The sequence below is a fragment of the Pontibacter korlensis genome, assembly GCF_000973725.1.
GTDB classification, from domain to species: Bacteria; Bacteroidota; Bacteroidia; order Cytophagales; family Hymenobacteraceae; genus Pontibacter; species Pontibacter korlensis.
Genome location: NZ_CP009621.1, coordinates 5,310,492 through 5,367,257 on the forward strand (window position 1 = coordinate 5,310,492; position 56,766 = coordinate 5,367,257).

A 56,766-nucleotide genomic window follows, 5' to 3' on the forward strand; every position below is an offset into this window, starting at 1 on the left:
GCACCAATTATCACCAGGCATCAAGAGCAGGTATAAAACCCTATGCTCTAACATTTTGAGACTTACGCCGTTTCAAAAGAAACATGACACGAGAAAAGAAGAAAAGCTATGGCACAAACACAGACATTGCAGGTATCAAGCTTTGCGTTCGATAAAAATGCTCCTATCCCGCCAAACTATACTTGTGACGGCGATAACATCAACCCTCCGCTGAGAATAGGCGACATACCGGAAAACGCGGAAAGCTTGGTAATCATTTTGGAGGACCCGGATGCCCCAAAGGGCACCTTTACCCATTGGATGGTATGGGGCATGCCCCCGAGGCCCAACATCGAAGAAAACAGCGAGCCGGACGGCGTAACAGGCCCGAACGGTTTTGGAGAGAACAAGTATATGGGTCCCTGCCCACCCTCTGGAGAAGAGCACCGGTATTTTTTCAAGGTACACGCCCTCGACTCTAAGGCGAACCTGGATCCCGGCAGCACGAGGGAGGCGCTGGAGGCATTCCTTGGCGAGAAAACCATTGCCTATGGAGAATTAATGGGCACCTACAAAAAATCCTGAACCTGAGTTTAAACATGCGCCCCTGCCAGAGAGAGCATCTTATCGGCAGGGGCAGATAATGGTAAAACAGGAGCTGTCACTTCCAGGCTTCTTCCTTGCCCTCTTCATAGTGAGAGAATGCAGTAATCAGGCCGCCTAAAACCTCTGCAGAGGTCTCGAAAAGCGCTTTTGCCTTTGGCTCCTCCAGCCGACCGATGTCCTTGCGAAGATGATCCACTATCTCTTGCATTCCAGACCGTACATTCTGAACGTGCGCCTTAGGGTCTGACGTTTGTAAATCTTTCATATTTGTAAAAATTTAGAGGTTCATTTGTGTATACTGCCATTTGCATGAGGCTGTTACCAAGTCTGGTGGCGCTGTGTATTAAATTTGAGATACCTCCTCTCATACTCTGATTATTGGCTTTCCCCTGCTCAAAGAAAGGTTAAAACTTCAGGGCCTGCACGATATCCCGAACCAATTTAACTACCATCGGTAAAAAGAATAATGATACGCTAAACCATAAAGCTATGAGAACAACGAAAGAGGAAATGATAGAGCGCCAGCTCAGGGGAAGAGACATTACGGATGCTAAAGTGCTTGAGGCCATGCGGGAAGAAGACCGCTCGTTGTTTGTGCCGGACGACATGCTGGAGCATACTTACGAGGACCGGGCGCTGCCTATTGGCAGAGAGCAGACCATCAGCCAGCCTTATATTGTGGCCTATATGGCACAGGCACTGAGGCTGGGGCCGGAAGATGTGGTAATGGAAGTAGGAACAGGCTGCGGCTACAATGCGGCTGTTATGTCCCGCATCGTAAAGCATGTATACAGTGTCGAGGTGATACAATGGCTGGCTGACCTGGCGAAGGAAAACCTGAGAAAGGCCCGAATAGAAAACGTAACCACCCGCCACGGAGACGGTTTCGGGGGCTGGCCCGAAGAGGCTCCTTTCGATGCCATCATACTTACGGCCGCTCCGCCTGCCATACCAGAGCCACTTAAACAGCAGCTAAAAATAGGCGGCAGGTTACTTGCACCTGTCGGCAATGTGATGCAAAGCCTGGTGCTGCTGCAACGGACAGGCGCGGATTTTTTTGAAGAGAGAAAGCTCCTGCCCGTAAAGTTTGTCCCCATGACCGGAGAGGCCCAAAAGCGATTCTAAACCGGACACAGCAGACAAAATGATGCAGGAAGGCAACAGCGAAAATCTGGAAAAGGCCCGGAAGCTAATGGATGATTTTGCCCGTAGAACCGGCCTGACAGGCAGTGGAGGCGATGCAGCACAGCGCTACCTATGGACGGATGCCTTTGCCGTGCAAACCTGTTTTGGGCTGGCGCACGCCCTCGATGAAGACAGCTACAGAAAGCTTGCACTTAGGCTCATCGGTGCAGTACACGAGCACCTGGGCAAATACCGGCAGGATGACATTCGGAAAGGCTGGATAAGCGGTTTACCTGAAGCGGAAGGACAACAGCACCCCACGGCAGGCGGCTTGCGCATCGGCAAAAGGCTGCCAGAGCGAGAAGCTGATGAACCTTCTAACGAGCAGCTGGAGTGGGAGCGTGACGGCCAGTACTTCCATTACATCACCCGTTGGATAAATGCCCTGCTGCAAGCCCGGCAGGAAGCGGGTCAGCAACGTTACGCCGACTGGGCCGCCGAGCTGATACAGGCAGGCGGAAAGTTTATAGACAAGAGCGGTGGCCGGATGAGGATGTACTGGAAAATGAGTATAGATTTATCCCGGCCGCTGGTGCCAAGCATGGGTGCCCACGACCCGATGGAAGGTTTGATATGCGCCGAAAGCGCACGGGAAGCCGCACCAGACAAAGCATCAGAACTGGAGCCACTTATTAGCGATTTCAAGAAACTCTGTACCGGCCGCGACTGGTCAACTACCGATACGCTCGGCATTGGCGGGCTATTGCTTAACACACTGCGTGCGGCAGAACTGGCTTCTGCGCAAGGCACACTACCTGAGGAGATAAGACCTGAAAAGCTTTTGGCCGACAGCCTCTACGGCCTGAAGGTATATGCACGCATGCACGAGGCAAACCGGCCTGCCCGTCAGCGGCTGGCCTTCCGGGAGTGCGGTTTGTCGCTTGGCCTGCGTGCCCTCTCCGGCATGAAAGAGCAGGTAACAGCCTTAGACCTCGGCGAACTGGACAGATTTATACCTTTGGCCGATGCTATAGAAGATTTCTGGAGTAACCCTGCAAACCAGCAAGCCCCCACCTGGACTGAGCATCTGGACATCAACGCCGTATCGCTTGCGGCAAGTATGGTTGCCGGCCATTATCCTCACGCTTTCTGCGCCATCCGGAATACTCAGTAAGCTCTGTTCTGGACTCAGTTTTAAATACCAAAAGGAAAAGTTTCCGGCGCTAAATGGCCACTTGGCTGCATTCGCAAAGGATGCAGCGCACGGGTCTTGTCTATGTACAGGAAGGCATCATAGCGGGAGGAAAGTTTGGTCGGAACATAGTTGCCTCTCTCCCACTCCAGATTATACACCACGCCAATGGCCCTGTGCCCCAGCCAACCGCTGAAATGCTCCTTTAAAGCAGGCTTCTCGTCAAATAGCAGGAGTTTGTTTTCCGATGACACTGCATGCAGCATCTCTTCCACGCTGTTCTCTATGACCTACGGCACCTCCATTTCCTGCATGGTGGCTCCCCAGGCCCTGCCGGCTATCACAGAACCTTCATAAGAGCCAAACCCTACCAGCACCACACCATCTTGCTCATGCTGCTCCCGCACCAGTTGGCCTACGTTCATGTTGCCCCGGTCTGCCATGTTTGTATAGCGGGCATCGCCAATGTGGGTGTTGTGCTCCCAAACAATTACCTTCGCATCCGGCCCGTGGAAGTTCATCAGAGAGTTCAGCGTTTCCACCATGTGCAGGTCCCGCACGTTCCAGGAGTTACCCCCAAAGGATGCCATGGTTCTGTAGTATTTCTCGCCGTTTGCCGCCACCAGCGCATTCATCTCCGCGTTCAGCCTTGCCTCCGGGTCATGGTCATAGCTTGGGGCTTTTTGCCGTACTTCGTGCAGAAGCTTCACCACCGCATCTTTGCAGCTTGGCTTCATCATGCTCAGCGCAGAGGCATAAGTCTCTTCCTCGCCATAAGGCTCAAAGCAGTCGATGGCCTTTTTGGCGATTCAGCCGCTTTCGGGTCTTCCTTTTCCAGGTACTCCACAATAAGCTCCATAGACTCCCAGAGGCTATACACATCCAGCCCATAAAAGCCGATTTTCCTACCGAAGCCAAGTTTGCTGTTATACTTCCGTAGCCACTCCGCCAAGGCCGCAATTTCCCAGTTGGCCCACATCCAGGTAGGCCAGCGGTCGAACTGGTGCAGCACGTCGGTAATGGTTCCGCTGGCATCGGCGTAGCCTTTTATCCAGCGGTTTATACTATAGCAGTTTGGCCAGTCGCCTTCTACGGCAATAAAGTTAAAGCCCTTCTCCTCTATCAGTCTCCTAGATATTTCGGCCCGCCATGTATAGTATTCATGCGTGCCGTGGGAGGCTTCCCCAAGCAGAACATACTTCGCATCGCCGATTCTTTCCAGCAGCGGGTCCAGGTCTTTCGTGTTTTGCAGGGGGTGAAAATCTTTGCTTGTTAATGAGTCTGAAGAAGCTTCAGCCATAATACCTTCGTTTTAAGTGTAAGATGAAGCACAGCGCCAGTAAGGCTCTTTTGAATGGATATCAACCCAAGGCAGCTGCTACTCGCCCCCTTCCGCCTGCACTGGAAATAGCGCCTGTACCTCCTTCGGCATTTGGGTGGCAATATGCTGCAACTGGCCTTCTGTGAGGTAGCGGGTACCGAGCGAGGAGAGAACCATGGAAATCAGATCCTCTGTATGCTGGCCCCAATCAAACTGCTGCTCGCCGAGCTGTGCCTGCTCCTGCTTCACGGCATCCTTAAACTCTTCGAGTGTCTGGAGCTGCAGCGGCTTTTCTGTATATTCCCAATGCTCCACGTATACTCCCTTCAGGAACATAGGCAGCTGCGAGAGCATATGAAACGACTCACTTATCACAATGTGGTCGCGCAGGGTATGCAGTACGGCCCGCAGCAGAATATAGGTCTGCCCCACCGCCTCTGGGTGCCCCAGGTCATTGGCGAGTTGCCTGATGTACTCATTTGCCTCTTGGGCGAATTTCTCAAAGTTTGCCATAGCTTATTTCGTTTAGCGAGATGAACAGAAATGTAAATCAATGGTTTATGCGTTTTAAACGCACTAAAGCCGAACAGGTTTACTCCAAACAAAACAGCACAGCAACGTATGAGTAAAGCAAGTATAAGCCATGGCTTTAGTGCCCATTTAAAGGCTTAAATAAACAGTTTCTTTACCCTCTAAGTAAAGCCTATGTCTAGAAGAGAAGAAATTGAAAGACGGAAAGACTTACCGGATGCACCTAAAGGCTGGGATAGGTTTAAGTGGTACGGCCCCGGACTGCTCTGGATGGTGGCCGCTGTAGGCTCGGGTTCCGTGCTGTTCACCCCCCGTATCGGGGCCAGATATGGTTACGAGTTCCTGTGGATGGCGCTGATTTTCATTTTCCTTATGTGGGTGATGATTCGGGAGGTGGGGCGGTATAATGTCGTGACCGGCAAAACCATTTTTGAGGGCTACCGTGACATCTCGGGCAAATCGAACTGGTCACTATACTTCATACTTGTACCGCAGATCCTGGCGGCTGTAGTCACGATTGCAGGTATAGCGGCACTGGCAGGAAGCGCCATGATGATCGTTTTGCCCTGGCAGTATGAGGCGTATGCGGCGACCATCATCGTCCTGTGCCTGATAATAGTTCTGACGGGCACCTACAAAACCTTTGAGCGCATCATGTCCATCATGGCCGGTGTCCTGGTGTTCATCGTCGTTGTTACTGCCTTCAGGGTTTTGCCGGATAGCGGGGAGCTGGGGCAAGGCATTGTACCAGCCATCCCTGAGAATATAGATATTGAGTTTGTGCTCCCGTGGGTTGGGTTTATACTTGCCGGGGCCTCCGGTATCATGTGGTTCTCATATTGGGTGTCGGCAAGGAAGTATGGCGGTGAGCTTACCCGTGAGGAGGAGGTCAACAAGTTTTCTGAAGAAGAGGAGCAGGAGGATATCCAACAAAGCGAGGAAGTGTATGCACAGCAGAAAAGCTGGATCAAAACTCTGACGGTTACCTCTGCCATAGGCGTTGTGGGTGGTGGCATAGTGCTGCTCTCGTTTCTGGTGCTGGGTGCCGAGCTGCTGCGCCCGCAGGGGCTGATCCCGGAGGGCATTGATGTGGCCAAAGACCTGACGCGGCTGCTGTCGCAGGTGTGGGGCGAAATCGGGAAGTGGGTATTTGTTACCGGCATCATGATCGCTCTGCTCGGCACCATCCTCTCAAACCAGGACGGCTACGGGCGCATGTTTGCCGACGGCACCGTTATTCTACTGATGCCACTCCTGAAAAAGAAAGAGCTGGTAAACCCTGGCCTGCCGGATACCGCTGAGGACAAGGCAAAGCCACGGGATGGGCTGGACGGCAGGAAGAAAAAAATCACCTCATTCCTCCTCGATAAAAAGAAGCTGCGGGTAATCTATGCTATCGTACTCGGTGCTGCTTTGCCTCTTGTCGCTTTTTTCATCGTGCGGGACCCGGTAGAGATTTTATCAATTGCCGGCACGGTGGCTGCCGTACATACGCCCGTGGTGGTGTTTCTGACGCTCCACTTAAACCGCAACCGCTTACCAAAGCCGCTCCGGCCCGGCGGGTTTGTCACTGTCGCCATGTGGCTGTCCGGCATTGCCTACGGTGCCTTTGCCGTTTACCACTTTGCCACGCTTAGCCAATAGTAGCAACCACCCTACAGCTGAGTTTGCTCAGTTATGCCTTCTCCTTATCCGGCAGCTCTTTCACCGGCATAATGATAAACTCCTGTACGCGCCAGTCCAGCTTCTCCACCTCCCGGGTAGCCTCCTCTATCAACTGTGTTAGGTTCTCTTCCCGGTTGGCGATCACGAAGCCCTCACCCAGGTAGATGTGCCCCTCCTCGCGCAGGCGTATAGAAAAGTCCCTGATCCAACCCTGCCTGGACAGCACTCCTTTTACCTCCTCTATCAGCGGATCTGTTTTCTGGTTGTTTACTGTCTTTGGGACCTGGTCCATCAGGTCGAAAACCGCCTGCTTTAGGTTGGTATAGCCATCATGCACGATGTCTGCGGAGATGATAAGTGCAGCCACAGCGTCTGCCCACCACCAGCCCATACCAATCCCCAGCACCCCGAAGATAGCGGCGGAGGCCGTCATCCAGTCCGCTTTGTTCATTTTGGCATCGGTGTAGAGGTTCTTCTCATGCAGTTTCCTGGCGAGCGGCAGTTTCATTCTTCCCAAAATCATGGCCGGGAAAGTGCCCCACAGCAGGGCCGCAATCATCAGGTAACCTAGCCATACCTGGTGCCCGAAAATTACCACCGTGCCGATCGTGGCGTGCTCCGCCATTACCAGTGTCATGATGGCATCGATTACAAGAAAACCGCCCACAGAAAACAGCGCCAGCGCACTGCACAGATAGGCAATACTGATGGCACGGTGGTATCCGTATGGAAATTCCTTGTTGGGGGGCTTCATAAAAATTTTGGAGGCGACATGGAAGGAGATGGCCGGTGTGAGACTCAGCAGGTCCTCGAACCAAGCCGTTTTCATGGCCTGCGAGTTCCCCATGGTTAGGTATATTACAACCGCTGTTGAGACAAGGTAGGCGATGGTTATCCACTCCAGGCGCTTGGCCTTCTCAAAAACAGGCTTAAGCTCCTCGGGGTACTCAAAGTCATTTATCTGCTTCATAGCTGCACACGCTTTCTGATTTGTTGCTCCTGCCCGTGCAGGAACCTCTCCAGGTGAACGATGAAGGCGTTCTCCCCCCTGATTACCGCCATCACGTGCTTCTTCTTATGCTGCTCCACGAATGGCCTGGTCAGCCCCACTTTCTTTTTCCAGGGTGTGTCTTTGGTGATGCCTGCTATCACCAGGTGGAGCCTTCTTTTCTCCAGGTCCTCCAGCAGATTCTGTTCCGTGCCGTTTCTCCACTCCACTCTGGCATTAAGTCTCTTTGCAAAGAATTTTACAAGCTCGGGCTCTATCCCTGCCGGAACACTATCTGTTTTCGTTACCCAAGGCGGGTTTTCGGAGTAACCCACCAACAGTGTTCCGTTTGTTACTTTTTCCAAGGTGTTATCTGGGTCTTTTGGGTAATTATCGCACCTATAGAGGCAGAGTGAAACAAAGAAGAGAAGAGTAAGACGTTTCATAAATATAGGGCTAAGGGAAGTATAGCGGCAGGTTCTTGCTAACAGGGCAGCTAGCAGGCTGCACCCCTGAGTTTAAACTCATACTTGCTATACTTCTATAGTATAAACTTGTCTGTTGCTTTGTTAGGATGCGTGCTTATACGGTTGTATAAGTGCATAGTTAGCGGATTGGAGTAACCTATGTCGTGCAGCGTGGAAGGCGGATCGCTCCGTAGCTTTCGCTAAGCACCAAGAATATCATCTATCATCCTTGCCTTCTTTCAGCACCCAGTATAGTCCTTTCACATTCTCCCGCTGTTTCTCAAGCACGAAAACAAGCATGATTTCCTCTACCGCCTCCACGATCGCGGCTATAAAGGCCAGGTAGTACAGCCAGGGAACAATACCGAAGAAGAAAGAGGAGACCAGCATAAGGGCGAGTGCCACAGCCGTTATCTTAGCCATGTATGTGTGGAAACTGCTCGATTTGCCATAGCGGATGCGGGACAGTATAAACTGTAGGAGGAACAGGCCGATGGCCGTGAGCGCTGGCCAGGCATGCTCCACCACAAAATCAGTATATAGCCAGAACAGCCCCAGCAGGGCACTCGCTATGAGCAGCATGTCCCCGATTGAGTCGAGCTTTGTTCCTCTCTTGCTGGTCTTATTCAACTTTCTTGCAAGGAATCCATCGAGCGCGTCGGTCAGGAAGCCCAGCAGCACAAGCCAGCCGACCACGCTGTTTTTCTCCATCGCAATAAAGACCAACAGAAACGGTATAAGTATTATTCTGCTGACAGAAAGCCAGTCTGCAACATTCAATTTATCTTTCATAGGCACTCTCGTCCGTATTGATAGTAGGACAGTACGGAAAACAGTACCGCCAGGTAAAGATCGAGATCAAAGAGAGATTTGCAGCAGGGTATACTGTCTCCCTCACTTAATGAAGCCCAATAGTTAAGCAAGAACCTCTATAGGTTAGTTGTTTCTACAGCTCAGCATACCACTGGCACACGGGTTCATGCTATTCACCCTTAAATGAAGACCATTCCTATCCTCCCACTTTCCTCAGCGTACACAACCATAACCAACGCACATTATTCAAACCAATGCAGCAGATATGACGGACTTGAATCTTATTCTCAAAAAGGCCAATCAGTTCATGAACGAGGTTGCCCGGGAGCTGGGAAACCCAGAAGACAGAGGGCACGCCGAGCGTGTCACCATGGCCGTGTTCCATACGCTGCGCGATGTGATCACTCCCGAAGAGTCCATGCACCTGATCTCGCAGCTGCCGTTCTACCTGAAAGCCGCTTACGCTGAGAATTGGAGGGTATCGCGGGAGCCAAAGCGCATCCGCTCCATGGAGGAGTTCCTGGAGGACCTAAGAGAGCACAGCAATCGCACGGCAGCCCGCGACTTCGGAAACGATGAAACGGCACGGCAAAAGACAGAGGCCGTCTTCCGGGTGGTTAGAAGGTATGTGAGTGAGGGGGAGATAGCCCACGTGAAGGTCCAGTTGCCGCCACCGCTTCTTGAGCTGTGGGAAAGTTAATTAACTGTATATCTGATAATAAAGTATAGCTATGGGTCTTGATTTTGCACAACACAACCAGAAAGCAACCGAATTTATAAAAGAAGTCGCCCGGGAGCTGGAGACACCCGGGGACGTGGCCTACGCCGACCGTCTGGTAAAATCGGTACTGAGCGTACTGCGCGAGATGATCCAGCCGGAGGAGTCCCTTAACCTAGTCTCCAGCCTGCCTATGTACCTGCAGGGCCTGCTGCTGGACGGATGGAAGATGACCTGGGACACCAAACGGATAGAGACGCGGGAAGAGTTCTTCGACGAGCTCAGGGAAAAATACCCCCGTACGACCGGAAGGCCACTAGGCGACTATCAATCTGCCCGTAAAGATGTGAAGGCAGTGCTGCGCGTGCTGCAAAAGTATGTGCCGGAGGGTGAGGTGCTGCATGTGAAGACGCAGCTCTCGCCGCCGATAGCCGAGCTCTGGGACAAGGAGGAGTATGAGGAGAGGTAGAAGGCACTAATCTGCTCCGCCTCCCCGGTTGGCAACTACCACAGAAATCTGCCTCCCCAAAGTATGGGAGAGCATACTACCGCACTTTATTTTTATCATATAACCTAAAACCAAGCAAGCTATGAGAGATCGAAATGACAACTCCTCTTACGGAGACTATCGCTCAGGGGACCGCAACCGTGACTCAGACCGCAACGACAACTATGGTAACAACTACAGGGGCGGCTACGGCAAGCAGAGCTCCTACAGCGACAGAGATATGGGCAACAGAAGCTCGGGAGGCTACGGCGACCGCTCAAGCTATGGTGTGGGCTCCACCTCCGGTGGATACGGAAACTACGGCGGCGGCTTCGGCTCTAACCGTGACTCAGATCGCTATGGCAGCAACTACGGCAGCAACTATGGCGGCTCCAACTACGGCAGCGACTACAATACAGGAAGTATGGAACGCGGAGACAACGACTACGGTATGGGCCGCAGCAACTACACCGGAAACCAAAACAGGGGCTTTGAGCCTGGCTACGGCAACTACTCCTCCATGAACCGCGACCGCGATATGTACGGGGGCAGCAACTATGGCAGCCGCTACGGCAATGACTATGGCAGTTATAACCGCGACAACAATTTTGGCGGCAACTACGGAGGCTATAACCGCGATAACGACAGAGACAGAGATAACCACAACTACTGGGGAAGCGACCGAGACCGCGACCGTTGGTAAGCAATCTGCTCAGGGGTTTCAGTTATGACTAATGGAGAGGCTGTCCGAAAAGTCGGAGCAGCCTCTTTCTGTGTCTAATTTGCCCGTACCCCCCTACGGAGCAATTTTAAATATTCAATTCTCAGGAAGCAGAATTTACCTTTTCGGACAACCTCTTCATTGTACCCAGAATAAGAGCTGCGCTGACAGTCCCGGAGTAAGTTGGCTTCAATAGTGTGAACTATAGCCCTTCTTTAACCCGCCTCCCATCGCCCCGTATGCTATAAAACAAACCTTATTTTTAACCTATACATCATTGAATTATGGCAATAGTAGAAGTAATAGCCGGTTCAGATAAAAGTTTTGATGATGCAACACAAAGGGCGCTCGACGAGGCGGCCAAATCTGTGAAAAACATCAAGTCCATTTACATCAAGGAGATGAACGCCAATGTGGAAAATAACAGAATCGTGTCTTATGGAGTAAACGCCAAGATTTCGTTTGAGGTGGACAATGATTAACGTGGTGCAAGCAACTGGCACATCAGCAAGAGGCAGAGTAAACTGCCTCTTGCTGATTTTAATGGTAACTACTCCCCTTTCAAAGTATAATCTCCAGATTCTCATACTTCAGGCAGCCTGATTAAGCGCCGAAGCTTCGTGTACTTGTTCAAAGGCGTTTTGTCTCCTCCTCATGTCTGTGCAGAGGTTCTCCCAGCGCAGGCAATAAGCCACCTCCCCCGACTTAAACAACCTCCAACGTATAGCCGTAGTACGGGTTAGGCATGAGAGCATGCCTTTGTACAAAGCGCAAAAATTATGAACAACCCTATTGGCCATAAAGTATGGGCCATTGCCGAGGGCTACATTCCCTCCTACGGCACTGGACCTGAGCCTGAGTTTACCAGCCACGAGACTGCCTGCGTGCTCAACACCTCAGACCAGGATGCCCACCTTAGGATCTGGATTTACTATGCCGACCGTGATCCTGTAGGCCCCTATATGGAAACTGTGCCGGCCAGACGCACAAAGCACATTCGTTTCAATGACCTTCGGGACCCCGAGCCTTTACCAAGAGACACAGATTATGCAAGCGTCATAGAGTCTGATGTACCGGTGGTGGTGCAGCATACACGCCTAGACTCCCGTCAGGCAGAGAACGCGCTGTTCAGCACCATCGCCTATACGAACGGAGGCGCATAGCCTCCTTGGCTCTACTAGAGCGCTGTTTTACTTATGACGAAAAAAGAGAATTGGGTTAACTGGTCCGGAAGCATAAAGTTTAGCCCTGCCAGTATTGAGAAGCCCGAAACCGAGGAACAGATTGCCCTACTGGTGCAACGTGCACATCAAGCGGGCCGGAAAATACGCGTAGTAGGCGCAGGTCATTCTTCCTCCCCACTAGTTGCAACCAAGGACACGCTGGTGTCGCTTGAAAATTTTAAGGGAGTCCACCAGTATGACCTGAAAAGCAAGACAGCCACTCTCGGCGCAGGCATGACGGTTGATGAGGTGAATGAGGACCTGCTGGATATTGGCCTGGCGGTACTCAACACAGGCGATGTGGATGTACAGACAATGGCCGGTGCAATATCAACCGGTACACACGGCTCTGGGATAAAATTAAAAAACCTGTCAAGCATGCTGATCGGCGGGCGGCTGGTAACGGGCACTGGCCAGATAAAAGACTTTACAGCAGATAGCATGGATCTGCTGAATTCCCTAAGGGTATCCATGGGCACCTGCGGCATATTCACAAGCATAACGCTGCAGCTGGAAGAGGCCTACCAACTCTACCGCAGGGAGTGGTGCTGCCACACGGATATAGCGCTGAAACATGTAGATGAACTGATCCAGGGGAACCGCAATTTTGATTTCTACTGGTACCCACGAAGCGATGAGGTAAAGCTTCGTACCCTAAACAGGTGTGAACACACAATGGACGCTATACCCTATGCAAAGCAAGTGGAGGAAAAAGCTGGATGGGTGGGCGAGATACTCCCCAAGTCACGTCAACTGAAGTTCGATGAAATGGAATATGCCTTGCCTTATGAGGCCGGTCCGCTTTGCTTTCAGGAAATACGAAAGCGTATGAAAGAAAAGCACCGGGAAACAGTGGGCTGGCGGGTGCTGTACCGCACCGTAAAAGCAGACGAGGCATATCTTAGTCCGGCTTTTGGGCGCGATACAGTTACCATCTCGCTGCATCATAATGCCGGACTGCCTTTCTGGCGATTCTTTCAGGACATAGAACCAATCTTTCAGGCTTACGCTGGGCGGCCACACTGGGGAAAGAAGTATACCATGCGAGCCGCTGAGCTCCAGGCGCTTTACCCAAAGTGGGAGCAGTTCCATCAAGTGCGCCGGCAACTTGACCCGGAGGGCGTCTTTTTGAGCCCTTTTATGCAGGCTATTTTTGAGCAACATGAACATAGAAAGCAAAACAATGTATACGCTAGGTAAGAAAAGCTGGCTTGTTCTAGGAGGGCACATGCCCCGGCTCAGCACCGGCTTCGAGCCTGCTTTTACAAGCAGCGACCAATTAGCTATTCTCAATACCTCGCCTGAAGACGCTGAGCTAGCACTCACAATTTATTTTACGAAAGGAGAGCCAGTGGGGCCTTTTGAGTTCAGAGTGAAGGCACGACGTATCCGGAAGGTTCGTTTCAACGACCTGATAGACCCACAGGCGCTCCCATTGGCCCAGGATTATGCATGCCATATCCAGTCGAGCCAGCTGGTAGTGGTACAGTTCAGTCGGCTTAACTCCGGACAGCGGGAATTAGCTCTTTTGGGAACCATGGCGTTTCCGGCAGACCGGCAAGAGCGATGAACGAACTCTCCTCTACACTGACCATCCTCTCGGCAATGGTTACCCCGGTTGCCTTGATTCTGGCCAGTGGGCAGCTGATCCTGACAACCTCCCAACGGCTTAGCCGCGTGATCGAGCGCTGCCGCAAACTTTCAAAGGAGTTGGAGGACATATCAACGCAGCCAAATACTGATACAGAGAGGCAACACTTGCTTTTTGACCAGCTTGGGCGCGCCGTCCGACGCTCCAGACTGTTGCAGTCTGCCTTGGCGACATTGTATATCTCATTAAGCCTTTTTGTGGCCACAAGCATCAGCCTGGCGCTTGTCGCCGTCACGGGGTTTGCCTATGCGTGGGTGCCCATAGCGCTTGGGCTGGTCGGTGCCGGGCTGTTGTTCTTCTCTAGTATTGCGCTTATTCTGGAGTCAAGGGCCGCGCTGAATGCAGTAAGGCTGGAGATGCGGTTTGCCCTGCAGATAGGAGAGCGCTTGGCTTCTGACGGTATCACAAATAGGGGGCAACCCAAAAATGAGATATAGCCAGGTGTAAAGTGAGAAGCAAAATGTAGGAGCGCACCTATTTACTTAGATCGTGTTTAAATTTTAATTAACTGATCCTTCGCCTAATCTATTGAGGATGATCTGGCAATTATGCCACAGCACCCAGCTTTCAGCGCTTTGAGGTGTTTTTTCATGGTCCTTGTCTAGTCTTCTGAAGAAGTTGAACATGCCGAAAGCCCGCTCTGTCACCCACCTCCACTTGACGGGCACGAAGCCCTCTGAGCCTGGCGGTTTGGAGCTTGTCTCCAGTTCTACCCCCAGCAGGTTCTTGCTTACCCACTGGGTGAACACCCGCTCATAGGCCGCGTCGGCCAGTATCCTCTCCATGCGGTGCAGGTAGCCCCTGAGCGGCCCGACCACCCGCTGGGCCAGGGCACCGTCGGCCTTGTTGGCACTGTGCACCACCACGCCCCACACCAGCCCCAGCGTATCGGTGATCACGTGCCGCTTCCTTCCGTTGATCTTCTTGTTGCCGTCCACTCCCGTCTCCTCGGAGACAAAAGGGGCTACCTTAACCGACTGGCTGTCAATGCTCATCAGACTCGGAGAGGCTTCCTTGCCCTGCCTTTCGCGCTCCCTTATATTGAGCGAGAAGTTGAGGCTCTCCAGTGTGCCGTCCGCCTGCCACTTGCGGAAATAGTAGTAAACAAGCTCCCACTTGAGCAAGCCATCTGTCGGCAGGTTACGCCACTGGCAGCCGACCCGAAGCACGTAAAAGATAGCGTCAACTATAACCCGAAGGCTATGGACACGTTTCCTCTCTGTAGGCAGCGATTGCGACACCACCTCCCATTGCCAGTCAGTCTCTTGTATTGAGATTCCATAAGCTTAAAGTTTGGTCACTTCTTGCTTACGGGCTGGCTCGCTCTTCTTTTAAATTTAAACATGATCTAAGGCTAATAATCAACAGCCATTCAACTCTACAACTCTTGCGGTAATCAGACTGGAGTAGTAGGTTTACTTTACTGCCTTCAGTAGTCTTAAACTTTGGCCGAAGCAAAGAGCCCATCGACCTTCTGTTGGAAAAGGGTTTGTGTATAAAGTTAATGAAGGGAAGTACTGCAGATGCTCTTAGAAAATAATGGTGAATGTTGTACCCTCGTTCAGTGTACTATTCACTTTTATCTGGCCATTCGCATTATCCACCATTCTTTTTACAATATACAGTCCCAGGCCACTTCCTTCTACGTGGTCATGAAAGCGCTTGAACATAGTAAACACTTTGTCTTGCCTGTCAAGAGGAATTCCTATTCCGTTATCTGTAACAGCTAAATGTATCTTCCCATCTATCTTCTCCATCTTCACAAGCGCCACTGCAGCCCTTTCAGGTGAGCGGTATTTTATAGCATTGCTCAGAAGGTTGTAGATGATGCTTTTGAAACTCTTCTTAGGAAACCTCACCGAAAGCTTATCATCACAAATCACCTCTATTTTCGCGTTAGACGCTACGATCAGGTTACTCAGGTCTTGCTTCACATTCTCTACCACCTCAAAGATATCTACCTCCACGTGTGCACCATCAATACTCTCCTTATCAGCTTCAACAATGGCAGTAAGGTCTTTAATTGTTATGGCAAAGCGCTTGAGAGAAGACTTCATGTACTCCATGATCCGAGTAATCTCTTCTCTATCTAACTGTTCCTTAGCGACAGCATCGGAAAGAATACCCAGTAAGCTTTCGATATTGGCTACAGGAGATTTAAGATCGTGAGATGCTGTATAGACAAAGTTATCAAGGTCGAAATTGGCGTTAGCCAGGGCTCTGTTTTGTTACGCAGCTCTATGTTAGCATTGTGGCTGCGTTCCAGTAGGTCCAGGCTTTGCAGGCGAAACGACAACAGCTCGGCAAACATGGTAAAGGTGCCAATCACTTTTGTGTTGTCCAGCTGAGCAGGTTTAGAATCTATGGCACAAAGTGTTCCAAAGAATGTTCCGTCTTTTAGGATGATAGGAAAGGAAATATAACTCTGCAGCCCATAAATTTGAGGCGTGTGATGGTTTTGTACTGCGGGTGTTTATCAACGTGCTCAATAATGATGGGCTGGCGGTGGTCTCTTATCTCATTGCAAAGGGTTGTTTCAACTTTCAGCTCCCCACCTTTCTGCAGACCAAACTCTACTTCATCCCGAACACTACAGGCTATCCACCTATCCTCTGTTACCCGAGCGATTGCAGCAAATCCCATTCCTGTTAGTTGGCAGATAACCTCAAGCATTGTGGGGACAACAGGAATTTGCTTTATCGCTTCCATGTCTTTTAAAAGCTCGTCCTAGATATCTATCATAAGGGGGATTAGTAACTTACTGCTAATGCTTATAATCAAATACAGCTTAATTGAATGAAAGCTCCCAAAGATATAGCCATTTAAAGCCTCATTCAGAGCAAATTATACTTGAAGTTACTTCTCCTACTAATGCCATAAGTCCGCTATACACTCCCCTCCTTGTTTGAAGGAGGAGAGTGAAGACAATTACATACATTAATCTGCCGTGGCAGCAGTTAACCTGGCTTTTACTTTTACCCGCGACACCATTTTACGGTTAAATTCATAATACTCCGGCCCCATAGGTTGTATATTATCCAGTTCCTCCACGCCTACTATTTCATAGCTGCCTGCGCCGCCGCTCAAAAAGTTAAGCTTTACCCGGGCATTCTCCATAGCTTTTTGCATTAGCTCCTGCTTCCGCTCTGGCTCTACAAAGGTGCCTGACACGTTCACGTTAAAAGGAAACTTATGGTCCAGGGCACTCTGTATGATACGACCGTAGGTAGCACTGTCTGGTACCACAATGTTGTAGGACACACTGGTCTGGAACATGCTGGGCTTTATCTTCTCCTGCCCCATCTGCTCGGGCATGTAGTTTAGGTAAGTATTATCGCTGGTGAGCACCATACTTGGCACAACCTGTTGCAAGGAGTCGGCCCAGCGGGTAAAGCGGGCGCGCATGTTCATTGGTCCGTTGTACGATAAGTTGAGGCGGTACCCTGCATCCGGCATAGACTGCTCATACTCTCCGATTACCTGCAGGTAGTTTTCTTCTTCGGTAGAAGATCGGGTTTCGCAGGCACTAAGGGTACCCAGGCCAAGCAAGGCAACCAGCACCCACACGTTTAATTTTCTCATAGTTGTAGATAGTAGATTGGTATATAGTTTCTCGATAACGAAAATTATGCCGCAGCTATACATACAGCCCTTGTTCCATCAAATAAATTTTATGCTACTGATTATCAGCTGACACAACTAAATTCCGCAGATTTGCAGCAAAAAATTGCGTATGAAAACAGTACTGCTGCTGCTCATTTCCAACATCTTCATGACCTTCGCCTGGTATGGCCATCTGCGCTTTAAAGACGCTGCTCTCTGGAAGGTAGTGTTAGTAAGCTGGCTTATCGCCTTTTTTGAGTACTGCTTTCAGGTACCTGCCAACCGTATTGGCTACGGGCAGTTCACGGCCTTTCAGCTTAAAACTATTCAGGAGGTAATAACACTGGTCGTTTTTATTGGCTTCTCAACTTTATACCTGCGCGAGGAGCTTAAGTGGAACTATGTGGTGGGGTTTGTGCTGATCCTGGCGGCAGTTTTCTTCGTATTCAAAAAATGGTAAGGTCCTGGCACATTACCGTAACAGGGATAACCCTGCTCTTTTGTGTTCGTTTTTTATAATGTAAGTGTATGTTCCATTTAAATAACGAAAACAAACTATGGCAATGATTTTTGAGAATTATTTGAAAGACGGCAAAACGTGGCTGCACGAGTTATGTACGTACCTCGGGATAGACGACGAGCAGAAGGCCTCTCGTATTTTCAGGGCTGTGCTGCACGCCATCCGCGACCGCATCCAGCCGGGAGAAGCCATCCATCTAGGAGCACAGCTGCCTATTATTTGGAAGGGTATTTACTTTGATGGATTCTCGCTGCACGAGCCAGTGCGCATCCGCCACGAAGATGAATGGCTGGAATTTATCCGCAGCAAAGATTCCGGCGCTGACCAGGCAGACTTCCCTACACTGGATCATGCCTACTATGCTTTCCAGGATGTGATGAGCTTCCTACGCGACCACATCTCCGAAGGACAGTATCAGCAGATAGCGCAGGCCTTACATTCAGAGATAACAGTTCCGGCCTAAGTGCTGGTACACGATAAAGTATCAGAGGCCCGGCTACTGCCGGGCCTTTTCTGTATACAGCGTTTATACTTGCACTTGCCCGCCCGTAGCCATACCTTTGCGGCATGTGGCGCAGCTACTTTATCGGCCTCAGCTTTCTGGTTATCTACCTGATGACAACCTTCCGCTATCTGGCGCCAGTGGTGCATTACCAACTGGACTACGCCTACATTTCGGAGGTACTCTGTATAAACCGTGACAAACCACAGCTGCAGTGCCTCGGTAAATGCCAGCTACGCAAGAAGGTGATGCGGCTTAGCCAACACCAACAGCAGAAGGAGACGCTGCTGCAACACCTGATCTGTTCTTTTAACCCTGTGGAAAGTGTGCCAGACCTGCTTGCTCTATTACCACCCCTTCCCGAAAGCCTAAGCACAAGTTCACTGTCCGTACTTCACACGCCCGGTACATGCAGTGCTGCTCTGCCTGCTCCTTTTCACCCGCCCCGGCATACATAAAGGCAACTCCTATTGCAGTTGATTGCAAATTGGCTTGCATCCGTATCTGCACCAGAGTATAAACCTTTTTGCCAGCAAAATCATTTTAAACCAGGGGGAGCATTATACTGATTTATGCCCCTTTACAAATCATCATGAAGAAATACAGCATACTCTTTGCCCTGCCTTTGGCCATACTTATGGCATGCCAGGGCGGAGCTTCCGGCGAAGAAGAAAAAGCCGCCCTTGAAACAAAAGTACTGGCCATACACGATGAGGCTATGGCTAAGATGGATAACATCTATAAATTGCGCCGCAAACTACGCACCTTCCGCGATACACTGGAGGCACAACAAGCCGACAGCACCGCTATACTGCCACTGCAGCAGGAGATTGACGGGTTAAACAAAGCCGACGAAGCCATGATGCAGTGGATGCGCCAGTATAGTGCTCCTGACACTCTGCAACACGAGCAGGCCATGAGCTACCTGAACAAGGAGCTAGTAAAAATAGAACGAGTACAAACCATCATGGACAGCACCATTGAGGCTGCCCAGGCAACTGTAACAAAGTATGAGCAACAGAAATAAGATCATGACCCTTAGAAACAGTCTGGCTACCGCTGCCCTCGCCCTGGCAGCTACCGCTTTTTATGGCTGCGACCAAGGCAGTGCGGCCACAGAAAACACCCTGCCCATTTATGGGGAGCGAGAGCCTGTGGAGCGCACCGTAAATGGCGAAACTGTAGTCGACACCATTTACCACCAGATTCCGGATTTCGCTTTTGTAAACCAGGATAGCCAGCGCGTAAGCCAGGAGACAGTGGCCGGCAAAGTATACGTAACCGATTTCTTCTTTACCTCTTGCCCTACCATCTGCCCTAAAATGAAGAGCCAGATGCTGCGCGTATATGAGGCTTACAAAGATAACCCGAACGTGGTGCTCCTCTCCCACTCTATTGACCCGGCGCATGATACCGTAGCTGTTCTAAAAGACTATGCCGACAGGCTGGGAATAAAGACAGCTAAGTGGCACCTGCTTACCGGCGATAAAGAGAGCATTTACAATATTGCCGGCAACTACCTGGCCGCTGCCAAGGAAGATGAGAGCGCAGAGGGAGGCTTCTCGCACTCCGGCGATTTTTTCCTGATAGACCAGCAGCGCCGCATTCGTGGTCACTATAACGGTACCGACCCTGCGTCTGTAGACAAGCTGATACAGGACATCCCGTTGCTGCTGAACGATAAGAAGGATGAGAAAAAATAACCTTGTAGTGATAGCATTGGGGGCATTTGCCCTGACCACCCTTACCCAGTGCTTCACTAATAAGAAGGACGAGGGCAAGCGCCTCTACGAACAGCACTGCCAGAGCTGCCACATGGAAGACGGTAGCGGCCTGAAGGGCCTTATTCCGCCACTGGCTCAGGCAGACTACCTGCAGACGCACCGCGATGAGCTACCCTGCATCATTCGCCACGGTATGGAGGGGTCTATCGTGGTAAATGGCGTGGAGTATAACAAGGAAATGCCTGGCGTAGAAAGTATGCGGGATGACCAGATGACAAACCTGCTCAACTACATCCAAACCAACTTAGGCAACAACAACCAGCGTTATACTATGCCAGAGGTAGAAGAACTGCTCCAGGCTTGCCCCAAAAGGTAAGCGCAGTAACACAAATCAAAAAAGCCAAGCCGACTGCAATGCAGGTAGCTTGGCTTTTTTGTTTGGAAGGCAGTATAAGTAGGTTCTCTGCTCCTGTAAGCGCAACTACAGGTGCTTACCTGCCACCATCAGTGTGCTACACTCAAATCAGGTCCTCCAGCTTATACTCTCCTGTTTCATTAAACCAGTCTTTTACAAGCCGATAGGCAATGGAAAACTGGGGAGGCAGGCTTAAGGATCCCTCCTTCAACCCTGCTACAATTTCCTTCCGGGTAAACCAGCGGGCAGCCTCCAACTCCTTGTTATCTACCTGCACGTTGCGGTTGGCGGCCTCTGCACGAAAGCCCACCATAATGGATGCAGGGAAAGGCCAGGGCTGCGAGGAGTGATAAGTGACGCGCTGCAGTTTTACGCTCACTTCTTCCATAGCCTCACGCACTACAGCCTGTTCCAGCGTTTCGCCGGGCTCCAGAAATCCGGCTATAACCGCATACATACCTTGTGGCCACACTTGCTGGCGTCCCAACAGGCAGGCATCTCCCTCCGAGATAAGCACAATGATAGCGGTATCGGTGCGCGGGTAATGGTGCCTGTTGCAGCTTGAGTTTGTGCAGTGGCGCGAGTGGCCGGCTTCGTGGCTCTCGGTAAGGCTGCCGCAGTTAGAACAGTAAGTGTGGTGCAGGTTCCAGTGTACCAGGCCACGGGCATAAGCAAGAAGCGCCCCCTGCTCCTTTGGCAACTGCAGCGCCACCTGCCTCAGGTCTCCCAGCTTGTGGTTTTCTGGCAGCAATGCAGCTAACTCTTCCTGTTCTTTTTCAAATCCCAATGCAAAGTATGGCACTTCTCCTTCCGAGCCTAAATACACCCTTACTTTAGCTATCTGCGCCAGTTGCGTTGCCTCTGCACCGGGCAGTATGGCCGCTGCTTGTGCATCAGCGCTCAAAAGACTCAGGTTTCCGCTTACCACCAGTACCTGCGCCCGTTCATCCTCCCAAAGCTGCTCAATTCTGGCTTCATCAGCCCGGATTTCTGAGTAACGGTTAAGGGGATTATGTGAAAAATAATTCATCCTGTTTCTAGTTTTAAAACTCTTGTCTTCCCCAGTAAAGCCAGACGCCTGTCAGGGAAAAACAGCATATAACAGTTACTGCAGCCAATTGTTCTGCTACTGCAGTAGGACAAGCTTACCTGTTCTGCAAAACAAATGTCTTCTTATACAGAAGATTATCAACAATTCAGCGTTAAATCATTAGATTACATCGGCTGCTTGCAACCCTCCGGGCAGTTGTTGGGTCTTCATGATACCCACACCCACCCTGGTATGGTTAGGCATTTAGCCGGCAAATACAACCTAGTTTTACTTAAATCACCATGCAAAACCTATTTAGAAAATCGTTCCTAAACAAAGCCGCCCTTATGCTGCTTAGCGTAGCATCTACTATGTCCCTTACAGGATGTATGGACGATGACCTTGAAACGCCGGAGCCAACGCCTACTGCGTATGTGTCTTTTTACCATGGCTCACCTGATGCCCCTGATATGGACATCCAGCGTAACAGCCAGTCTATTCTTAACCAACCTATCAAGTACTCTAACTTTTCTGGGTACGCCCCTCTTATTCCGGAGAGCACCAACTTTAAGTTTACGCCTGTAAATGCTGCCACAGCTTACCTCGACACTACCTTAAGCTTAAAGGATGGTGAGGCATATTCTCTGTTTGCTGTAAACAGATTGGAGGACATTGAGTTATTAGTGGTTCAGGATAGCATAGTAACACCGGCTACCGGCAAGGTTGCGCTGCGCATTGTTCATTTATCTCCGGATGCTCCGGCTGTGAACGTTAGCACAACAGGATCGGCGAGCACGGAACTTGCCGCTGGCCTTGGATTTAAGAACATAACCCTCTTCAAAGAGCTTGATGCCGGCAGACACACCATCGAAATAAAAGACGCTGACACAGACGCGGTGCTGCTAACAGTTTCACAGACAAACTTTGAACTGGGCAGAGCCTATACTCTTATTGTCAGGGGTTTTGCCACTCCTCCTAGCGGCAACACCAACACCCTGGCTGCTCAGGTAATCAGAAATTATTAAGTATACGTTTCCCATCACCCTTTCGCCGGCAAAGTTTAGCCGAGCGGAGAGTTCAAACAAAAAGGGAGGTGCCTGTTCAGGCACCTCCCTTTTTGTTTTTTATACTTTAGCAGTAAGTTCATACTGCCTTATTGGCAGTTTACCGGCTGCATTTCCTCAACTAGAGCTAGATCAAAAAGTCAACACGTATCTGCACTCTCTCCTCGTCTACAGGTGTGAGTCGCGTTACTTTTACAATATCGCTCTCGTTATAGTGTTTGGCTATGCCTTTGATAATGCCTACCGCCATGCCTGCCATTCTGCGCTTCGAGTGGTAATCCACAATCAGCTGCTTGCTCCCTTTCTTGGTTACAAGCAGCAATGGCGGGTTAGCTCTTCCATCTGTCTGCCTCACAGCCTTGTGCATCGAGGCCTCTGTATGCAGCAGCATATCGTACGTGCGCCACTCAGGCCGGACATACTTCTTATAAACCAGGAGCAGATCAGGTACCAGAAATTCTCCATACTGCTCCAAAAGTTCGTTGGCTGGCGTACCGCTATGTGCAGCAGCAGCACCCACAATGGCAACTATCTCCCGGGTAGGGTACATTTCGCCTATCTGGTAAGAGGCATTTGCCAAGCCTGCCGACTCCAACAGGTTAGCCCAGGTACTGTAATTGTATTTACTCTCTACAAAACGTTTCAACAAAACGAATATAGAGCCATGCATTCTATCTTCTTTGATTGTTTCTCTCTCCATCCGATTGTTAACACAATTATACTTTACTTAGTTTATTACAGGTCTAAAGTGACAAAGTCTGGCTTGCACGCTATAGCAGTGACTTTGCTGGTAAGGTTTAGTGGCTGCAAAGTAATGGCTGCTTGGATCACCAGGCTGCACCTCTACACAAGATTACTGCACTTGTGCCCCTAAATATATGATTATCCATCCAGAAGCTAAAGATACTTTAGTTTCGCACATTCTCCCCCTTTATCCCAATATTCATCTTGTGGCTTGATGTAAGGAAGACATACTTTGCATCCTTATCCAGCTTTGCTTTAAAAGGTATAAACTAGCCTTGGCACATGCTTCAGGTAATTTGTACCTCAATAAAAGTGGAAAAATACCGCCGCGCCTATTCCATACAAAATACTGTGTAACAAAGCCATACAGCATAATCATACCACATATACAAAGTGCATGTGCATAAATAAGGCTAATATATTTAGCTTATTTAATTCTTGTTTCCGTATTTGCTAAAAATATTAGCATTTATAACACACACTCAGTTGATATGTGCAGCGCAAAAGTAATTTCTATACACGCTCATACTTTAGAGCCCATTACCTTCGACGCTATAGATAGTGTGGAGTTACCACTGTACGCCTCCTATGTTGCCGCCGGGTTCCCCTCCCCTGCCGATGATCACCTGGAGGACCGTATTGACTTGGGCAAATACCTTGTCCAGAACCCTACTTCCACTTACATGATGCGGGTGAAAGGCAACTCTATGATCGAGGCTAACATCCACGATGGCGATATACTGGTTATAGACAAATCGCTGGCGCCCGCTGATGGGCTGCCAGTAGTATGCTTTTTGGACGGGGAGTTTACTGTAAAGACCTTCCGAATGATAGACAAAAAAGCTTTTCTAATGCCGGCTAACCCTGCTTACAAGCCTATAGAGGTAACCGAAGACATGGATATGCGCGTGTGGGGCGTGGTGGTGTGGGTGCTGCATAAACCCCAGAGAATATGACCAGCCTATACGCTTTGGTAGACTGTAATAACTTCTACGCCAGCTGCGAACGGGTCTTTAACCCCGCCCTGAATGGCAAGCCGGTGGTTGTGCTCTCTAACAACGATGGCTGTGTGATAGCCCGTAGTGCCGAGGCGAAGGAGCTTAACATAGCCATGGGTGAGCCTTTCTTCAGGATCAGGGATCTTGTAGAGAGCAAGCAGGTGCACGCCTTTTCCTCTAACTATGTGCTGTATGGTGATATGTCGGACCGTGTAATGCAAACGCTGGCACAGTTTACGCCCAATGTAGAAGTATACTCTATAGACGAATGCTTCCTGGACCTGGGCGACTTTTACAGTATAGATCTACAGGCCTACTCCTGGGAGATAAAACACACTGTGTGGCGCTGGACAGGTATACCCGTGAGCCTGGGTGTGGCTCCTACCAAAGCGCTGGCAAAGGTAGCGAACAGGTTAGCCAAGAAATCTGTCAAAGCCAACGGTGTACTGGTACTAACCGAGCCCCAGCATATCCGGAAGGCACTGCAAGCAACTAAGATAGACGATGTGTGGGGCATTGGCAGGCAGTATGCTAAGTTCCTGAAAAAACGAAATATACTAACTGCCCACGACTTTGCCTCCCTTTCTGAGAGCTGGGTAAGGCAGCACATGACAGTGGTAGGCGTACGCTTGCTCAAGGAACTGCAGGGGGAATCATGTTTAGAGCTGGAGGAAGCGGCTCCTCCTAAAAAAGGCATCTGCACCTCCAGGAGCTTTGGCAAGAAGGTCAGTACTTTTGATGAGATGCAGGAAGCAACTGCCACCTACGCCGCCAGGTGTGCCCAGAAACTGCGCCAGCAAAAGAGCTGTGCCCGCCTTCTTACAGTGTTTGTCACGACTAACAAATTCTCTGAAAACAACCGTCAGTATTACAACAGCAAAACGATTTGCATGCCTGTGGCAACCAACTCTACACTGGAGCTGGTACGCTACGCCAATATTGTTTTAAAAGCTATTTACCGGGACGGCTATCGGTACCAAAAGTCTGGCGTTATTGTAACTGAAATTATACCTGAGGGGCAGGTGCAGCTGGATTTACTAGATACCGTAAACCGGGAAAAACACTCGCAGCTGATGGGAGTAGTAGACAGGCTTACCGACAGGTTTGGCAGAGGAATGGTAAAAGTGGCAGCACAGGGCACAGACAACACCTGGAAGCTCAAAAGCGAATTCAAATCTCCCTGCTATACTACCAGAATCAGCGATCTACAGACAGTCCACCTCAAGGGCAAGTAACAGTTCAAGCTTACTTTTACCAGTATCGTCCCCTGCCTATACAAGCACATTCTCTGCATTTAGCAACACTTAATCCCGACGCTTGAACAGCCGACGTAGCGGCTTTAGCGAAGCGAAATTAATGGCAGCACCTGCAATGCAGTAGATACAGGCCCGTTTCTGCACAGTAGCCATATTTATCAGGTACAGCGCACCACCCAGCGCCTGCCCCAAAACCACTCCCCCCATTGCCACATCCAGCACCCGCGATGGTTTCCGGAAGCGGGTAGCAGCCGTTGCCAGCGCCATCGTAGCAGTATAAGCCCCTAAGCTAACTACGCCATCGGGCATACCTAGCAGCACTGCCTCCTTGGAAGTGTTTACTTTACGCGTGTCGAAAACCTTGCCAGGCAGGTCTGGCATTTTCCGGATATAGCCCAGTTGGAATAAAGATATCAGGCTGAAATTAATCAGACCTAATGCGGACAGGGCAGCAATATCGCGGCGGCACTGCGTAGCTTTGCTGGAATCTTCCCGGATCTCGTTTATAACCGTTTTTTCGTTTTTCATAGCTTTTGTAGTGGGGGTATGCTTTTGGTGTACGCGCGCCTACCCCATCGGTTCGGCTTAAATACCTGTGCTACAGAGTCACATAAAGCAAACTCATAACTATGACTGGTTAGGAGGCGTAACATCTGCAAGAGATAGTATAACCTGAAGATCAATAAGATGAGCAAAGATGAAAACAAACATAACGGCACCCGAAAAGGTGTAGCCGTGATAACCGGTGCTTCCGCTGGTTTAGGACGTGCCTGCGCTCGTGAGTTTGCCAAGCAGGGCTATGACGTAGGGCTACTGGCTCGTGGCGTAGAAGGCTTACAGGGTGCCAAACACGAAGTAGAAGAACTGGGCCGAAAGGCCGTATACGTACCCGTAGACGTAGCCGATGCACAGGCCGTAGAAAACGCAGCCGCCAGAATAGAGCAGGAACTGGGCGAGATAGACGTATGGGTGAACAATGCCATGAACAGTGTCTTTAGCCCAATAAAAGAGATGGAGCCAGATGATTATAAGCGCGTAACAGAGGTAACCTACCTGGGCCAGGTATACGGCACCCTCTCTGCTCTTAAACGCATGCTACCCCGCGACCGCGGCTCCATTGTGCTGGTGGGTTCAGCATTAGCCTACCGGGGTATTCCGCTACAGTCGGCTTACTGCGGTGCCAAACACGCCATACAAGGCTTTTACGACTCGCTACGCACCGAACTGATGGCCGACAAAAGCAATGTAAAGGTAACCATGGTACAGCTGCCAGCCATGAACACCACCCAGTTTGGCTTTGTAAAGTCGCGCCTGCCCAACAAGCCGCGCCCAATGGGTAAGATCTATCAGCCGGAGGTGGCAGCAGAGGTTATTGCTTATGCTGCGGAGCACGAGCGACGGGAATACCGCGTTGGCTACCCAACATTACAGGCCATCATCGGCAACAAAATTGCTCCTTGGTTTGCTGATTACGTGCTCGCAAAAAACGGTATAGAAGGACAACAGACAAACGAGCCGGAGGATCCAAACCGCAAGCACAACCTATATGAGCCACTACCTGGCGACCATGGCGCACACGGCAGGTTCGATGAGCAGTCGACCTATAACAGCCCACAGGTGTGGCTAAGCCTGCACCGTAACGAAGTGCTGGCTGGTGCACTGGCTATTGGAGCTCTGGTATTGGGCAGCATGTTTTCGCAAAAGTGGATGCACAATGGTGTAGAAGATTAACCGATAATTTGAGGTTTGTCTCTTGCTAAAGATACGAGCAGCTGATACTTAAGCTTAAGCACGTACCTAAATTAGGAGCAATGGCAAGTATAGCTTTCCTCTTAAAGGTACTGCAACAGACATCATTCATAGAAAAAAGAGGCCGTTACTGTAGAGTAGCGGCCTCTTTTTGTATCCTGCAAAGTACGGCTTAGCGACCAAAGTCGTCCTGCACCCGCACGATATCTTCCTCATTGGATGGGTTAGAAGCATCTGTATGCTGCCAGATCTCAGCCAACACGCCCCAGCCTTGTAGCCCCACCAGGCGGTGGCGCTCACCCTGCTGCAGCTTGATCTGGTCGCCTGGCTGTAATACCTTCTGCTCCCCTTCCTCATCGGTATTGCTGGTTACCACACCTACTGTGCCTCTTACCACGCGCCAGATTTCGGCTCTGCGGTGGTGGTACTGCCACGATAACCTCTTCTCAGGGGCAACCACCAAAATCTTAGGGCTCAGTTTGCCAGATATCTTCAGGTCGTCTACCGAAATTCCATCAAAATAAGTGTCAGCAAAACGCTGGGCCTGCGCCTCGTCAATCACGAAAAAGCCACCCCAAGGGCGTGACTGATCCTGTTTATCAATATTGAAGCCCTGTGCCTGTAGCTCCTGCTCCAGCTCTTTAAAAAGTTCTGCTTTGTTTTCTGCTTCTGATGCCATGCGTATTCAGTTATCTTTATCTAGTGTTAAATCTATTTTGAAAATTGAATATAGATATACGGGCAAAGACTAAGAAATTTTCAGAGACCTATTTTTATCAGGGCCATGCATTCCACAGCAGCCAAGGCAGTATAACCACCTCTTTCATACACACTCACAAGCTAAGACGGGTTCAAAGGCTATCCTCTACACATTCCAGCTCCCGCAGCCAATCAACTATAAATGCATCACATACTGCTTCTCTTCTTCAATAACACTGATACAAAATTGAGCACCTGCAGATTAACTACCGACAGATCATCATGTTAAGGCATTAGATAATTACTATATTTATGTACATTATTACTAAATAAAGAAGCTATGGAACGCAAACTACAGATAACGGGCAAAGGCAAGCTCTCAGTGTCTCCTGATGTTATCATCCTTTCCTTCGATGCCTCGGCGCATGAGTGGGAGTACGAAAAAGCAGTAAATGCCCTGAACAAAAAGGTAGAAGAGCTTCGCACGATCATAGAAACAGTAGGCGTGGAGCGGAAGAGCCTGAAGACAAAGGATTTCAGCATCCGGAAAGACACCACCTGGAATAAGAAGACTGAGAAGTATGATTTCAACGGCTTCAGAGCTTCACACAACCTGGAGCTGGAGCTGCCCTTAGACAAAGTCATCATTAACCACCTGTTGGGCCAGATCGCTCAGAGGCTCGAAAGCCTGGATTTCAGCATTGCCTTTGGAGTAAAGGATGCGGCAGATCAGCAACAGCAACTCATTCTGCAAGCCATAGCTAAAGCTAAGGAGAACGCTACGCTTATTGCCGGTGCCACCGGTGTAGAGCTAAAAGAAATTCTGGACATCGATTATTCTTACCGCGAGCTCACCATCCGCTCTCAACGCCACAACTATTCTCTCTATCAAACCGACATGGTAACAACCTATGATGCCGCCCCAGACTTTGAGCCAGACGATATTGATGTGACAGAGACAGTAACGATTACGTGGAGAATCGAGTAGCCGCACTTTTATGCCCGGCTTCATGCTTACTATTAAAAGCACCTGATATAGATGACTCTACCACAGGTTAGTGTCTAGCATGAGAAGCGAAAATCAGGAGAAGTACTTGAGGGACAGGTTAAACCACTCCCTCTGGCTATTGTTCCCACCAATAGCGGCGGGGCAGCAAGGGCATTATTAGCCACTCTAATGCATCCTCTTCCGAAATGAAGTACTGCGTATCAAAGTATGGCGTCTCATCCTTCACTTTTTTATCCAGCACTTCGTTAGTAATCTGTTGCAGCACGTCAGTAGAGGAGACAATAGCCAGCTGCTTAAGATTACTTTTCGAAATCACCTCTACCGAGATTTTTGCCAGCCACCCCTGATCATCTACTGTAAGCACCCCCATTCTCTGGTTGTTGACCAGCAGTTTCTCTAAACTTTGCGCTAAAAGAACCCTGCCTGTTTCCTCAATACCCTTTCTATACTCATCACTAAGCACAGGCCTTAACCAATTGACAAGCAGCAGCTGGTTATGTACATCAAGAGTTATCTCTACAAAACTTGTACTATACAACTTCATATAAGTGGCTTCTGCTCTATTAGAGGTTAACCTCGTGCTTACACCTTCGCTACTAAAATGCGCCGGGTGCGGCTCTGTAGAAATATTAAGGTTAAGTTGTTGTTTATCTTCCATCTCGCTACTCAAACACCTCCATTATCTTGGATAAACCTTAAGGGGGAATGACAAATTTTATTCTAACTGACTGCTCCTGTTTTTACTGCTGGGGCTAGATGTTATTGCAAAACAAGACCATCGTCATGCAAGTAATCCAGCTTAGCAAAGGTAAAATAAAAGCTTCCACTAATAAGGCGGTGCAAATAAACAAAAAAGCACTTACATCTGTATGACACATAAGTGCTTCAGATACTTGTCGCGTGCTTAAGAATGGTACCTACCCGGTTAAACCCCACGTTACCTTTCAGCGAAATTAGCTATACAAGCCTACCGAATACAGCTTTTCCTGAGGAGTTCAACATGCTGATGCCTGGCCTTTTGCTCATGAAGCCACTGTTAGATGCAGTGTTCACAGACTTTCCTATCAGGATAGCATTTTCTGCCTTAATTTGACTACCTCTTCTGCAGTACAGCATCAACATGGTAGTCAGGAGCAAAAGAATGGCAACCCCAATACCAGCGGCATAGGCAATAGTGTTGGGAAGATCAACCCCCTCACCAGCAGGATATAAGAGGTCACCACGGCACTCATGAAAACAGCAGGAACCAGGCTTGTCCAAAACTTCTTACCCTCTTTTAAAAGGTAAACTGTCACGACCCAAAGCGTTATGGTTGCCAAAGTCTGATTTGTCCAGGCAAAGTAGCGCCAGACACACCAAAGACAATCAGTGTCAGTCCATACCTACTGCAAAGAGCGGCAGGCTGATTAGAAGTCTGTTATTCATCGAGCTTTGTTTGGAGCAGAGGAAATCCGCAACTATAAGGCGCGCACTACAGAAGGCCGTGTCACCAGAAGTAATAGGTGCTGCCACTACCCCCAGAAGCGCAGAAACACCAGCCACCTTTCCTAAAAGAAAGTTTGACGCCTCACTAACGACAAAGGCTGCATTTCCCTGCTGCTGTGCCATTACCTGGTTCAGTTCATCTACGCCACCGAAGAAACCCATGCTAATAGCTGCCCATATCAAGGCAACAATGCCCTCAGTTACCATGGTGCCGAAGAAGATGCTCCTACCCTGCTTCTCCTTCGTCATACATCAGGCCATAAGGGTGATTGGGAAGCATGAAAACCAGATACAGCCCCACAGGCAATGGTTACAAAGAGCATGGGGAACAGGGGAAATCCATCAGGATTCATGTGCTGGTTAGTTAGGCGTGTCAACCTCACCTCTGGAATTTGTTGCCTCTGCACAACCATCACCACCAATACGCCCAAAGCCATAAAGAGAAGTGCAATTCCGAATAAGGGATAGATACGACCAATCACTTTGTCGACAGGCAGCACAGTAGACAAGATATAGAAAAAGCCTCCCCCAAATCCACAGGTTCATGCCACCAAAGCCGTCTGTCATTCCGTGCAGGATTGTGGCAGGTCCCATCATGATGACAGCCCCGACCATGATCAAAACGAAAATAGTGAAGCCCCGCATGAATTGCCTCATGCCATGGCCAAGGTAATAGCCTGTGATCTCAGTTATACTCTCCCTTATGTCGGAAAGCCTTCCAGAAAGATAGTCATGTACCCTTCGTACCGGGAACAATCTATATAAAAGCAGCAGGCCCCACATGGCCCAGCCACGGCACCGACTATTGGACCCAAGCCGGCAAAATTCAGAAACTGCACCAGAAAGATCTTCCATCCCGGCATAGGCACATAATCAACGTTAGCACGAAGAGCAATGGCCGGCGTTGTACGTGCCAGCTCAATTCCGAACACACGCTCAATGAACTTTGAGTATAAGAGATAGCCAAGCAACAGCGCAATAACCGAGACAAAGAAGGAAATCATGTTTTCTTTTCTTGATTAAAATAGTAGAGGGAGCATAATGATTTTGCAACCATATTGTGCTCCCTCTCTACTAACTAAACTTCACTCACCTTATCAATTCGCTTTATTATTCTGGATCCATATAGGCTGCCCCAGCCGTGCCAGGTAACCAGCTCGATATAATAAGACCTGTAATGCAGTTCTGCACTCAACTCACCAGATCATTTTATATATTTGCTTGCCCAGAATTAAATATACTAATTATTTAAATTAAATTACAAAAGTTTTTAAATAAAATAATTAAGTTATATACAATAATTAAATTTTAACAAAATAGACTTTTACTAGAGGCCAGTCTGTGGGAAGAGTGGACTTAGAATGTATAGGAATAACAAGCTAATGAGCATCAGACGAAAAACTTTCCTGGAAGAGCTAGGAGGAGAGAATATAACAGGAGTGGCGTATAAGAACGTCAATCAGAAGAAAAGCATTATTTCCTATTTCGCCAACATCGGCAACGCAACCATAGCAGAGCTGTGCAAGGAGCTTAACCTGAGTGCTCCCAAAGTTACCAACTTGGTAAATGATCTGATCACAGATGGACTAGTTCAGGATTATGGCAAAATAGAATCCACGGGGGGCAGGAAGCCAAACCTATACGGCCTTACTCCTGACTCAGGCTTTTTTTTAGGGGTGGATGTAAAAAATCACTCCATCAATATTGGCCTGACCGACCTTCAGAAGAACCTGGTTAAGATAGAAGAGCATTACCCTTATAAGTTGAGCAATGATGAGAAGTCTTTAAAAGACCTATGCAGCATCATCAATATGTTCATAAAGGACTTACCTATCCCCAAATCTAAGATCATGGGTGTCGGAATCAACCTTTCAGGTAGGATTAGCTATGCCACCGGCTATAGCTATAGCTTTTTTCACTTCCATGAGGACCCCTTAAGCAGGATTATTGAGTCTCAGGTAGGTATCCGGGTTTTTCTGGAAAATGATTCCAGGGCTATGGCCTATGGAGAGTTCAGCACAGGCGTGGACACAAACCATAAGCATGTGCTCTTTCTGAACCTCGACCATGGTCTGGGCTCAGGCATTATCATTAACGGGCAGCTGTATTATGGCAAGTCAGGATATTCAGGGGAGTTTGGGCACATGCCTGTTTTTGATAATGAGATTCTCTGCCACTGCGGGAAGAGGGGCTGCCTGGAAACAGAGGCATCTGGTTGGGCGCTTGTGCGCATGTTCAGGGAAAAGGTAGCCGAAGGCTCCTCCACCTTAGTGATGCGTGACAGAAGCAGTCCAGAGTCCATTATGCTAGAGGACATCATTAATGCGGCCAACAACGATGATGTGCTAGCGATTGAACTAATTGCCCAGGTAGGAGAGAAAATAGGCAGGAGCGTAGCCGCCCTAATCAATATATTCAATCCTGAACTAGTTATCCTTGGCGGCAGTCTCGCTGCGACGCAGGAGTACATAAGACTGCCTGTCAAGAGCGCTGTTAACAGGTATTCATTGAGCCTGGTTAACAATGATACCCAGTTTCAACTCTCTAGACTAGGGAACAGGGCTGGTGTTATCGGGGCATGTTTACTTGCACGCAACAGGTTACTAGATCTCGCTTAATGTGATTTTCAGGAATTAGGGGTACCTAAGTAAACCTGTACCCTAAATAGTATAAGGTACAGGTTTACTTATCATTCTCTGTTGGCAGAGTTTTGCCCTTGAAAGTACTTCTAGGGTTCATAGCTCCAGAGGTGTGTTCCTCTTCTAAAGTAGAGTCTGTTGTCTCTCCCGAGCGTCAGCAGGGAGGCGTTCTCTTCCAATTTTTTAACTTCCATCGTTTCAGGGTCAATGACAAACAGCTCGTCATTGGCCGTGCCGTACACCATACCGTTCGGGTGCATTACCAGAAAGGCATCGCGCCACACAAAATTATTGGCCCTCTCCTCACTGATGAGGTATAACTGGTGCCTAGTCAGCACCTTATTCTCTTCTATGCTGTAAGTAAACAGGGTCCCCCCCGCTACCCCCCAGAGTTTGCCGTCTGGAGCCACTTTAAGGCAGGTAACAGCCTTGGCCCCCGGTACAGGTACCATTTCAAGTACTTTTTTGCCACTTGTTGCGTCCCAAACAAAGAGTTTCCCTTCCTTCTCCGTCGGATGCGCCCCTATACCTCCCCAAACCGAGGTGCCTCCAAAAATCATGTTCTCCTGATGGCAAAGCGCCACAATTGACTGGTTTTTAACTACCGCTTTGTAATCCCTGAGCTTATCAGTACCAGGATCGTACTCCAGCAGGGAGCCCCCTAGCAGGCCATATTCCGGTACCATACCAAAGAACATCGTCCCCTTGGTAGCTGCACTTGCAACAGCGAAAGGTCTACTCTGTCCTTGTACCTGTTGAATCAGCTTGGGATTTTGCTTTGTCATATCCCATGGTTTTTGCGTGTCATATACATACAGCCGGCCATGAGGATATATGCCGAAAAAAATAAGGTGCCCTTGCACGGCCATCCCCTCGGTCTGGTCCAGGCCCTTCAGCGTTATTGTTTTGCCCGTAGCCGGATCAAATACCCCATGCCCTCCAGCCACATAGCCGGCAGTCCAGATACGGCCATCCGGCCCGCTCAAGATTGACTGGATCGCAATAGGCAGCTCCGGCACAGTAAGCTTTGCCACCGTAGACTTTCCCGTGGCAGGATTATACCTGACAATCTCCCTTCCCGAGGTGATCATCGACAAGCCCTGCTCACTGGACCAGTTCATAGTGATGGCCCCGGCAGTAGACATGACTTCTTTTACCTGCTCGGCTGGTTTGGCCAGATTAAGGGTATACAGCTTGCCTTTTGAAGTATAATAGACCAGCTTCTTATCCGGCGAAAGCAAGGCAGAACGCACATCCAGGGCGCCCAGCACCTGTTCTACTTTTTTGGTGTTCAGGTTGATGACCAGGCTCTTGTTTTCACTTCCGCTGGTTAACAATGCCAGAAGCCGGTCGCCCCCTTTCATACCCGCAAGCAGGCTCATGTTGTACACAAACTCATGGTCTTTGAACTCCGGAGGCAGGAACTCAGTTTTCTTCCCAGTACGCGGATCCAACTCGACCAGATGGGCATGTGAACCGACACCAGCGTATATCTTACCCGTCTTCTCATGGTACACAAGGCTTCGCACATATTTCTCACCCCCTACCATAGGTCCCTTTCCTACATCACTGAAGCCGTCCTTTGGATGGTAGCGGAAGACCCGGCACCCCGGATAGGTTGCCCCAAAAATTTCCCCGTCCTTCCCGGCAGCTAAATCCCAGAGGTAGGTTTCGCCTGGCAGGGTATACCCCAGGTTCTCTATTTGCTGGGTACCGGGGCGGTGTTTAAACAGGTAGCCACTGGCGCTGGGCACATATAACCACCCGTCCGTAGAGACAGCCAAGTCCCATACGCCGTCGGTTTTTTCAAGTGGCAGGTCCACCACTAGTTTATTCGTCTGCACGTCATATCCCAGCAGGTGCGCCGGCTCCCCACGCACTACAGTATAGGCCATCTCGCGCCCCTGGTCGTCTTTGGCAAATACGCTTCCCTGAATGGCGGCGGCTCCCACCTGAGGACCCAAGTCTGTAAACTTTCCGACTCCAGGTTTAGCTTCTGCTGCTGCCTCTTTGTCTAAGGCGCTGTTCCTTGCCTTGGGCTCCGTGGCCGTGTGTGCAGTTTGCTCTACTTGCCCCCAAAGCGGAAAGCTACAGAGAACAAGTCCTAAGCCGTATAAGAGAACGTGTTTCTTCATACCTAATCATTTTGTGTGATGTTGTACCCAAGACTGGGTGACTGCTGTAAGGTGTACCCATACTTTATATTACCCGGGCAAATGCCACTTAAAAGAATTTCCTGCCCCGGAGGTAGCCCTGCAGACTACGCCACCAGGGCAGGAATCCTTTATAAGTTAAAAGCTACTGTTGTTTAGCTAGTACCCTGGATTCTGCGTTAACACACCTGGTGCTGACTGGTCAATCTGGCGCTGTGGAATGGGGAAGTACTTTAAATGCTCCTCCGGGGTCAGGCTTACCGCCAGGGCCGTTTGCGTATTGTTGTTAAACCCTCTCTCCTCTCTGGTAAGGTTCATATACCTGCCCGTGCGCACCAAGTCCAACCAGCGCTCGTTTTCATAGGCAAACTCCAACTGACGTTCCAGCAAAAGTTTATCATAGAAGGCCTCCTTACTTGAAATGTCGTCCAAAGTATAATTATGGTCCGTACCCCCGAACGCCCGTTCCCGCACCTTGTTCAGTTGAGCAAGCGCCTGATCCGGCTGCCCCAGTTCATACAGCGTCTCGGCATAGAGCAATACCACATCGGCAAAACGTATCACCGGCAAGTCCAACCCGGAAGAACTGTAGGTATGAGGTACGGCATACTTGTTTACATAAGGATACCAGATGGGTGGGTTGTTCGGGGTGGAAGGAGGCGTCCAAAACTCATTTATGGTAGCTGCCTTCCGGGTGTCTCCCTCCTGGTACTGCTTGTGCAGGCTCCAGGAAGGCAGTGCCACTTCGTTACCGCGAGACACTACCCCAATGGCGCCGCTGTTAGGAATAAAGGCTGTGGACAATGCATGGCCATTTGATCCATCAACATACCTGATGCTGAAGATAACCTCACTGTTATCCTCGGTTTCCAGTTTCCAGAGCGATGCAAAATCGTTCACCAAACCATACCCTGGAAACTCGTTCAGGAATTGCTCCAAATAGGTCTTGGCATTATTCCAGTCCTTCTGGTAGACGTACACTTTTGCCAGCAGCGCCACTGCTGCCGCCTTGCTGGCCCTACCCTTGGCGATGTTGGCTTGCAAAGGCAGCCTTGTGATCGCCTCTTTCAGGTCCTCCTCAATCAGGTCATAAACCTCGCTTTCTGAGGCCCTGCCTATAGTTCTGGACTCTTCAATCTTGGAAATGGTTGCCGTAATTTTAGGCACGCCACCAAAGACCCTCACCAGATCAAAGTAGAACAGGGCCCGCATGAACTTCGCCTCCCCAATCAACTGGTCTTTCTGCCCATTGGCGTAATCAACCGGCTTGTCAATGTTGCCCAGCACAGCATTAGCCCGGAAAATGCCGTTGTAGGAGTTTTCCCAGTAGTTGGCCACCTGCGGGTTATCGGGTGTGAAGGCCAGCAGATCCGCTTCGTTTGCCCCTGCCACCGCCGTGTTGTTAGACATGTACAGGTTGTCGCTGGGCATTTCCAAGATCAGGTAGTCGTTGGGCTTGCGGACCTGCAGGCGGTTGTATACACCTAGCATGGCCAGGTCTAGGTCCTTGGCATTATTGAAGGCATTCACCTCTGTTAGGGCCGAAGGAGGCGTCATTTCCAGCAACTCGTCGTGGCAACTGCTCAATACTAGTGCTAGGCACACGCCGCCTATGGAAGTATATATCGTTCTTTTCATTTCGCTTCTAGAAAAATTTAAAAACTCAGGTTCACACCAAACGTCACGACACGGTTAACTGGCTCAGAGCCGTTGTTAAAGCCAGGTCGGCTATTTACCCCTCCGATCTCGCCAGCGGTAAAGCCTTCCGGGTTATAGCCGTGGAAGCCCTTTTTGGTCAACATCAGCAGGTTGCTCACTGAAGTATAAAGGCGGAGGTTATCCATGCGCAGCTGATCCGTGATAGAACGAGGCAGGGTGTAGCCCAGGTTCAGGTTACGGATGGTCAGGAAGGAGGCATCCTCGATGTACACGTCAGCAGAAGTCTGGTAGGTCAGCATGCTCAGCGCACTGGCAGGCATTTTACCGTCTCCCGGCTCAGCCTCAGACCACCACTGTGTTTCCACCAGCGAGCGGCGCATGGCCCCGGCCAGGGCACCCTGGTAGTACTCGTTCTCGAAGTTATACATCTTGGCCCCTAGTGAAGCTTGCATGGCAATGCTTAGGTCAAAGCTTTTCCATGCGAAGTTGTTCACCATGCCCATGATCAGCTTGGGTTGGAAGTTGCCAAGTACAACCCTATCCTCGGGTGTGATTTCTCCGTCCCCGTTTACATCCGCAAACTTTGTGTTACCAGGTTTAGAACCCGCTCTGACAGGCGAGTTGGTTACATCTTCCGCGTTCTGCAGCACACCGATGGCTCTGTAGCCGTAGTAGGAGAACATCGGCTCGCCAACCTTCAGGATCCAGCTCATGCCATAAGTATCGGTAAAGATTCTTTCCTCTACTCCGCCAAGGCTTACCACCTCGTTTCTGTTGCGGGCCAGGTTAAAGTCCGTCTCCCAGGTAAAGGCCCCTACCAAGTTCTTGGTATTGAGCTCCACCTCAAAACCGTTGTTTCTGATTTCACCAATGTTTGAGATTGCATCGTTGAAGCCGGTAATGGCCGGGATACCTACAAAGTATAAAAGGTCGGTGGTTCGCTTGTCATAAAAGTCAACGACAACGTTAAGGCGGTTATCGAACAGGCCTAGCTCTACTCCCACATCATAGCTGTTGGTCTTCTCCCACTTCAGCTCAGGATTGCCGAAGGATACCTGTGCCTGTCCTTTCGCCAGTTGGTTATTTGGCGAGTAACTCACGCTACCCACGCGGCCCAGGTAATCAAAATCGCCGATGTTGAAGTTACCGGTGGCACCATAGCTAGCACGCAGCTTCAGGTTACTGATGGCCGGGATCGCCTCCATGAAGTTCTCCTCAGATACTCTCCAGGCAACCGAAGCAGACGGGAAATACCCCCACTTGTTGTTCGGTCCAAAGCGTGAACTGCCATCTGCTCTGACCGAGCCGGAGAACAGATACTTATCCTTATAGCCATACTGCAGGCGGGTGAAGTATGACACCAGGCCCCACTGTGATTTAGAGGTACTCGTGGCTCCAGGGTTGATAATGGCATTGTTCAGCGTCTCAATGATATCATTGTTAAAGCTGCCTGCTACTGCCCCCATGGTGGCGTAGCGGTTTGTATACTTCTGATAAGAGGCACCTGCTATCCCATTCAAAGAATGTATATCCTTGAAAGTTTTATCATAGCTGAGCACGTTCTCATTTACCAAGTTAATGTTCCTCGCATCGGCTGAGGAACCCGAGGAAACTCCAGCGTTTGAGGCGTAGGATGCTTGGAAGGCTTCGACGGTGTTGTAAGAGACATTGGTACCTACGGAAGATTTGAAGTTCAGACCTTCCATCAGCCTTAGGCCTATATACGCCTCCCCAATATTATTCATGGTGGAGGAGTAATAGGAGGAGCCGTTAAGGATGGCCAAGGGGTTCACACCGCCCGTTACCACCACGCCCCAGTAGTCACGCGCCTTTGGATAGGTCCCGTCTGGATTTTGCAGGGCCACAAATGGCGGGTATTTTACCAGCGGGTTTATGTCCAGGGGCGAATAGCGGCGGTTAGAGAAACTGGGGTTGATGTTAAAGCCCACGTTAACGGCCGCATTCACCTTTACATCCAAATTTGCCCGCACTGAGTAGTTCTTGTACCAGGTGTTGCGCAAGGTGCCCTGCTCATTCTTGTATCCCCCGGATACATAGTACTTCACATTATCCGTGCCGCCGCTCACCGAGAGGTTATAGTTCTGCATTGGAGCGGTGCGCAGTACCTCATCCTGCCAAATAACGTTGTTCTCCTTGATCGCCGGGTTCACCTGGTATTGTGCCGGACGACGATCATCTCCCCACACCGGGATAGAAGGGTCTCCACCAGCCCATACAAACTCACGGTTCTGGTAGCGCACCACGTAATCGTAATACTCCTGCCCGGTTATCCAGTCCTCGTGCCCCATTGCTTTGGAGAAGCCGCTGTAGGCATTGAAGTTAAGCTTTGGTTTGCCCGACTTTCCTTTTTTGGTCGTTACGATAACCACACCACCTGCACCTCTGGAACCATAAATGGCCGCCGAAGAAGCATCCTTCAGGACCTCAATCGACTCCACATCATTCATGTTGATACTCTCCAGGTTACCACCCGGAAATCCATCTATCACCACCAGCGGATCATTACCGGCACTGATGGAGCCAGCTCCGCGCACGCGGATAATTGGGGCTGCACCCGGTATACTTCGGTTCTGGGTAATGTTCACACCGGCCAGTCTGCCTGCCAGTGCCGCCTCAGGCCGTCCGGCCGGAATCTGGTCCAGCTTAGTGTTTTCGACCCTGCTAACAGCTGCCGTTACAGAGCTCTTCTTAACCGTACCATAACCGATCACCACTACTTCCTCCAGCGCTTTGGCGTCATCGGCCAGGCTTACATTGACGGTTCCGGGACCATTAACAGGCACCTCCTGGGTAACCATACCTATAAAGGAGAAAACCAAAATACCAGGCTTATCAGGAACACTTAATGTATAGTTACCCCCGGCATCGGTGGAGGTGCCCAGGGAGGTGCCCTTCAGCACAACGGTTACCCCAGGCAGAGGCTCCCCATTCCTAGCAACAACCTTTCCGGATATAACCCATTCCGGAAGTACAAAGTCTGGGGTTAACGGGGTTTCTGTGTCCCGGCTGTAAACAGCAGAGGCAGAGAAACACAGAAATAGGATGGCAAACCCCCTTCGCCACCGCTGGATGAACGTTTTTCTCATATTCTGGCAATTATTAAGAGTTGATGTTTATCAGAAAAAACAATAATCTATAATGCCTCAAGAATAGAAAACGACTACAGCAGTCTTGCCAAACCACACTTTCCCAGTTTCCTTGATCTTGGTATTTCCCCAGGCTTATTCCTGTCAGCAGCCTTCTTTGGAGTATAAATGCACGGCTGCCACTGCATCAGTTAATGAATATTCCTTGCGTCAGGAAAATCCACCACGCGCTATAAGCCAAAAAACAGTATATCTTCTCTTGTCACTTTTTCCGGAAGGCGCTGGACTTAGCGTAGCAACCAAATACAAACCAGCCAAGAGTACACCTGCACCGTCACACTTCAACTCGAGTACCAGCGTAGTGGTAAGCGATTTGAAATTTTGCTTTGTCCTACTACAGTTTTTTATTAACCATTTTTTAAGCTGTGTATACCTTGTAAAAGTTTAACTTTTCGTAGCGCATCGCTCAAGGATCATGTAGAGGAACCGCTTCTAATCCAAAGTATTTGCATGATCAACGAGCTTATTCTCTGTTAACCTTTCTACTCAGGAGCCCCGGGAAGTTATCGCCTTGCGCTGTGCCAGCTCCTGTCATATAGCTACCGTAGGTCATGCTATCGCCAAAACAGACAATCTTCTTTTCACCTTTCAGAAGATCGTTTTTCGCCAGGTAAGCGTGGATGGTTTCGGCAATCAATTGGTAGCCTTCTTTTGTGGGATGAATCCCATCGGGCTTGCCAAGGTTTTTCTCGTTGATAAGCAGCGAATGTTCTTCCCGGTTAGGCGATCCTGCTGCTTTAAACAAAGTATTCAGGTCTATGAAATGCAAGTTGTTTTCACCTGCAAGGGTTCTGATGATCGCCCCAGCTTTCTCCATCTTCACATTCAGGTCTTCGGAGTAAAGCCGGCGGTCGTGCCGCCCGAGCACATACCCTGTATCAACCGGCGGCGGGGCCAGTAACACGATATCGGCCCCTTGTGCTTTCATCTTTTTGATAAGGGATAAACAGTTCTCTTTATACTCCTTATAATCCACCAGCTTATGGGAGTTAACCATATCATTTGTGCCCACCATCATGATGACTAAGTCTGGCTGTTCGGCCAGTACATCCTGGTCTACCCGCTGCAGCAAATCTCTGGTGTTATTGCCAGGCACCCCTTTGTTAAGTATAACATGCTGCGAGGAGGCAGGCCCCGGGATGGAGGCAAAAAAGAGCAACAGGACGATGTACTTTAGCTGGCTCATAGCGTGTAAACAGATTTAGAAATACTCGTTATTTGCTGTACTTGAGGTTTTTCCTCCACCCGCCGCATCAAAGACGCACAATTTTACGGTGGTCCTTTCTGTCATCGGCAGCAATGCTAAACAAGGAAAGCGACACAACGGAAAAGAGCTAAAAATCTGCTATCCGTTACGGTGTTGCTCTGTGATTCTTCAATCAACTTGTTAAGATTTGCCTGCCCCGGCCTTTTTGAAAATTTCTTCCAGCGTCACCGGGCTCCCTCCCCGTTTCTTGCTTTCGTCAGCGGCATCCATAAACGCAAGGATCTCCAATGTTTCGGCAGGACTTACCGGCGGTTTACCGGTTTCAAAAAACTGAGCTATCTCCACTAACATGGGGTTATAACCGGTAAAAGGTCCCAATGACACGATGCCTTTCTCGGCAAAGCAGCTGCCACCAAAGTCTGTTTTACCTGCCCGAAGCCCCCTGAAGGTGCCTATCCGCTTGTCCTCCCAAGTGCCAACTACCACATCGGTGTCGTCGGAATAATGCCGTACCACCTGCTTACAGCCTTTGCCCATGACCGAGAACAGTGTTTCCACGCCATGAATGCCGTACCAGTAGAGGTCCGGGTGCGTGCGCTCCAGTGTGGCCGGGCTGTAGGTGTCGGCGCCGTATACTTTTCCATACTTCCCGCTGATCACCTCCTGCACGCTGGCCATAAAACGCAGCGAGGAAGAGGAGAACACGGGCACATTCGCTTTCTCAGCAGCCGCAAAAATGGCGATGGCATCGCTGAGGGAGGCTGTCATGGGCTTGTCGATGAAAAGCGGTTTTTTCGCCTTGATGACCTGTAGCGCCTGCTCCAGGTGCAGCCGACCGTCATTTGTCTCCAGCAGCACCACATCCACATCCGCCAGCAGACGCTTGATTGAGTCTACAACCCTAACCCCATACTTCTGTACTTCCTGCGTGTATCCCGGAATCCGCTCCACGCTTTCTTGAATGTCTTTGCTACCGTGCGGGTAGGCCGCCACTACCCTGTAGCCGCTGAACTCCGGTCCTGCATCAGGCGCGTTGAACGCTTTGGTGAAAGCAATGCTATGCGACGTATCCAATCCGATAATGCCTATCCTTTTACCTTTCCTGGGCTTGGAATCTTGGGCCAGAGCAGCCAAAGGCGACAGGCTCAAACCCATGCCGAGACCGGCCAAGGCAGCAGACTTCAGAAATAAACGGCGGTTGGTGTTTCCTCTCACGGTTTAACGTATTATTGGTTTAAACTTAGGTCCCGGGCACTTTACAGAAAGCCACACGTGCTACTCTACAGCGGCTTCCGGCTCATACTGCCACAGGTCCATCCCTCTTTTGAAGTATATCCTCCCCTTGTCACCCATAACTGGCATGCCTACATTTTCTTCCAGCTGCGTTACCTGCATGGTTTTAGGATTTATCTTCAAAAATTTGCCATTTACAGTGGCATAAACAGCGCCCGAAGGGTGTTCGACCATAAAAGCGCTGCGCCAGATGTGGGAAGGCCGGGTGTGTATCTCAAACAGCCGGTGTGTGTAGATGACACTACGTTTGGCCACATCAAGAATAAATAAGTCTCCATCGGCAAAGCCCCAGATGTTGCCATCCGGACCTTTCATCAACCCTGTGATGGCCATGGTGCCGGGCACCGGCACTAGCTCGAAAGTTTTCTGCTTCCGCACTGGGTCCCACCCGAAGACCTTGCCCTCGGGCTGGGTTGGTTTTCCGCCAAGCCCTCCGAAAATGGAAGTTCCTCCGATCACGATATCTCCTGCCTCTACCAGGCTCACAATCGACTGGTCGGGGATCAGGTTGGTGATGGTTTCCAGCTTATCGGCGGCTACATCATACTCTACCAGGGCGCCGCCCAACTGCCCATAGCCTGGCACGGTGCCGAACAGTACCTTGTTCAGTTTCTCCAGTCCCAGCACGGCAAACGGTCGGTCCTGCCCCTTGATCTGCCCCAGCAGCCTGGGGTTGTTTTGCTTCAAATTCCAGGGCTTTTGGGTGTCATAGGCATAAAGCCTTGCCTTGGCATAGATTCCAAAGTATATTTCAGAGCCCAGGTTTGCCAGCCCCTCTGTCTGGTCTAAGCCCGGCAACTGCTTGTTCTCTCCGGTTACAGGGTTGTAGGTGGCATGTCCGCCAGCCAGGTAGCCGCCGGACCAAACCAAACCATTTGGCCCAATCCCGATAGACTGAATGTCGATCGGCTGGCCTGGGATAGCTAATTTTTCGGTCGTAAGCTTGCCTGTTTTCGGGTTGAACGTATGAATGTGCTTACTTCCCGTTAGCACGTACAGCAACCCGTTTTTGCCCCATCGTACTGTTTTGGCTTCACCTTCTGTACTGGCAAGTTCTTTAGGCTGCGGCGCTTTGGCAGCGTAATCCATCTCGTAGAGCTTTTTGCCTGCCGTATAGTATACTTTAGAGCCTTTGGGAGCCTTGATGAGGGACTTTACATCCATGGTAGGCATATACCCTTCAAACTCTTTGGTCTTCAGGTTATAAATAGTGGTTACCCGTTCGGTTGGCCCCGTAAGCCAGCCAAATACCCTGTCGCCTCCTTTTAGGCCATGCACCAAATTGATGTGGTAAATGGCCTCCTGGTCTCTGTCCTGATCGGGAAGGAGTTGTTTTTTCGCACCCGTCTTCGGATCCAGCTCCACCATGGCCGAGTGCGAGGCAATGCCTGCGTATACTTTCCCGGTCCCCTGGTGATAGATTACACTCCTGACATAGTTCTCGTTCTCTACCAAAGGGCCACGGCCTACATCGCTAAAGCCGTCTTTTGGATGGTAGCGAAACACCCGGCAACCGGGATAGGTACCCCCGAAAATCTCCCCGTCTTTGCCTGCGGCTAAGTCCCAGATCACTTTTTCGCCAGGTAGTACCGTCCCTAGGCTCGTAACCGAATCGGTGCCAGGCACATGCCTGAACAGCACCCCGTTAGCCGCCGCGATGTACACGGTTCCATCCGTGGAAACCTCCACATCCCAAGAACCATCTGTATCAGGGAGCGCAGCATCCACCACCAGCTTGAGCGGGTCCAGACTGTAGCCGACAAAATGGGCCGGCCGGCCTCTTACAACAGTGTAAGCATAGCTCTTCCCGGAAGCATCATCGGCAAAAACGCTGCCCTGAATGAGCGAGGCATACACCTGCGGGCCAAGGTTTGTAAACTTACCGGAGGCTGTCCTCTGCGCCCAGCCAGGGGAAAGGCAAGCGATTACCAGCCAGAGCAGCACAGCATACGTTAATTTGCGCATCATACCAGAATATTTTCCTTCTTCAAAAAGGCTTTCACAAATTCGTCATCGTTCAGGTGAGGGTAAGCGGCGTATACCCGGTCAATCTCCTCCATCTGCCCCGCAGAGAGTTCCTCGTCCGGATTGAGGCACCAGCGCCCCTCCAGCAGTCCCTGTCTTCGCAGCACCTCATGTATGCCAGGAATACAGCCGTGGAAAGCGTGTGCCGGGTCGAACATGGCCGCATTCACGTCGGTTACCTCAATGCCTTTGGTTAAGAGTGCATCGGCAACCTCTGCAGTTTTATGCTTACGGTAGGCCTTAACCTCGTCCAGCAACCCAACTGCTTTGCTCGTCCAGACGGCCCAGTGTCCCAGCAAGCCACCTACAAACTCTTTTTCCACCGCTTGCCCGTTAATAGTAAAGCGGTAGGTCGTCATCAGGTCAGCAATGATGTTGTCGTCGTTGCCCGTGTACATAGCAATCTCGTCTTTCCGGGAGGAATGGCAGACAGCCCGCATGACATCCAGGGTTTGGTAGCGGTTGAAGGAGGCTACTTTGATGGCTTCGACGTTCATGATTTCGGCAAACTGGAGCCAGAAGTCGTAGCTAAAAATGCGACCTCCCACCGATGGCTGCAGGTAAAACCCGAACACGGGCATGATCCTTGCCACTTCCCGCACGCGCTCCAGTATCTGCTCCTCTGACCATCCCTGCAAACCGCCCATACTCAGCAAACCAATGTCGTACCCATACTTTAGGGCTACTTCAGCTTCCTTTACAGCCTGCGCTGTCGGGCCGCAGATACCAGCTACTTTAATGAACGGGCGGTCCAGCTTTGCTTTCTCCACCTCTTCGGCGGCCAGCTGCAGTACTGTCTCATATAGGTTTATCTTTGGATCCCGTATCTGGAACTGTGTAGAGTGCACGCCTACCGCCACGCCACCGGCACCACTGCCCATGTAATAGCGGGTCAGCTGGCGCTGCATCTGCTCCTCTAGTTTTCGATCTGCCTTCAGGGCCAGCGGATGCGCCGGAATTACGGTACCCTCGTGCAACAATGCTTTTAGTCTTGAGTCTAATTTATGTGCCATTAGAATTTCCCTTCTCTTTCCTGAAAATGTGTGGCTTTGCCAAAGGTGCTGCCGCCCTCTGTTACCCAAAGCGCGGTGATTTCAATAATTTCACGGATGGTCACTCTCGGGTACCCGAACAGTTTATGCGCCTCCGAGGCGTTGCTTAATAAAGCTGTCGGCTGTGCTTCATGGATAAACTTTGGCTCTTTGTCGAAGAGCAGGCCAAACTGCTCCGCCACCCACTTTACAGACAGAGTCTCAGGGCCACTCACATTAAGTATTTTAGCTGGGGACTCGCAGTGCAGTAGCGAGCGCAGCGCGATCTCGTTGGCGTCGCCTTGCCAGATCACATTCACGTTGCCTGTTCTCAGGTCTATCTCCCGGCCTTCGTACACGGCCTTGGCAATCTCCAGTATCACGCCATAGCGGAAATCAACAGCGTAGTTGAGGCGGTAAATGAGCGTAGGCGTGTTGTTCTTTTGAGAGAAGTACTGGAAGATGCGCTCCCTGCCGAGGCAAGACTGGCCATACTCCCCTACCGGTGAGGCCGGATACTCTTCCGACAAGCCACCCGAAGTTACCGGTACAAGCGGGTAAACGTTGCCGGTGGAGAACGCCACAATGTTCGAGGCGCCATACTTCTCGGCCACTCGCCCAGGCAGGTAGGCGTTCATGGCCCAGGTAAAGGCTTCCTTGCCGGTGGTGCCGAACTTGTTACCCGCCAGATAAAGCACATTCTCCACCTCCGGTAGCCTCCTCAGATCATCTTCATTGAGCAGGTCGGCTGCAATGGTTTCGATGCCATGGCTCTCCAGATCTGCCCTCAGGCTCCCGTCAGAGAACCTGGAAACACCAATGATTCGTTTGTTTAAACCTGCTTCCTCCACCGCACGTCTGGCAAGCTTACCCATACTTGGTCCCATCTTCCCGCCAATGCCCAGCAGTAGAATGTCCCCCTTGATCTTCGCCATATCCTGCAGAAGCTTGTCAGAAGGACTCAGCAGTTCATACTCTAGTTTTTCCAAATCTTTCATTTTGTATCAGCTTAAGTACACTCTAAAACATAGAGCCTTATTTCAATATGTCTATGGCATTACTCACGGCAAGGGCTATAAGGAGCAGCAAGCCCATGCCTCCAAAGAATTTGGTAACCAGACTGTTTCTTTGCTCTCCCATTACAGAAACCTTGTTAGCGGTCAGGTACATTGCCACCCCAATAAAAGGCACCAGGAAAATGGTCACGCTTTGCGCAAACACGATCAACTCCAGGGGCAGCTTCCCGAAAAGCATGGCGATGGTGGCACCCGCTACCATGACCAAGGCAATAAAGAGCTTCACCTGCCTGGAATTCAGATTACTGCCATACCCCAGGGCGTCCCCCAGCAGGGACCCTCCTACGGTAGCATTCCCTACCAGCGAAGAAAAGGAGGCCCCAAACAATCCAGCCAAAAATAAGGCAGAGGCATTGCTGCCAAACAAAGGCTCAAGCGCCATGGCCATCTGCGAGGCGCTGTCCACTTTTATTCCCTGTGGGTGCAGTACAGAGGCAGCACAGATCAGCACCACCGCGCTCATCACACCCAGTATCAGTATCCCGGTGGTACTGCCACCGGTGATGTTGCCGTCTTTATCGGTGGACTTGCTGAGTTTAGCACGCTCTTGCACCAGGTAAGACTGATAGAAGGCTCCCACAATGGAAAAGCAGGAGGCCGTAAATGCAATAATCAGTCCTGTCGAGCCGGTGGGCACACCCGGCACAAAGCCATTGGCCACCCCAACCGCATCGGGATCCGCCATAAACAGGGTTGTGACGAAGGAAAACAGCATCAGGGCCACCAAAAAGATCATCAGCTTCTCCAGCATTTTATAAAAGGAGCGGAAAAACAGCAGCCCGATGCCGAACATATTAAATACGATCACCCATAAGACAGGGCTTGTGCCTGTTCCTTCGGCAATGGCAATTCCTACGCCTATCGAGTTTCCTGCCTGAAAAGAGGTGGTTACCAAAAACACGCCCACACCAATCGCAACGGCTACTTTGCTGCCCCACTGCTGCCGGATCAGGCTCAGCAAAGAACCTTTGTTAACCGCCCCGATCCTGGCTCCCATGCCTGCGAAAACCACCATAAAAAAGATGGCCACGGCCACAATCCAAAGCAGCGAATAGCCATAGTCTGCTCCCATCTTGGAGGTGATGGTCATCTTGCTGGGACCAAATACCAGGGCCGCGGTGATGATACCAGGGCCAAGGGAGAGCAACCACCTTTTTAAGGCACTCTGGCGTATCGGTTTTTTTTCTGTGACTGGAGCGGTCATTATTTCTTTCTAAAGGATTTTACTTCGTCTATACTTACTGCGGAGGCATTATTGCCCCAGCTACCCCGGACATAGGTCAGTATACTGGCCAGTTCATCGTCTTTCAGGAAACTGAAAGCGGGCATGGCCTGATCATACTTGTTACCCTTTACCACGATCGGGCCAGATAGGCCATTGAGCACAATGTTCATCAGCACGGCTTTGTCTCCCGTTACCTGCTCGGCCCCTTGCAACGGAGGAAACGTGCCGGCAACACCCGCTCCATCGTCTTTATGGCAGGAGGAGCAGTATTGGCTGTACAAGGTCGCCCCCGTAAGCTCCTGCGTCACTGCTTCCCCGCCTTTTGCATTGGAAGCAAGCAGTTGTGGCGGTATCTCTGATTCTTTGACTTTTCGGATGAGGAGAATCCGGTCATCGTTTTCTTTCGGGAAACCCGGCGAGGGATTCCAGTCGCGATTGCTGGTGGCTACATAAATATCACCGGACGGAGAGACGCAGATATCCCGCAGCCTGCCGTACTCGTTCTCCCAGAAAATCTCCTCTGAGGTAATGGCTGTTCCATCTGCGTTAAGCTTCAGCACTCTCAGGCTCTTGCCTTTCAGGGTACCGAGCAGGATAGCGTTTTTCCACTCCGGGATGGCCTCAGATTCGTACATGGCAATTCCGGCAGGCGCTATGGTTGGGGTCCAGGATTTTAAAGGCTCTGTTCGCTGATACTTTGCCGCGATGAGGTTCTCTTCGTTCTTGTCATGGAAGCCTTCAATCTCCGGCCAGCCATAGTTGTGCAAGGGCTTGATCAGGTTGATCTCGTCTTCGGTCGCATCTCCATGCTCGGAAGTATAAACTTGCCCGTCAGAGGCAACTGCCAGGCCCTGCATGTTCCGAAAGCCCCAGGCCCAGACGTAGCTTCCTTTGATTGGATTATCAGCTGGCACTGAACCATCGATGTTTATCCGCAGGATTTTGCCGTTCAAGACAGTCGTGTCCTGCGCATACCCATCCTTCACGGCATCGCCGGTGGCCCAAAGCAGCTTGCCATCCTTTGTAAAAGCCACCCGCGCCCCATTGTGGCCCATGTTGCCTTCTATTTGCAGCAAAGTCTTGGCCTTGGTGAGCGTATTGGCTTTGTAAGTATACCGGACAAGCTTTGAGACGATGGTACTGTCCTTTCCTTCACGCGCCGTATAATTCACAAACACAAAAGGATGGCGCTCCATGTCCGGGTGCAGGGCCATGCCCAGCAGGCCCGCTGTTCGCTTATGCCACACATCATCTATTTTGAGCAGTTCGTGCTTTTCCCCGGTGCCCAGGTCCAGCCTGCTCACAGTGCCTTTCAGCTCTGTCATCCAGATGCTGCCATCGTTTCCCCAGGCAATGTCCCAGGGAACGTCTAGGCTATCGGCTACCACGCTTACGCCCAATACCGAGGACCCCAGCTCCAGCGTAGACTCGATAGGGTACTCTTTCTGAAGCACCTCCTGGTCCTTGCTGCTCACGCACCCAAATAGTGCCGCGAAAAACAGTGTTCCTATGAGCTTATGCCTCATCTGAGGAAGTATTTTTTGGCCACTCGGTTGCTATCCCCTGCGATCGGATAAAATCCTGAAACTCTGCCAGCAGTGCCTTGTCTTCCCTGACTTTTCTAGGGATCACACTTTTGCTGCGGGCAAACTTGACGAGCATGCCTACTGACTCCCCAATATTCCACTCCACCGGGTGTAGGCGGAAACAGCCGTTCGTGATGTGGGTGGTACCTATATTTTTGTTGGCTGGCAGCAGGTTCTCCATTCTTACCGGAAGAAGTGCCCCGAGCGGAATTTGGAACGGCAAGGACGCAAAGTCCACATAGTTTACTTTATCCGATGTGGGGTGCAGGTCAATGTGGTAATACCCCGTTCCCACACTATCATAAAAGGAGGCAGCTTTCTCCCGCTCCGTCCGCTTGGCCACTTTAGCCCGGTTCTCCTTCCCCACATGCTCTTCCAGGACGGTAAAGACTGCTTTGATACGTCGTGCCTCCCGCACATAAGGATACTTTGCCAAGCCATCCTCTGTTCCCATGATATCCTTCCGCAGGCGCAGTCCAGGCCAGCCTTTGCCCCCATCTGGTCGGGGAGCCTCCGTTTGGAGCCAGTATAACAGCGACAAACTAAGCTGCTTGGCACTCCGCACATGCTTGTCAAACTCTTTCTCTGATGCACCTATCAGGTTACCAAGCATGTAATCGTTTTGTGGCCAGTTAACAATCGTGATGTCTCCAGCATAGACACCCTCCTTAAAATTCTCCTTGTTAATGATTTTCCTGTAGTTCCAAAGGTTTAGCATATCGCCTGTCTTGTGCCCCTCAGGATGAAAGCCCAGGTTCTTTGGCTTCAAGGTCCGTGGATCAGAGTAATGCAGCGCCAGCAACTTTCCTGCCCAGGCAGGGTTTAGCTCCGGTACATGGTTAACCCAAAAGTCATAATCCTCAGGTTTATCAATCACATGGTTTGCCCCCGGCACGTAATCCATAGCAAAGCACATGGTAAAGGCTTGGTTGCTGTCAGGGTTCGCCTTATCCGGCGCATGCAGCTCACGTGTTTCTTTTTTAGACTCGGTCCCTGTGACAAACTCCGTACCTGTGAGGGGTAACAAATCCCCAAGCTCCGTGGCATCGACAAAGTAAGGCGCAAGCAGGGTCTTATGCTTGCCCGACTGCAGATCCCTGACGGTCACAGAACCGACCTTGTTCCCGCTTACTTGGGCATCACTCACTTTATGCCTCAGCAATAGCACTAGTTTGCCAGAGCTGATATAGGGAGCAAGCATGTCTTGCAACACGGCCAATGCTACCCTTGGCTCATGACATAGCCGGGAAACCGCTCCATCCCCAGGGTTCAGCAATGGATTCTGCTTCGCTTGCTCTGTCAGTGGGTAATTACGTCTATAGTAGTCGCGAATCCCGTTTCTGAAGTCTCGGTACAACTGAGTGGCTCCATGTGTTTCAATCCATCGGTGCTCGTCTGGGGGTACACCTTGGCTTGTAAGTTGCCCCCCTATCCAGTCTGTTTCTTCTGTCAAAACCACCGTTTGACTGTTTCGCAAGGCAGCCATTGCAGCTGCTACTCCTCCTAGTCCCCCTCCCACGATAACAATGTCGGCTGTTAGCTTTTCATCTCCATTCGGTGCGACAGCCTTCTGCACTTCGGCCAAGGCAATCTCTGGGATAGCTACTAAGGAAGCTGTAGCCACGGCTCCTCCAGTAGCCGTCAGTAATTCAATAAAGTTTCTCCTTTTCATCTGGCATGCGTTAATCTCCCGCGGGAGTACTCTTAAATTAAAAAGTAGACACAGTCTGCTCCGAAGGCCAAAGCCTTGACAGACTGTGTCATTGTTCTACCAACCGCTATTTTGCGTAAGATCAGGGTTTATATCCCGCTCTGCCTGTGGCACGGGGAGCAGTATCAGCCGTGGATACCAGAAACGGGTCTCACGGGTGTAACGATCCTCAAGCTGCCCTGTGTAATCCGGAATGCTGTTTAGGTCATGTACCGGCGTTGTCTTGAAGTTTGGAACAGGAGGCAGGTCGGTGCCTGATTTCGAGATACCCACCACTTTACCTGGCATCACAAGCTCAGCGATACCCCACCGACGTATATCAAACCAGCGGAAACCCTCTACGGCCAACTCTACTGTTCGCTCCCTTCTTATCAGCTCTCGAAGCTCCTCCCGGTCCGCCTGAATGTCGGCAGGCACCAAGGGCTGCTTGGCACGGCTTCTCAGTTGATTAATAGCCTCAATCGTGGCCTCATCAACCGTGTTATCCTCAATAGAGGCTTCTGCGTAAGTTAACAGAATTTCGGCGTATCGCATCAGGATAAAGCTTACCCTGGACTGGAAAGCATTCTCGTCCGTCATGGTATACTTAGACCAGAGATAGCCTACCCCACTTTTGGCCGGCCCAAAGGGGTTATCAAAGTCAGCATTGGACTTCACAGTCCAGCTGCCGTCTGGGTTTTTAAAAGAGGTTGTGTTATTGTAAATATCATACACAAAGGTTACTAAGTTCATCGTGACCGTATCTCCAGGCATTGCCACCGTATACTTCAAGCGTAGGTCCCGGTTTGCCCGGGGGTTCTGCGGGTCATACACCGCTGATTCATCGATTCGTTTACCATCAGAGGCCTCAAACATATCCACCAGGCGCTGGGTGGGGAAACGGCCTGACTGCCCTCCAGCTGCTCTGGAGGCGTTGCCCAAGGGCAGGTTCGTTCTCGAGGTTACCTCAGCGTCTGTATACAGCACCTCCAACATAATCTCCCCGCCTGCGTTTGGCTGCTGCCCGCTACGGGTGAAAAGGTCACCGAAGTGTGGGTTCAGGCTCAACCCGGCATTATCCATGACATCCTTGGCCGCTGCCTTGGCTAGAGCGTAGTCTCCATTGTAGAGCGCCGTGCGGGCCTTAAGGCCCATCGCTACAGCCCTGCTTACCCGGCCACGCTCTGTCGGTGCCCAGTCCAGCACTCCCCCTGCCTCATCCAGCTCTTTGTAGATAAAGGCAATGATTTCTGCCTTTGGGGTGCGTACCTGGGTCTTGAACTCAGCCGGCAAAAGCGGCTTTGTGATCAGCGGAGCATCCCCAAACATAAACACTAGGTAGTGGTAAGCCCAAGCACGCAAGACACGGGCCTCCGCCTGCATGCGGTTGAATGCTGCCGGCGACATTTTGTCTTTGTGAGGTTCCATACCCTCTATTATGGTATTTGCCCGCTGGATCGTTGTATAGGCGTATCGCCACAGCCCTGCAGGATGGCTGTTGTAGGTATCAAAGGTTCCCTCGCCCAGATCATTAGCACGCAGGATGGCAATGTCAGTCCACGCATCCGTAGCGGATTGGTAGGGCACCAGGCCGTAACCCCAGTCGATGGAGCGGTAGAGCGCATTTAAGGACACATTGACTGCATTCTCATTTGTTAAGAAGGTGCCTTGCGCAGGGGAGTCAAGCGGTTCTTTATCCAGGAAACTCTCACATCCTCCCAAAAAGGTTAAAGAAAGGCATAGGCCGGCTATATAAGTTATTCTATTTTTCATACGGTTAGAAACTTAAGTTGACACCTGTTGTATATGTGGTCATGATCGGGTAGAACTCGCCGCCTGTGTCCCGCTGCTCCGGGTCAAAGCCCGGGAAATAGTTGCTCCAGGTAAAGAGGTTCTGCCCGCTCACGTAAAATCGTGCAGAGCCGATTTTAACCTTGGAGGTTAGGGACTCTGGAAGCGTGTACCCCAACACGACGTTTTTCAGCCTAAGGAAGGAGCTCTCCCGCATCCAGTAGGAAGATGTTACATAGTTGTTGGTAATGCTGTTGGCCGTCAGACGCGGATAGGCAGCATCAGGGTTCTCAGGAGTCCAGAAATCCCTCTGATGCTCATACATGCTTCCCTGAAAGCTCTGGGAGTAAAAAGGCTGGGTACCCGTTCCTGACAGATAGTTGTCCATTTTTCCGACCCCTTGGAAGAAGGCGGTAAAGTCAAAGCCCTTGAACTGGGCAGCAAGGTTCAGGCTGTACTCATAGCGAGGGAAGTAGTTTCCCAGCACAGTGCGGTCATTTGCATCAATTTTATTGTCCCCGTTGATATCCCTGTACCGGATATCTCCAGGTTTTGTGTTTCCAAAGTGGAAAGGGGCGCCTGCGATTTCATCCTCTGACTGGAACAGTCCCTCCGCAATATAGCCGTAGTACGAGTTATAGGCTTCTCCCTCCTTCGTGATGCGGGAGCCGGCGATATATTCGCGGCCACCAAGATCCACAATCTCGTTTCGCACATCAGACACGTTTGCCGTAACCTGGTAAGTAAAGTCCCTTACAGCATCCTTCCAACCCAGGCTCAGCTCCCAGCCCTTGTTGGTCATCTTGCCAAGGTTAACATAAGGTGCAGACAGGCCGACATAGGAAGGGATAAGGTCCAGTTGCAGCATGTTATCTATGTCACGCTTGAAGTAATCGGCCGTGATGTTAAGTCGGTTATTCAAAAGCCCCAGGTCCATGCCCGCATCCAGAATAACCGACCGCTCCCACTGAATGAATGGATTGGCAGCCGTTGTCAGCGCATAGCCACTGTTCACCACATTACCGAAGAAGTAGTTATAGGCTGTTCCTTTCGCGTAAGAGGTATAGGTGGGGTAGTAAGAGCCTACGTTCTGGTTCCCAAGTGCACCATAAGAAATCCGTAGCTTAGCCTCATTGACTATGTTTGATAAGTTATCCCAGAACCCCTCGTTGGAGATTCTCCAGCCTGCCGATACGGACGGAAACAGTTCCCACCAGTTCTCCTTGATAAACCTGGAAGATGCATCAAGGCGTCCGTTGAGCTCCAGCAGGTATTTCTCCTTATAGTCGTAATTAACACGGCTGTAGGCAGAGGCCATGGTAAATTCATACTCCCCGCCTGCCAGGTTCTGTCCTGTCGCATCGCCCGCGCTCAGGTACGGAAACTCCTCTGAAATGAGGTTCTGCCTGAAGGCATCAATGTTGCTGGTGTTAAAGCTCTCTGTACTGAAGCCGGCCAGCAGTTTCATATTGTGGTCCCCGATTGACTTGGTATAAGTTCCCTGCACCCGAAGCAGGTCTCGCTGCGACTCATCGAAATTATCATAAATGGCATTGAAAGCTGGCCAGGACCGCGCATACTCTAATTTATTATTGGCCAGGTCCGCCACATAAATATCATACTGGCCCTGCAGCCTGCGATTTCGGGCCATCGCAAAGTTTGAACTGTAATTGGCCAAGAGCTCCATTCCCTCAAAAGGGGTATAGGTCACGGTCCCACTGATGATTCTTGTGTTAGTTCTGTACTTGTCAAACCCACCGTCCTCAGCTTGTGCCGCTGGGTTGGAGTTAGACCATCCTTCCCCCCATTCGCCTGTATCGTAACGTCCTGGCACCGTGGCTGGCAGTCCCAGCATGTAACGAATAATACTGGTAGGGGAAGAGTTACCGGGCCAAGTACGCTCAGAGTTATTCAGCACCAGGTCCATGGAAGCTGTTAGCCTTTTTGAAAGAGTAACATCTGTATTAAAGCGCAGGTCGGTTCGCTTGAAGCCAGTATTAGCCGTTAAGCCATTCTGATCCAGGAACCCCCCGGATGCAAACACCTTGATCTTTTCTGTACCGGCAGACACATTGATATTATGGTTCTGCATCAGGCCGTCATTCGTTAAGATCAAGTCCTTCCAGTCTGTGTTGAACCTGGAGAAGTTGTCAGGCCCCAAGCGCTCATACTCCTCTATCTGTTCTGTAAATACTGCTGGCAGCCCACTATTCACCTGAGCGATATCCCATAGCTTCATGTGGTCCAGCGCATTGACCTTGTCCGGCAGGTCTGTTGGCCGCTGCAAAGAAAAATATGAGTTATAGTTTACCTTTACCCCATTCCCACCCCTTTTGGTGGTAATAAGAATAACCCCATTGGCGGCCCTGGAGCCATAGATCGCAGAGGCAGCAGCATCCTTGAGCACTGAGATACTCTCTATACTGTTTGGATCTACTGCGTCCAGGCTCATCTCCACGTTATCTACCAAGATAAGAGGGTTTGAGCCGGCGTTGATAGAGCCCACACCCCTGATGCTGATTCCACCGCCGTCACCGCCCGGCACCCCGGACTGCTGTCGCACAGACACTCCGGGCGCAGTACCCTGAAGGGCAAGCGAGGTAGAGCCAACCTGTCTTTTGGTTAAATCCTTCCCCTCTACCACAGAAACAGCGCCTGTCAGGTTCACCTTCTTCTGTGTTCCATAGCCCACAACCACCAGCTCGCCGAGCTGTTTGGAGGACTCCTCTAAAACCACATTGATTTCCGTAGCGCCGGTTATCTCCACCGTTTTGCTTTCAAAACCAATGTAGCTAAACTCAAGCGTACTCCCCTTGTTCACCGGGGAAAGAGCAAACTGCCCGTTCATATCAGTAGATGTTCCCGTGGTCGTGCCCCGTACAACCACGGTCACCCCGGGCAGCGGCACATTTTGGCCATCAACAACTTTGCCTTTGATGGATAGCACCTGTGCCAGGGCAGCATGTTGCTGCAGGATAGCAACTAATACTACCAGTGTCCAGCGCCACTGCCACTTTTTGGGTAAGAGTATAAGTTTTGTCATAAGATGATTAGGTTAGATGTGTAAATTTTTAATCCCTATGGTATTCAAGGCATGAGGTTGAAACCAATGGTTCCGACTACATTCGCTCCATAGTACTGTGTCTATAGCCACTTATCCCATAGAATAGAATGTAGAGGTAACACACCATTGGCAGCATAAAAGCTATGCCCCAGGTAAAATGATCTATAAGAACTCCTTGCGAGTAAGATACAATCGCACCACCAACGATTGCGGTGGACAGGATACCAGAGGCTTTGGTTGTATAGGAACCCAACCCTTCCACGGAAAGGGAAAAGACAATGGCAAACATCACAGAGTTACAAAGCCCAACAGCAACCATGGACCACACCGCCAAGTAGCCGCTGGTATTAACCGATAAGGCAATCAAGAAAATTGCTGCCATGGCACTGTAGGCCAGGACAGAGGAGGATTTGAATGACTTCAGCACAAAAGATCCTAGTAGGCGGCCCACAAGCATACTCCCCCAGTAAAGGGCAACATAGGTATTTGCCTGTTCCTCGGCAACCTGAAGCGTATCTGCAACATAATTTGTCAAGAAGGTTCCTATGGAAACCTCTGCACCCACATAAAAGAAAAGCGCCCAAACCCCTAGCTTCAGGTTACGGAAAGAAAAGATACTCTTTTTGCCTCCCATTGGCACTCCTCCCCCTCTTGCCTTAATTGCAGGAAGCTTCAGCATGGAAACAGCAAAAGCAATCAGAATCAAAAGAGCCGCAATGCCCAGGTAGGGATATTTCACAGCATCGCTGGAGGCACCTGCCTCCAGCAGCCTAGACATGATAAAGTGGGCTCCGAACAGGGGAGCAACCGTTGTGCCGATGGACCCGACTCCCTGTATCAGCGTGAGCCGCGAGGAGGCTGTGCGTGCCGGTCCC

At 50.4% G+C, this 56,766-nt stretch carries 56 protein-coding genes and 1 pseudogene (1 of these 57 cut by a window edge); 24 read left to right on the top strand and 33 right to left on the bottom strand.

Annotated elements, in window-relative coordinates; translation table 11 throughout:
• Positions 1-108 precede the first annotated feature (108 nt).
• Positions 109-564, top strand: coding sequence for a YbhB/YbcL family Raf kinase inhibitor-like protein (locus PKOR_RS22680; protein ID WP_052739047.1), 456 nt, complete (start codon positions 109-111; stop codon positions 562-564).
• Between the two features lie 76 nt (positions 565-640).
• On the opposite strand, the gene PKOR_RS22685 is transcribed toward PKOR_RS22680, so the two are convergent.
• Positions 641-850, bottom strand: a complete 210-nt coding sequence (locus tag PKOR_RS22685) for a hypothetical protein (RefSeq protein ID WP_046313687.1) — start codon at positions 848-850, stop codon at positions 641-643.
• Between the two features lie 224 nt (positions 851-1,074).
• Between PKOR_RS22685 and PKOR_RS22690 the strand changes: the two genes are divergently transcribed.
• Both PKOR_RS22690 and PKOR_RS22695 read left to right on the top strand, forming a co-directional pair.
• Positions 1,075-1,710 carry a protein-L-isoaspartate(D-aspartate) O-methyltransferase gene (locus PKOR_RS22690; RefSeq protein WP_071843183.1) on the top strand — a complete coding sequence of 212 codons (636 nt, stop codon included), beginning with the start codon at positions 1,075-1,077 and terminating at the stop codon, positions 1,708-1,710.
• 19 nt (positions 1,711-1,729) lie between these two features.
• Positions 1,730-2,884, top strand: a complete 1,155-nt coding sequence (locus PKOR_RS22695) for a hypothetical protein (RefSeq protein WP_052739048.1) — start codon at positions 1,730-1,732, stop codon at positions 2,882-2,884.
• Positions 2,885-2,904: 20 nt separating this feature from the next.
• Here the strand turns inward: PKOR_RS22695 and PKOR_RS26160 are convergent.
• Both PKOR_RS26160 and PKOR_RS22705 read right to left on the bottom strand, forming a co-directional pair.
• Positions 2,905-4,202 (bottom strand): annotated as a pseudogene (locus PKOR_RS26160) (erythromycin esterase family protein).
• A gap of 78 nt (positions 4,203-4,280) precedes the next feature.
• Complete coding sequence (locus PKOR_RS22705; protein WP_046313688.1) at positions 4,281-4,736, bottom strand: DUF2267 domain-containing protein; 456 nt, start codon at positions 4,734-4,736, stop codon at positions 4,281-4,283.
• Positions 4,737-4,928: 192 nt separating this feature from the next.
• Here PKOR_RS22705 and PKOR_RS22710 point away from each other — a divergent pair, with 192 nt between their 5' ends.
• A complete protein-coding gene (locus PKOR_RS22710; RefSeq protein WP_046313690.1) occupies positions 4,929-6,398 on the top strand; it encodes an Nramp family divalent metal transporter in 1,470 nt (489 codons plus the stop codon).
• 31 nt (positions 6,399-6,429) lie between these two features.
• Here PKOR_RS22710 and PKOR_RS22715 read toward each other — a convergent pair whose 3' ends face one another.
• From PKOR_RS22715 to PKOR_RS22725, 3 genes are all read right to left on the bottom strand, one after another.
• A complete protein-coding gene (locus PKOR_RS22715; protein ID WP_046313692.1) occupies positions 6,430-7,389 on the bottom strand; it encodes a cation diffusion facilitator family transporter in 960 nt (319 codons plus the stop codon).
• A complete protein-coding gene (locus PKOR_RS22720) occupies positions 7,386-7,853 on the bottom strand; it encodes a transporter substrate-binding domain-containing protein (RefSeq protein WP_046313694.1) in 468 nt (155 codons plus the stop codon). Before PKOR_RS22720 ends, PKOR_RS22715 begins: the two co-directional genes overlap by 4 nt.
• 237 nt (positions 7,854-8,090) lie before the next feature.
• The gene (locus tag PKOR_RS22725; protein ID WP_046313696.1) at positions 8,091-8,666 is read right to left on the bottom strand and encodes a CDP-alcohol phosphatidyltransferase family protein; all 576 of its coding nucleotides are present in this window, start codon (positions 8,664-8,666) and stop codon (positions 8,091-8,093) included.
• 286 nt (positions 8,667-8,952) lie between these two features.
• On the opposite strand from PKOR_RS22725, the gene PKOR_RS22730 reads away from it, so the two are divergent.
• From PKOR_RS22730 to PKOR_RS22765, 8 genes are all read left to right on the top strand, one after another.
• Positions 8,953-9,387: a DUF2267 domain-containing protein gene (locus tag PKOR_RS22730; protein WP_046313698.1), complete on the top strand. Its 435-nt coding sequence runs from the start codon at positions 8,953-8,955 to the stop codon at positions 9,385-9,387.
• Between the two features lie 31 nt (positions 9,388-9,418).
• Positions 9,419-9,874 (top strand): DUF2267 domain-containing protein, encoded by a 456-nt coding sequence (locus PKOR_RS22735; protein WP_046313700.1) that lies wholly within the window; start codon positions 9,419-9,421, stop codon positions 9,872-9,874.
• Between the two features lie 121 nt (positions 9,875-9,995).
• Positions 9,996-10,595, top strand: coding sequence for a hypothetical protein (locus PKOR_RS22740; RefSeq protein ID WP_046313702.1), 600 nt, complete (start codon positions 9,996-9,998; stop codon positions 10,593-10,595).
• Positions 10,596-10,897: 302 nt separating this feature from the next.
• The gene (locus PKOR_RS22745; RefSeq protein WP_046313703.1) at positions 10,898-11,095 is read left to right on the top strand and encodes a dodecin family protein; all 198 of its coding nucleotides are present in this window, start codon (positions 10,898-10,900) and stop codon (positions 11,093-11,095) included.
• Between the two features lie 297 nt (positions 11,096-11,392).
• Entirely contained in the window at positions 11,393-11,776 is a 384-nt protein-coding gene (locus PKOR_RS22750; protein ID WP_046313705.1) for a sensory rhodopsin transducer, read from the top strand.
• 33 nt (positions 11,777-11,809) lie between these two features.
• On the top strand, positions 11,810-13,036 hold the full coding sequence (locus PKOR_RS22755; RefSeq protein WP_046313707.1) for a D-arabinono-1,4-lactone oxidase: 1,227 nt from the start codon (positions 11,810-11,812) through the stop codon (positions 13,034-13,036).
• Positions 12,999-13,406, top strand: coding sequence for a sensory rhodopsin transducer (locus PKOR_RS22760; protein ID WP_084694891.1), 408 nt, complete (start codon positions 12,999-13,001; stop codon positions 13,404-13,406). Before PKOR_RS22755 ends, PKOR_RS22760 begins: the two co-directional genes overlap by 38 nt.
• A complete protein-coding gene (locus PKOR_RS22765) occupies positions 13,403-13,924 on the top strand; it encodes a DUF2721 domain-containing protein (RefSeq protein ID WP_052739050.1) in 522 nt (173 codons plus the stop codon). Before PKOR_RS22760 ends, PKOR_RS22765 begins: the two co-directional genes overlap by 4 nt.
• A gap of 63 nt (positions 13,925-13,987) precedes the next feature.
• Here PKOR_RS22765 and PKOR_RS22770 read toward each other — a convergent pair whose 3' ends face one another.
• The 4 genes from PKOR_RS22770 to PKOR_RS22780 all read right to left on the bottom strand — a co-directional run bounded on the left by PKOR_RS22770 (position 13,988) and on the right by PKOR_RS22780 (position 17,069).
• The gene (locus PKOR_RS22770) at positions 13,988-14,764 is read right to left on the bottom strand and encodes an IS5 family transposase (RefSeq protein WP_046313710.1); all 777 of its coding nucleotides are present in this window, start codon (positions 14,762-14,764) and stop codon (positions 13,988-13,990) included.
• A gap of 252 nt (positions 14,765-15,016) precedes the next feature.
• Positions 15,017-15,553, bottom strand: a complete 537-nt coding sequence (locus PKOR_RS25775; RefSeq protein ID WP_052739052.1) for a sensor histidine kinase — start codon at positions 15,551-15,553, stop codon at positions 15,017-15,019.
• A 331-nt stretch (positions 15,554-15,884) separates the two neighbouring features.
• Positions 15,885-16,196, bottom strand: a complete 312-nt coding sequence (locus PKOR_RS25780) for a GAF domain-containing protein (protein ID WP_052739054.1) — start codon at positions 16,194-16,196, stop codon at positions 15,885-15,887.
• A gap of 228 nt (positions 16,197-16,424) precedes the next feature.
• Entirely contained in the window at positions 16,425-17,069 is a 645-nt protein-coding gene (locus tag PKOR_RS22780; RefSeq protein WP_046313712.1) for a hypothetical protein, read from the bottom strand.
• A gap of 151 nt (positions 17,070-17,220) precedes the next feature.
• Between PKOR_RS22780 and PKOR_RS22785 the strand changes: the two genes are divergently transcribed.
• From PKOR_RS22785 to PKOR_RS22810, 6 genes are all read left to right on the top strand, one after another.
• The gene (locus PKOR_RS22785; protein ID WP_046313713.1) at positions 17,221-17,550 is read left to right on the top strand and encodes a DMT family protein; all 330 of its coding nucleotides are present in this window, start codon (positions 17,221-17,223) and stop codon (positions 17,548-17,550) included.
• A 97-nt stretch (positions 17,551-17,647) separates the two neighbouring features.
• Positions 17,648-18,073, top strand: coding sequence for a DUF2267 domain-containing protein (locus PKOR_RS22790; protein WP_235337006.1), 426 nt, complete (start codon positions 17,648-17,650; stop codon positions 18,071-18,073).
• Between the two features lie 104 nt (positions 18,074-18,177).
• Positions 18,178-18,570 carry a hypothetical protein gene (locus PKOR_RS23885; protein WP_052739055.1) on the top strand — a complete coding sequence of 131 codons (393 nt, stop codon included), beginning with the start codon at positions 18,178-18,180 and terminating at the stop codon, positions 18,568-18,570.
• A gap of 134 nt (positions 18,571-18,704) precedes the next feature.
• Positions 18,705-19,139, top strand: a complete 435-nt coding sequence (locus tag PKOR_RS22800) for a hypothetical protein (protein WP_046313715.1) — start codon at positions 18,705-18,707, stop codon at positions 19,137-19,139.
• Positions 19,123-19,815, top strand: coding sequence for an SCO family protein (locus PKOR_RS22805; protein WP_046313716.1), 693 nt, complete (start codon positions 19,123-19,125; stop codon positions 19,813-19,815). The genes PKOR_RS22800 and PKOR_RS22805 overlap by 17 nt, the downstream gene beginning before the upstream one ends.
• Positions 19,802-20,212 (top strand): c-type cytochrome, encoded by a 411-nt coding sequence (locus PKOR_RS22810; RefSeq protein WP_046313717.1) that lies wholly within the window; start codon positions 19,802-19,804, stop codon positions 20,210-20,212. The genes PKOR_RS22805 and PKOR_RS22810 overlap by 14 nt, the downstream gene beginning before the upstream one ends.
• Before the next feature lie 142 nt (positions 20,213-20,354).
• Here the strand turns inward: PKOR_RS22810 and nudC are convergent, their stop codons facing one another.
• Complete coding sequence (gene nudC, locus PKOR_RS22815; RefSeq protein WP_046313719.1) at positions 20,355-21,281, bottom strand: NAD(+) diphosphatase; 927 nt, start codon at positions 21,279-21,281, stop codon at positions 20,355-20,357.
• Between the two features lie 302 nt (positions 21,282-21,583).
• Here nudC and PKOR_RS22820 point away from each other — a divergent pair, with 302 nt between their 5' ends.
• Positions 21,584-22,306, top strand: coding sequence for a DUF4397 domain-containing protein (locus PKOR_RS22820; RefSeq protein ID WP_046313720.1), 723 nt, complete (start codon positions 21,584-21,586; stop codon positions 22,304-22,306).
• 166 nt (positions 22,307-22,472) lie between these two features.
• Here PKOR_RS22820 and PKOR_RS22825 read toward each other — a convergent pair whose 3' ends face one another.
• The gene (locus tag PKOR_RS22825; protein ID WP_046313722.1) at positions 22,473-23,045 is read right to left on the bottom strand and encodes a heme NO-binding domain-containing protein; all 573 of its coding nucleotides are present in this window, start codon (positions 23,043-23,045) and stop codon (positions 22,473-22,475) included.
• Positions 23,046-23,580: 535 nt separating this feature from the next.
• On the opposite strand from PKOR_RS22825, the gene PKOR_RS22830 reads away from it, so the two are divergent.
• On the top strand, positions 23,581-24,045 hold the full coding sequence (locus PKOR_RS22830) for a LexA family protein (RefSeq protein ID WP_046313724.1): 465 nt from the start codon (positions 23,581-23,583) through the stop codon (positions 24,043-24,045).
• Positions 24,042-25,322, top strand: coding sequence for a Y-family DNA polymerase (locus PKOR_RS22835; protein WP_046313725.1), 1,281 nt, complete (start codon positions 24,042-24,044; stop codon positions 25,320-25,322). Before PKOR_RS22830 ends, PKOR_RS22835 begins: the two co-directional genes overlap by 4 nt.
• 69 nt (positions 25,323-25,391) lie before the next feature.
• On the opposite strand, the gene PKOR_RS22840 is transcribed toward PKOR_RS22835, so the two are convergent.
• Entirely contained in the window at positions 25,392-25,871 is a 480-nt protein-coding gene (locus PKOR_RS22840) for a vitamin K epoxide reductase family protein (protein WP_046313727.1), read from the bottom strand.
• Between the two features lie 159 nt (positions 25,872-26,030).
• Here PKOR_RS22840 and PKOR_RS22845 point away from each other — a divergent pair, with 159 nt between their 5' ends.
• On the top strand, positions 26,031-27,074 hold the full coding sequence (locus tag PKOR_RS22845) for an SDR family oxidoreductase (protein ID WP_046313729.1): 1,044 nt from the start codon (positions 26,031-26,033) through the stop codon (positions 27,072-27,074).
• Between the two features lie 190 nt (positions 27,075-27,264).
• On the opposite strand, the gene PKOR_RS22850 is transcribed toward PKOR_RS22845, so the two are convergent.
• Positions 27,265-27,771: a cupin domain-containing protein gene (locus PKOR_RS22850; protein WP_046313730.1), complete on the bottom strand. Its 507-nt coding sequence runs from the start codon at positions 27,769-27,771 to the stop codon at positions 27,265-27,267.
• 360 nt (positions 27,772-28,131) lie between these two features.
• Between PKOR_RS22850 and PKOR_RS22855 the strand changes: the two genes are divergently transcribed.
• Positions 28,132-28,779 carry an SIMPL domain-containing protein gene (locus tag PKOR_RS22855; protein ID WP_046313732.1) on the top strand — a complete coding sequence of 216 codons (648 nt, stop codon included), beginning with the start codon at positions 28,132-28,134 and terminating at the stop codon, positions 28,777-28,779.
• 136 nt (positions 28,780-28,915) lie between these two features.
• Here the strand turns inward: PKOR_RS22855 and PKOR_RS22860 are convergent, their stop codons facing one another.
• The 5 genes from PKOR_RS22860 to PKOR_RS25400 form a co-directional block, all read right to left on the bottom strand.
• Positions 28,916-29,344, bottom strand: coding sequence for a hypothetical protein (locus tag PKOR_RS22860; RefSeq protein WP_148561780.1), 429 nt, complete (start codon positions 29,342-29,344; stop codon positions 28,916-28,918).
• A gap of 413 nt (positions 29,345-29,757) precedes the next feature.
• Positions 29,758-30,060, bottom strand: coding sequence for a hypothetical protein (locus PKOR_RS25785; protein ID WP_235337014.1), 303 nt, complete (start codon positions 30,058-30,060; stop codon positions 29,758-29,760).
• Positions 30,061-30,171: 111 nt separating this feature from the next.
• Entirely contained in the window at positions 30,172-30,534 is a 363-nt protein-coding gene (locus PKOR_RS25390; RefSeq protein WP_071843186.1) for a carbon starvation CstA family protein, read from the bottom strand.
• Positions 30,531-30,722: a carbon starvation CstA family protein gene (locus PKOR_RS26165; protein WP_415837299.1), complete on the bottom strand. Its 192-nt coding sequence runs from the start codon at positions 30,720-30,722 to the stop codon at positions 30,531-30,533. Before PKOR_RS26165 ends, PKOR_RS25390 begins: the two co-directional genes overlap by 4 nt.
• A 264-nt stretch (positions 30,723-30,986) precedes the next feature.
• On the bottom strand, positions 30,987-31,289 hold the full coding sequence (locus tag PKOR_RS25400) for a carbon starvation CstA family protein (RefSeq protein ID WP_071843188.1): 303 nt from the start codon (positions 31,287-31,289) through the stop codon (positions 30,987-30,989).
• A gap of 378 nt (positions 31,290-31,667) precedes the next feature.
• On the opposite strand from PKOR_RS25400, the gene PKOR_RS22870 reads away from it, so the two are divergent.
• On the top strand, positions 31,668-32,903 hold the full coding sequence (locus PKOR_RS22870) for an ROK family transcriptional regulator (protein ID WP_046313736.1): 1,236 nt from the start codon (positions 31,668-31,670) through the stop codon (positions 32,901-32,903).
• A 110-nt stretch (positions 32,904-33,013) separates the two neighbouring features.
• On the opposite strand, the gene PKOR_RS22875 is transcribed toward PKOR_RS22870, so the two are convergent.
• The 14 genes from PKOR_RS22875 to PKOR_RS22940 all read right to left on the bottom strand — a co-directional run.
• Positions 33,014-35,059 (bottom strand): ligand-binding sensor domain-containing protein, encoded by a 2,046-nt coding sequence (locus tag PKOR_RS22875; RefSeq protein ID WP_052739056.1) that lies wholly within the window; start codon positions 35,057-35,059, stop codon positions 33,014-33,016.
• 177 nt (positions 35,060-35,236) lie between these two features.
• Complete coding sequence (locus PKOR_RS22880; RefSeq protein WP_046313739.1) at positions 35,237-36,715, bottom strand: RagB/SusD family nutrient uptake outer membrane protein; 1,479 nt, start codon at positions 36,713-36,715, stop codon at positions 35,237-35,239.
• 17 nt (positions 36,716-36,732) lie between these two features.
• Positions 36,733-39,843, bottom strand: a complete 3,111-nt coding sequence (locus tag PKOR_RS22885; RefSeq protein WP_052739057.1) for a SusC/RagA family TonB-linked outer membrane protein — start codon at positions 39,841-39,843, stop codon at positions 36,733-36,735.
• 523 nt (positions 39,844-40,366) lie between these two features.
• Positions 40,367-41,089: an SGNH/GDSL hydrolase family protein gene (locus PKOR_RS22890; RefSeq protein ID WP_052739058.1), complete on the bottom strand. Its 723-nt coding sequence runs from the start codon at positions 41,087-41,089 to the stop codon at positions 40,367-40,369.
• 201 nt (positions 41,090-41,290) lie between these two features.
• Positions 41,291-42,265: a Gfo/Idh/MocA family protein gene (locus PKOR_RS22895; protein WP_046314841.1), complete on the bottom strand. Its 975-nt coding sequence runs from the start codon at positions 42,263-42,265 to the stop codon at positions 41,291-41,293.
• 120 nt (positions 42,266-42,385) lie between these two features.
• Positions 42,386-44,371 (bottom strand): ligand-binding sensor domain-containing protein, encoded by a 1,986-nt coding sequence (locus tag PKOR_RS22900; protein ID WP_052739059.1) that lies wholly within the window; start codon positions 44,369-44,371, stop codon positions 42,386-42,388.
• Entirely contained in the window at positions 44,368-45,441 is a 1,074-nt protein-coding gene (locus PKOR_RS22905) for a dihydrodipicolinate synthase family protein (protein ID WP_046313740.1), read from the bottom strand. Before PKOR_RS22905 ends, PKOR_RS22900 begins: the two co-directional genes overlap by 4 nt.
• Complete coding sequence (locus PKOR_RS22910; protein WP_046313742.1) at positions 45,441-46,457, bottom strand: NAD-dependent epimerase/dehydratase family protein; 1,017 nt, start codon at positions 46,455-46,457, stop codon at positions 45,441-45,443. The genes PKOR_RS22905 and PKOR_RS22910 overlap by 1 nt, the downstream gene beginning before the upstream one ends.
• Before the next feature lie 37 nt (positions 46,458-46,494).
• Positions 46,495-47,739 carry an NRAMP family divalent metal transporter gene (locus PKOR_RS22915; RefSeq protein WP_046313745.1) on the bottom strand — a complete coding sequence of 415 codons (1,245 nt, stop codon included), beginning with the start codon at positions 47,737-47,739 and terminating at the stop codon, positions 46,495-46,497.
• The gene (locus tag PKOR_RS22920; RefSeq protein ID WP_046313746.1) at positions 47,739-49,286 is read right to left on the bottom strand and encodes a PQQ-dependent sugar dehydrogenase; all 1,548 of its coding nucleotides are present in this window, start codon (positions 49,284-49,286) and stop codon (positions 47,739-47,741) included. Before PKOR_RS22920 ends, PKOR_RS22915 begins: the two co-directional genes overlap by 1 nt.
• A complete protein-coding gene (locus PKOR_RS22925) occupies positions 49,276-51,018 on the bottom strand; it encodes an FAD-dependent oxidoreductase (protein WP_046313748.1) in 1,743 nt (580 codons plus the stop codon). The genes PKOR_RS22920 and PKOR_RS22925 overlap by 11 nt, the downstream gene beginning before the upstream one ends.
• A gap of 96 nt (positions 51,019-51,114) precedes the next feature.
• Positions 51,115-52,809, bottom strand: coding sequence for a RagB/SusD family nutrient uptake outer membrane protein (locus PKOR_RS22930; RefSeq protein ID WP_046313750.1), 1,695 nt, complete (start codon positions 52,807-52,809; stop codon positions 51,115-51,117).
• Between the two features lie 4 nt (positions 52,810-52,813).
• Complete coding sequence (locus tag PKOR_RS22935; RefSeq protein ID WP_052739060.1) at positions 52,814-55,870, bottom strand: SusC/RagA family TonB-linked outer membrane protein; 3,057 nt, start codon at positions 55,868-55,870, stop codon at positions 52,814-52,816.
• Positions 55,871-55,946: 76 nt separating this feature from the next.
• On the bottom strand, positions 55,947-56,766 hold the 3' portion of the coding sequence (locus PKOR_RS22940) for a sugar MFS transporter (protein ID WP_046313752.1). The gene runs 428 nt beyond the window's last position; only the last 820 of its 1,248 coding nucleotides appear in the window; the start codon falls outside the window, past its right edge — the gene reads right to left on this strand; it ends in the stop codon at positions 55,947-55,949.

Bases quoted from the DNA above. Each gene is read 5' to 3' on its own strand.
- PKOR_RS22800 (WP_046313715.1), top strand. From the start codon at position 18,705: ATGAAGAAATACAGCATACTCTTTGCCCTGCCTTTGGCCATACTTATG.
- PKOR_RS22745 (WP_046313703.1), top strand. From the start codon at position 10,898: ATGGCAATAGTAGAAGTAATAGCCGGTTCAGATAAAAGTTTTGATGAT.
- PKOR_RS22765 (WP_052739050.1), top strand. From the start codon at position 13,403: ATGAACGAACTCTCCTCTACACTGACCATCCTCTCGGCAATGGTTACC.
- PKOR_RS22755 (WP_046313707.1), top strand. From the start codon at position 11,810: ATGACGAAAAAAGAGAATTGGGTTAACTGGTCCGGAAGCATAAAGTTT.
- PKOR_RS22730 (WP_046313698.1), top strand. From the start codon at position 8,953: ATGACGGACTTGAATCTTATTCTCAAAAAGGCCAATCAGTTCATGAAC.
- PKOR_RS22790 (WP_235337006.1), top strand. From the start codon at position 17,648: ATGGCAATGATTTTTGAGAATTATTTGAAAGACGGCAAAACGTGGCTG.
- PKOR_RS22715 (WP_046313692.1), bottom strand. From the start codon at position 7,389: ATGAAGCAGATAAATGACTTTGAGTACCCCGAGGAGCTTAAGCCTGTT.
- PKOR_RS22910 (WP_046313742.1), bottom strand. From the start codon at position 46,457: ATGAAAGATTTGGAAAAACTAGAGTATGAACTGCTGAGTCCTTCTGAC.
- PKOR_RS22705 (WP_046313688.1), bottom strand. From the start codon at position 4,736: ATGGCAAACTTTGAGAAATTCGCCCAAGAGGCAAATGAGTACATCAGG.
- PKOR_RS22895 (WP_046314841.1), bottom strand. From the start codon at position 42,265: ATGGGTTTGAGCCTGTCGCCTTTGGCTGCTCTGGCCCAAGATTCCAAG.
- PKOR_RS22900 (WP_052739059.1), bottom strand. From the start codon at position 44,371: ATGATGCGCAAATTAACGTATGCTGTGCTGCTCTGGCTGGTAATCGCT.
- PKOR_RS22750 (WP_046313705.1), top strand. From the start codon at position 11,393: ATGAACAACCCTATTGGCCATAAAGTATGGGCCATTGCCGAGGGCTAC.
- PKOR_RS22710 (WP_046313690.1), top strand. From the start codon at position 4,929: ATGTCTAGAAGAGAAGAAATTGAAAGACGGAAAGACTTACCGGATGCA.
- PKOR_RS22835 (WP_046313725.1), top strand. From the start codon at position 24,042: ATGACCAGCCTATACGCTTTGGTAGACTGTAATAACTTCTACGCCAGC.
- PKOR_RS22915 (WP_046313745.1), bottom strand. From the start codon at position 47,739: ATGACCGCTCCAGTCACAGAAAAAAAACCGATACGCCAGAGTGCCTTA.
- PKOR_RS22760 (WP_084694891.1), top strand. From the start codon at position 12,999: ATGAACATAGAAAGCAAAACAATGTATACGCTAGGTAAGAAAAGCTGG.
- PKOR_RS22685 (WP_046313687.1), bottom strand. From the start codon at position 850: ATGAAAGATTTACAAACGTCAGACCCTAAGGCGCACGTTCAGAATGTA.
- PKOR_RS22830 (WP_046313724.1), top strand. From the start codon at position 23,581: ATGTGCAGCGCAAAAGTAATTTCTATACACGCTCATACTTTAGAGCCC.
- PKOR_RS25780 (WP_052739054.1), bottom strand. From the start codon at position 16,196: ATGGAAGCGATAAAGCAAATTCCTGTTGTCCCCACAATGCTTGAGGTT.
- PKOR_RS22690 (WP_071843183.1), top strand. From the start codon at position 1,075: ATGAGAACAACGAAAGAGGAAATGATAGAGCGCCAGCTCAGGGGAAGA.
- PKOR_RS22740 (WP_046313702.1), top strand. From the start codon at position 9,996: ATGAGAGATCGAAATGACAACTCCTCTTACGGAGACTATCGCTCAGGG.
- PKOR_RS22720 (WP_046313694.1), bottom strand. From the start codon at position 7,853: ATGAAACGTCTTACTCTTCTCTTCTTTGTTTCACTCTGCCTCTATAGG.
- PKOR_RS22725 (WP_046313696.1), bottom strand. From the start codon at position 8,666: ATGAAAGATAAATTGAATGTTGCAGACTGGCTTTCTGTCAGCAGAATA.
- PKOR_RS22875 (WP_052739056.1), bottom strand. From the start codon at position 35,059: ATGAAGAAACACGTTCTCTTATACGGCTTAGGACTTGTTCTCTGTAGC.
- PKOR_RS22825 (WP_046313722.1), bottom strand. From the start codon at position 23,045: ATGGAGAGAGAAACAATCAAAGAAGATAGAATGCATGGCTCTATATTC.
- PKOR_RS22855 (WP_046313732.1), top strand. From the start codon at position 28,132: ATGGAACGCAAACTACAGATAACGGGCAAAGGCAAGCTCTCAGTGTCT.
- PKOR_RS22840 (WP_046313727.1), bottom strand. From the start codon at position 25,871: ATGAAAAACGAAAAAACGGTTATAAACGAGATCCGGGAAGATTCCAGC.
- PKOR_RS22935 (WP_052739060.1), bottom strand. From the start codon at position 55,870: ATGACAAAACTTATACTCTTACCCAAAAAGTGGCAGTGGCGCTGGACA.
- PKOR_RS22680 (WP_052739047.1), top strand. From the start codon at position 109: ATGGCACAAACACAGACATTGCAGGTATCAAGCTTTGCGTTCGATAAA.
- PKOR_RS26165 (WP_415837299.1), bottom strand. From the start codon at position 30,722: ATGGCTTTGGGCGTATTGGTGGTGATGGTTGTGCAGAGGCAACAAATT.
- PKOR_RS22805 (WP_046313716.1), top strand. From the start codon at position 19,123: ATGAGCAACAGAAATAAGATCATGACCCTTAGAAACAGTCTGGCTACC.
- nudC (WP_046313719.1), bottom strand. From the start codon at position 21,281: ATGAATTATTTTTCACATAATCCCCTTAACCGTTACTCAGAAATCCGG.
- PKOR_RS22890 (WP_052739058.1), bottom strand. From the start codon at position 41,089: ATGAGCCAGCTAAAGTACATCGTCCTGTTGCTCTTTTTTGCCTCCATC.
- PKOR_RS22785 (WP_046313713.1), top strand. From the start codon at position 17,221: ATGAAAACAGTACTGCTGCTGCTCATTTCCAACATCTTCATGACCTTC.
- PKOR_RS22845 (WP_046313729.1), top strand. From the start codon at position 26,031: ATGAGCAAAGATGAAAACAAACATAACGGCACCCGAAAAGGTGTAGCC.
- PKOR_RS22870 (WP_046313736.1), top strand. From the start codon at position 31,668: ATGAGCATCAGACGAAAAACTTTCCTGGAAGAGCTAGGAGGAGAGAAT.
- PKOR_RS25390 (WP_071843186.1), bottom strand. From the start codon at position 30,534: ATGACGAAGGAGAAGCAGGGTAGGAGCATCTTCTTCGGCACCATGGTA.
- PKOR_RS22780 (WP_046313712.1), bottom strand. From the start codon at position 17,069: ATGAGAAAATTAAACGTGTGGGTGCTGGTTGCCTTGCTTGGCCTGGGT.
- PKOR_RS22850 (WP_046313730.1), bottom strand. From the start codon at position 27,771: ATGGCATCAGAAGCAGAAAACAAAGCAGAACTTTTTAAAGAGCTGGAG.
- PKOR_RS25775 (WP_052739052.1), bottom strand. From the start codon at position 15,553: ATGGAGTACATGAAGTCTTCTCTCAAGCGCTTTGCCATAACAATTAAA.
- PKOR_RS22930 (WP_046313750.1), bottom strand. From the start codon at position 52,809: ATGAAAAATAGAATAACTTATATAGCCGGCCTATGCCTTTCTTTAACC.
- PKOR_RS22880 (WP_046313739.1), bottom strand. From the start codon at position 36,715: ATGAAAAGAACGATATATACTTCCATAGGCGGCGTGTGCCTAGCACTA.
- PKOR_RS25400 (WP_071843188.1), bottom strand. From the start codon at position 31,289: ATGATTTCCTTCTTTGTCTCGGTTATTGCGCTGTTGCTTGGCTATCTC.
- PKOR_RS22925 (WP_046313748.1), bottom strand. From the start codon at position 51,018: ATGAAAAGGAGAAACTTTATTGAATTACTGACGGCTACTGGAGGAGCC.
- PKOR_RS22695 (WP_052739048.1), top strand. From the start codon at position 1,730: ATGATGCAGGAAGGCAACAGCGAAAATCTGGAAAAGGCCCGGAAGCTA.
- PKOR_RS22920 (WP_046313746.1), bottom strand. From the start codon at position 49,286: ATGAGGCATAAGCTCATAGGAACACTGTTTTTCGCGGCACTATTTGGG.
- PKOR_RS23885 (WP_052739055.1), top strand. From the start codon at position 18,178: ATGTGGCGCAGCTACTTTATCGGCCTCAGCTTTCTGGTTATCTACCTG.
- PKOR_RS22810 (WP_046313717.1), top strand. From the start codon at position 19,802: ATGAGAAAAAATAACCTTGTAGTGATAGCATTGGGGGCATTTGCCCTG.
- PKOR_RS22860 (WP_148561780.1), bottom strand. From the start codon at position 29,344: ATGAAGTTGTATAGTACAAGTTTTGTAGAGATAACTCTTGATGTACAT.
- PKOR_RS22905 (WP_046313740.1), bottom strand. From the start codon at position 45,441: ATGGCACATAAATTAGACTCAAGACTAAAAGCATTGTTGCACGAGGGT.
- PKOR_RS22820 (WP_046313720.1), top strand. From the start codon at position 21,584: ATGCAAAACCTATTTAGAAAATCGTTCCTAAACAAAGCCGCCCTTATG.
- PKOR_RS22735 (WP_046313700.1), top strand. From the start codon at position 9,419: ATGGGTCTTGATTTTGCACAACACAACCAGAAAGCAACCGAATTTATA.
- PKOR_RS22885 (WP_052739057.1), bottom strand. From the start codon at position 39,843: ATGAGAAAAACGTTCATCCAGCGGTGGCGAAGGGGGTTTGCCATCCTA.